Origin of the sequence: Pseudomonas sp. 2(2015), from assembly GCF_000955865.1 — a bacterium.
Lineage (GTDB): Bacteria > Pseudomonadota > Gammaproteobacteria > Pseudomonadales > Pseudomonadaceae > Aquipseudomonas.
Genome location: NZ_JYOF01000004.1, coordinates 302219 through 358208 on the forward strand (window position 1 = coordinate 302219; position 55990 = coordinate 358208).

Sequence of the window (55990 nt, forward strand, 5' to 3'; positions counted from 1 at the left end):
ACGGGCTGATCTTGAAGTCCTGTACGGTTGAACGCATAGGTTGATACACCGTCGAGTGAGCGATGGGTGTCATCGGAACCTGTTCTTTGAGGATGTGTTGCGCTTGCTTGTACAGCTCGGTGCGCTTGGCCTGGTCGGAGGTGGCCTTGGCTTGCTTGACCAGGTCGTCGTACGGCTTGTAGCACCACTTGGAGAAGTTGTTGCCTTCCAGGGCATCGCAGCCGAACAGGGTGCCCAGCCAGTTGTCCGGGTCACCGTTGTCACCGCTCCAGCCAATCAGCATGGCGCCGTTCTCGCCGCCCTTGGAGCGCTTGATGTACTCGCCCCACTCGTAGCTGACGATCTTGGCCTTGATGCCGATCTTGGCCCAGTCCGATTGCAGCATCTCGGCCATCAGCTTGGCATTGGGGTTGTACGGGCGTTGCACCGGCATGGCCCAGAGGTTGATCTCGGTGCCCTCCTTGATGCCGGCTTCCTTGAGCAGCTGCTTGGCCTTCTCGGGATCGTACTTGGCGTCCTTGATGGTGGTGTCGTAGGACCACTGGGTCGGCGGCATGGCGTTGACCGCCAGCTGGCCGGCGCCCTGGTACACCGAGTCGATGATCTGCTGCTTGTTTACCGCCATGTCCAGCGCTTCGCGAACCTTGAGCTGGGCCATCGGGTTGGGCTCGTTGCTGCCCTTGATCTTGTCCATCACGTTGTAGGCGATGTAGCCGAGGTTGAAGCCGGCCTGGTCAGGCATCTTCAGGTTCGGGTCGTTTTTCAGTGGCTCGATGTCGGCCGGGCGCGGGAACAGGGTGACCTGGCACTCGTTCTTTTTCAGCTTCTGCATGCGCACCGAGGCGTCGGTGGTGATGGCGAAGATCAGGTTGTCGATCTTCACATCCTCAGGCTTCCAGTAGTCCTTGTTGCCCTTGAAGCGGATCTGCGCGTCTTTCTGGTACTTGCTGAATACGAACGGGCCGGTGCCGATCGGCTTCTGGTTGATGTCGGCGGGCTTGCCCTGCTTGAGCAACTGGTCGGCGTATTCGGCGGACTGGATCGAGGCGAAGCTCATGGCCAGGTTCTGGATGAACGCTGCGTCGACGCCGTTGAGGGTGAACTTGACCGTGTGCTCGTCGAGCTTTTCGACCTTGGCGATGTTCTTGTCCATGCCCATGTCGGTGAAGTACGGGAACTCGGTAGGGTAGGCCTTGCGAAACGGCATGTCCTTGTCGAGCATCCGATTGAAGGTGAACAGCACGTCGTCGGCATTGAAGGCGCGCGTCGGCTTGAAGAATTCGGTGGTATGGAACTTGACCCCTTCGCGCAGGTGGAAGGTGTAGGTCAGGCCATCGTCGGAAATGTCCCAGCTGGTCGCCAGGCCCGGGATCACTGCGGTGCCGCCACGCTCGAACTGGCTCAGGCGGTTGAAGACGGTCTCGGCTGAGGCATCGAAGTCGGTTCCGGTGGTGTACTGGCCCGGGTCGAAGCCTGCGGGGCTGCCTTCGGAGCAAAACACCAGGTTAGTCGCCGCAAGGGCGGAAGGTGCGCCGGCAAGCAAGCCTGCGCCGACCAGAAACGGAATGACCGCGTGTTTGAGCATGGTGGCCTCATTGTTGTCATTTTTGATTTGAGGGGGCCTTGTGAGCCGACCTGCGGATACTTATGCAGGCCCCATACCCAATGCAACACTCAAAGGGATGGGTGACGGAAAACAGTGGGACGAACGTACAGGAATGTCGCATCCGTATAATTTTTTACGGAGTTGATCGTTTGCGAGGGGGTGTTTCAGGTTGTTTCGAAGACGTTGTCTCACTATCGAGTCAGTCTTTGCGCTAATTTGGGGCGCGAGGTGCTACAAGTAACAGGGTTCGCGACAGCCGAAACTGCCGCGAACCAGCAGAAAAGTAACGTTGCTTACGGCATCTGGACTTCAATGGTGCCATCGGCACTCATGGTCACGTCGGTGGTGCCGGCTTCGATTTCCGGAGCGGGCGCTGCGTCTGCGGCCATGCCGGCGGCTTTCATCATCATCGGTGCGCTACGGGCATAAGGATGCGGGTAACCGCTGCTGTTGAGGTTCAGGTTGACCACTTTGTAGCCTTTGCCGCCCAGGGCTTCGGTGGCCAGTTGGGCACGGGCCTTGAAGGCGTTGACGGCATCCTTGAGCAGGTCGTCTTCGCTGGTTTTGCGCGTGGCCGGGGCGATGGAGAAGTCCATGCCGCCCATTTTCAGGTCCTGCAGCAGGGTGCCGGTGAGTTGCGACAGGGCCGGGAAGTTGGCGCTTTCCAGGCGCAGCTCGGCGCGTTCGCGCCAGCCGGTGATCTTCTGACCCTTGTTGTCGTAGATCGGGTAGCTGTTGCGGCTGCCCTGGCTGATCTTCACATCCTTGACTTCGCGCGCCTGTTTCACCGCCTTGTTCATGGTTTCGGTGATTTCAGTGGCCAGCTTGCCCGGGTCGGTATTTTGCGCTTCGCTGTACAGGGTCACGACCATCAGGTCGCGGGCCACTTCCTTGCTGACTTCGGCGCGCAGCGAAATCTGGTTGTAGCGCGGGGCCTCATCGGCCAGGGCCGGAAGGCTGGCTAGCAAGCTGGTGGCCATCGCCAGGGCGGCGCTGCTGCGGGTGATCGACATGTATGACTCCTTGAAAGTGTGGCGCGGGCACTGAACACAAGCAGTGCACGCTGGCCCATGAGACTGGCAACAGTGTAGTGAGGTTCAAAATGGCCATCATTGTTATGTAAAAAAGTGTGGCGCTTTGCCGCATCACTGCAGACCAGGCCGCAGCTTCGGTATACTCGCGACGATTCGCCTGGAGCACTCATCAGGAGAGCTCATGCTCGCCCCCGTACAAATGCTGTCTGCAACCCGTCAGAACCTCTGGCGCCTGACCTTCATCCGCATCCTGGTGCTTGCCGCCCAGGCCGGCTCGGTCGGTGTCGCCTACTGGACCGAACTGCTGCCGCTGCCGTGGCTGTCGCTGGTCATTACCCTCGGCCTGTCGATGCTGCTGTGCGCGTTCACGGCCCTGCGCCTGCGCCTGACCCTGCCGGTCACCGAGCTGGAATATGCCTTCCAGCTGGCCTGTGACCTGCTGATCCACAGTGCCTTGCTGTACTACTCGGGCGGTTCGACCAACCCCTTCGTGTCCTATTACCTGGTGCCGCTGGCCATTGCCGCGGTGACCTTGCCCTGGGTCTATTCGCTGATCCTCTCCGGTATTGCCCTGGCCGCCTACAGCTTGCTGCTGGTGCAGTTCTATCCGCTCGAGACCTTCCCTATGGCCCGGGAGAAGATGCAGGTCTACGGCATGTGGCTGAGTATCGCCCTGGCAGCTGCGGTGATTACCTTCTTCGCCGCGAAGATGGCCGAAGAGCTGCGCCGCCAGGAGCAACTGCGCGCCGAACGCCGAGAGGAGGGCCTGCGCGACCAGCAACTGCTGGCCGTGGCCACCCAGGCCGCTGGCGCTGCCCATGAGCTGGGCACGCCGCTGGCGACCATGAGCGTATTGATCAAGGAAATGCGCCAGGACCACAGCGACCCGCTGCTGCAGGAAGACCTGGCAGTGCTGCAGGACCAGGTCAAGTTGTGTAAAGAGACCCTGCAGAACCTGGTGCGTGCTGCTGAAGCCAACCGGCGCCTGGCGGTCGAGAACCAGGAAGTGACCTTCTGGCTCGACGAAGCGCTCAACCGCTGGCACCTGATGCGCCCCGAGGCCAGTTACCGCTTCCAGCGCCTGGGCCAGGGCAATGTGCCGCGCCTGGCGCCGCCGCCGGACCTCACCCAGGCCCTGCTGAACCTGTTGAACAATGCCGCCGATGCTTGCCCGGACGACCTGGAAGTGCGCCTGGACTGGGACGCCCAGGACATGGTGATCAGCATCCGCGACCACGGCCCGGGCGTGCCGGCAGCGATTGCCGAATCGATCGGCAAACCCTTCTTTACCACCAAGGGCAAAGGCTTCGGCCTGGGCCTGTTCTTGAGCAAGGCCAGCGTGACCCGTGCGGGCGGCTCGGTAAAACTCTATAGTCATGAAGAAGGCGGTACGCTCACCGAGCTGCGCCTGCCGCGTGACGCGCGAGGAGATGTGTGATGAGTGATGAAATCCAGGTTGAAGGCGAAGAGCTGCCGCACCTGCTGCTGGTTGACGACGACGCTACCTTTACCCGGGTAATGGCCCGGGCCATGAGTCGCCGCGGCTTTCGCGTGAGCACCGCAGGTTCTGCCGAAGAGGGCCTGAAAATCGCCCAGGACGACGTGCCGGACTATGCCACGCTGGACCTGAAGATGGATGGCGATTCGGGCCTGGTACTGTTGCCCAAGCTGCTGGAACTGGACCCGGAAATGCGCGTGGTGATCCTCACCGGTTACTCGAGCATCGCCACCGCAGTCGAGGCGATCAAGCGCGGTGCCTGCAACTACCTGTGCAAGCCCGCCGACGCCGACGATGTGCTGGCCGCGCTACTTTCCGAGCACGCCGACCTCGACAGCCTGGTGCCGGAAAACCCGATGTCGGTGGACCGCCTGCAGTGGGAACACATCCAGCGCGTGCTGACTGAACATGAAGGCAATATCTCCGCCACCGCCCGGGCCCTGGGCATGCACCGGCGGACCTTGCAGCGCAAGCTGCAAAAGCGCCCGGTTCGGCGCTGATTGACTATCGCGGGGCAAGCCCGCTCCTACTGTAGGAGCGGGCTTGCCCCGCGATCAATTTATTTGCCGCCGAGGATCGTTCGATCCACCCGCACTGCCAGTTGCCCGGCCCCGGGCGCGGCATCGAATACCACCTTGCCGCTTTCAGCCAGCTTGGCCCGACCCACCACCACGCCATCGCGCAGCAGCTCCAGGGGTACATCCTTGAGGGGCTGGCCCGACGCCAGCTCAATGTTCAGGGTAATGCTCATGAGTGATTTCCTTATCACGGCTGTTGATCGATATAGGTCGTGGTGCCCGCATCCAGCGAGGCGATCAGTTCCGGCGAACCGCCGCGGAACTGGCGGAACAGATTGCGCGACACCGACTTGCCGGAGGTGTCCAGCGGCACCGTCAGGGTCGGTTGGAAGCGCTCGGTCAGTTCGGTGTAGTCGCTCCACGGGCCAATGTAGGACTCGTTGAAACCGTTGACCACGCTCACCGCATAACGCACGGCATGGCCGGGCAGCCAGTTGGGCTGGCTCGGTACCTGGGTCTGCCAGCCGTCGGCGCGAATGCTCGGGGCGCTGGCAGGGGCATCGAGGTAGCCGGTGGGTTTGTTCGGGCTGTAGTCCTTGAGCAGCAGGTAGGTACTCCAGCCCCACCAGTTGTCGATCTGCGCCGGGTCATTGAGGTTGTTGACGTCGGCGCGGCGCATCAGCTTGCCGTTGCGCAGGGCAAACAGTGGGGCGAAGTTGCCTGGCACCTGTCCTTCCACGGCAGCTTGCAAGTCAGCGGCGATGCGCAGGGCACCATAGGCTGTCGGCGCCGGCAGGTTGCCGGTGTCGAATGCCTGGAAGATCTCATCGGCAGACTTCTGCACCGCCAGGCCCACCTGTTTGCGGTTGGCGACGTCGATGCTGTCGAAGTAGCGCTTGTCGCCATAGCCGCGCCAGGTATCGCCCTGGGCATTGCGCAGCACCAGGCCGTACTTGCTGTCTTCATCGTGCATGAAGCGCGAGATCAGCGAGCCGAGGTCGGCCGGGGTGACGTTGTCCTTGATCGCCTTGCGCGGTACCCGCACGTGGCCGGCGGAGAACAGGTCAGTGAGGAAGTGGTCGGCGAAGGCGTTCATCGCGTAGGCCAGTTCCAGCTGCCCGTCATCGCCGCTGGCGCGAGCTTTCACGGCCTGGCGCAAGGCGGCGGTATGGCCGGCGACATACGCCAGCAGCGCCCATTCACCGAAGTGGTCCCAGTTGCTGGCGGCCAGCTTGAGATAGCGACCCAGGGGGAACATTGGCGAAACGAAGCTGCCGCCGCCGGTGATCTTGTTCCACTCTTCCGAGAGGGTGTCGCCCAACTGGTCGTAGGCTTCATGAGGCTGGCGACCGTCTTTGATCGCCTGGTTGGCGGCGGCGATTTCCCGCTGCATGACCGCGAGGATCTTGCCGGCTTCTTCCCGGGAGGCGGGAAGCACGGCCAGTGAATCAAAGGCGGCGACAAAACGTTCAACGCGTTCTTCGGCTGTGGCGCCATCGGCAATCGGCCGCTCGGGAATGCCATAGAAATCACCACCCAGGGCGACGATCTGGCCGTAGCTTAGGCTCAGGCTATTGGCCAGGTGCAGGGCGACTTTCCAGGCTGGGATCGGCGCGCTGTCGTGGCTGAAGCGCAGCAGGGTGTTGTCGCCGATGGCGGTGTGTTCGCCGCCTTCGAAGCGCAATACCGGCTTGCCACTGGCAGGCGGTTTGGCCGCCAGGCCAAGGCGGTGGTACTTGATCGTGTGATGGCCGTCGAGCACCAGCACCAGGCGGGCGTCAGGGCCGGGAATGTTGATGCCGCTGACGCTGAACAGGGCGTCGAGGTCGGCGACCACGGTGGTGGCGAGCGCCTTTTGGGCGTGCAGTCCAGTTTGCATACCTGACATATTCAACTCCTTTGAGATGTCATGGATTTACCTAAATAACTGTATGTATGTACAGTTGTTTCGATCATATCCAAACCATTTCCTACGTCAACAACTCTTTTTTCTTACACAGGAATACGATTCATCAATCGGTGGCTGACGTATCATTAGCCCCCTAACGACAGCCATCGGGACCACCCTGCATGCTCGCCCTCTTTATCCAGACGCTGAACATCACGGCGCCGGTGTTCGCCATGCTGTTCATGGGCGTGCTGCTCAAACGCATCAAGGCCATCAACGACGGCTTCATCCACACCGCCTCGTCGCTGGTGTTCAACGTGTGCATGCCGGCGCTGCTGTTTTTGGGGATCTACCACGCCGACCTGACGGCGGCGGTCAAGCCCGGGCTGCTGGTGTTCTTCGTGGTCGCCACCCTGGGCAGTTTTGCCCTGGCCTGGGGCTTCGCCCTGTGGCGCTGCCCGCGTGAAGACCGCGGCATCTACACCCAGGGCGGCTTTCGCGGCAACAACGGGGTTATCGGCCTGGCACTGGCGGCAAGCATGTATGGCGATTACGGCATTTCGCTGGGGGCGATCCTCGCCGGCCTGGTGATACTGCTGTACAACTCGCTGTCGTCGGTGGTGCTGGCGGTGTACAGCCCGAGCATGAAGTCCGACCCCTGGAGCATCTGCAAGAGTATCCTGCGCAACCCGCTGATCATCAGCGTGCTGCTCGCCACGCCCATGGCCTACGGGCAAGTGCCGCTGCCCAACTGGTTGCTGACCTCCGGTGATTACTTGGCGCAGATGACCCTGCCGCTGGCATTGATCTGCATTGGCGGTACCCTGTCGCTGGCGTCACTGCGCGAAATCGGTGGCCTGGCGGTCAGCGCCAGCCTGGTGAAGATGATCTGGTTGCCGGTGATCGGCACCCTGGCGGCCTGGCTTTGCGGCTTTCGCGGCGCGGAGCTGGGTATCCTGTTCCTGTACATCGGCAGCCCGACCGCCGCGGCCAGTTATGTGATGGCCCGCGCGGCCAACGGTAACCATGAGCTGGCCGCCTCGATCATCGTAATTACTACGCTGATGGCCGCCATAACCACGAATATCGGCATTTTCCTCTTGCAGTGGGGCGGCTGGATCTAGATTCTGTGCCGACAATAAAGCTAACACTGCCTTCCACCTTCAAGGACATTTCATGCAAGAACAGAACCCCCCAGAGCGATTACAGCGCGGGTTGAAGAATCGCCATATCCAGTTGATTGCCCTGGGTGGCGCCATCGGTACCGGCCTGTTCCTGGGTATTGCCCAGACCATCCAGATGGCCGGTCCGGCCGTGCTGCTGGGGTATGCGATTGCCGGCCTGATGGCGTTCTTTATCATGCGCCAGCTGGGCGAGATGGTGGTCGACGAGCCGGTAGCCGGCAGCTTCAGCCACTTTGCCCACCGCTACTGGAACGAGTTCGCCGGTTTTGTTTCCGGCTGGAACTACTGGGTGGTCTATGTGCTGGTCGGCATGGCCGAGCTGACGGCCGTGGGTATCTACGTGCAGTACTGGTGGCCGGACTTCCCGACCTGGGCGACGGCGGCGATCTTCTTCGTGGTGATCAACCTGATCAACCTCACCCAGGTGAAGGTCTACGGCGAAATGGAGTTCTGGTTCGCCCTGGTCAAGGTCATCGCCATCGTCAGCATGATCGGCTTTGGCGCCTGGCTGCTGGCCAGCGGCAATGGCGGGCCGGACGCCAGCGTCGCCAACCTCTGGCAGTACGGCGGCTTCTTCCCCAACGGCTTCAGCGGTTTGCTGATGGCCATGGCGGTGATCATGTTCTCCTTCGGCGGCCTGGAACTGGTCGGTATCACCGCTGCCGAAGCCGACAACCCGCGCCACAGCATTCCGCGTGCCACCAACCAGGTGGTCTATCGCATCCTGATTTTCTACATCGGCGCCCTGGCGGTGCTGCTGTCGCTGTACCCGTGGCAGAAGGTGGTGCAGGGCGGCAGCCCGTTCGTGATGATCTTCCACAACCTGGACAGCAACCTGGTGGCGACCATCCTCAACGTGGTGGTACTGACCGCCGCGCTGTCGGTGTACAACAGTTGCGTGTACTGCAACAGCCGCATGCTGTTCGGTCTGGCCAGCCAGGGTGACGCGCCGCGTGCGCTGCTCAAGGTCAACCGCCGTGGCGTGCCGCTGACGGCCCTCGGTGTTTCTGCCCTGGCCACCGGCTTGTGCGTGCTGATCAACTACCTGATGCCGGGCGAAGCCTTTGGCCTGCTGATGGCTCTGGCGGTCTCGGCGCTGGTGATCAACTGGGCCAGCATCAGCATCACCCACCTTAAATTCCGCCGCGCCAAGCAGGCGTCGGGCGAGTCGACCTTCTACAAGAGCTGGGGCCACCCGGTGACCAACTACCTGTGCCTGGCGTTCATCGGCCTGATTCTGGTGGTGATGTACCTGACCCCGCCGATCCGCATTTCGGTGATGCTGATCCCGGCCTGGATCGCCACCCTGGGTGTGGCGTTCTGGCTGAAGAAGAAAAGTCAGAAGGCCGTCGTCGTCAGCAACTGACGGCCTTGGCGCAAGTGATCGATCAGCTCTGCGGGTAGCTGTCGATCACTTCCTGGGCGGCGCGAAAGGCATCGACCGCTGCCGGCACGCCGGCGTACACCGCGCAGTGCAGCAGCGCCTCGCGAATTTCCTCGACCGTACAACCGTTGTTCAGGGCGCCACGCACGTGGCCCTTGAGCTCCTGCGGGCATTTGAGTGCGGTGAGGGCGGCAAGGGTGATCAGGCTGCGGGTTTTCAGCGGCAGGCCTTCGCGGCTCCAGACGCTGCCCCAGGCATGTTCGTTGACGAAGTCCTGCAGCGGCTGGCTGAAGTCGGTGGCATTGCTCAAAGCGCGATCGACGAAGGCATCGCCCATGACCTGGCGGCGAACCTGTTCGCCGGATTTGTTGTTGTCGCCCATGTTGTTTTCCTTAGTGTTGGCGGCGCCAGGCACGCAGGGTGGTGTACAGCAGCAACGCCCCCAGTGCTGGCAATGCGTAGAACAGCATCAGTTTTTCAAGCCGGCTGGCCAGCGGCATGCCGGTGGTGAAAGCCACCACATGCAGACCATAAGCCAGGTACAGGCAGAGGAACACCAGCCCTTCGGCGCGGGTCACCCGGTAACCGGAGTAGAACACCGGCAGCGCCAGCACCGCGACCCCGAGCATCACCGGCAGGTCGAAGGCCAGGGCATTGGGCGAGATCGACAGCGGCTCGGGGGCGACCAACGCGGTCAGGCCGAGCACCGCCAGCAGGTTGAACAGGTTGCTGCCGATCACGTTGCCCACGGCGATCTCCCGCTCGCCACGCAGGGCGGCGATCAGCGAGGTGGCCAGTTCCGGTAGCGAGGTGCAGACCGCGACCACAGTCAGGCCGATGACCCGCTCTGACAGGCCCAGGTCTTGCGCCACCTCTACCGCTGCCTCAAGCAGCAGATGGCCGGCCAGGCTGAGCAGGCCAAGCCCGGCCAGCATCAGCAGCACACTACCAAGCCAGAACCGGCCGCCACGCTGCGGGCGCGGTCCGGGGGACGGGTAGGTGCGCGCGTGGTGGCGGGACTGGTGCCAGAGGATCGCCAGGTAGCCGAACAGGCCACACAGCAGCAGGGCTCCTTCCAGGCGCCCGAGCAGTTCGTTGAAGGCCAGCAGGTACACCGCCAGGCTCGCGGCGATCATCAGCGGGATGTCCAGGCGAACCAGCTGGCGCGAGACCCGCAGCGGGATGATCAGCGCGGCCAGGCCCAGGGTCACGAGGATGTTGAAGATGTTACTGCCGATCACGCTGCCGACCGCGACATCCGGCGCGCCGGTGTAGGCCGCCTGCAGGCTGACGGTCAGTTGCGGCGCGCTGCTGCCGAATGCCACCAGGCTCAGGCCGATGATCAATGGCCGCACTTGCAGGCTGGCGGCCAGGCGCAGGGCGGCGCGCACCAGCAGTTCGGCGCCGGCGATCAGCAACAGCAGGCCGATGCTCAACTGCAGCAGGCTGAAAGTGGGTAAAGCGGCCAGGTCGAAAATGGTCGGGCTCCGGGGTCAGGTCAATCGCTGAGACTTTGTACCCGTACGCGCGCGGTTCCGCTACGGATCATCCCGAGTTTATCCGCGGCGGCGCGCGACAGGTCGATCAGCCGGCCACGGGTATGCGGGCCGCGGTCGTTGATGCGCACCACGACGCTGCGTTCGTTGTTGAGGTTGGTGACCTTGACCCGTGTGCCGAAGGGCAGGCTGCGGTGGGCGGCGGTCATGCCGTGCTGGTTGAAAGGCTCGCCACTGGCGGTGCGTTTACCGTGGTGACGGGAGCCGTAATAGGAGGCGGTGCCGGTCTTGTCGTAACCGCGGGGGTCGATATCGTGGCTGGCGCAACCGGCCAGCAGGCTGAAGAGCGCGAGTGCGCTGAGGGGACGCCACATCAAATCAGTTGCTCCGAGGTGAAGTGATCACCTGTGGGAGCCGGCGTTGCCGGCGATGGGCTGCTCGGCAGCCCCAGAAACTGGCAAGGCTTCGCCTTGCATCGCCGGCAACGCCGGCTCCCACAGGGTGACGCGATTACCCTTCGAGCTTGCTCTTGAGCAATTGGTTCACTTGCTGCGGGTTGGCCTTGCCTTTGGAGGCTTTCATGGCCTGGCCGACGAAGAAGCCGAACATCTTGCCGCGCTTGGCTTCATCCGCAGCGCGGTATTGCTCGACCTGCTCGGCGTTGGCGGCCAGCACTTCGTCCAGGACCTTCTCGATCGCACCGCTGTCGGTGACCTGCTTGAGGCCCTCGGCTTCGATGATCTGGTCGGCATCGCCGTCGCCGGCGGCCATCTTCTCGAACACCACCTTGGCAATCTTACCGCTGATGGTGTTGTCGAGGATGCGCTTGAGCATGCCGCCCAGGTGCTCGGCAGTGACCGGCGACTGGTCGATTTCCAGGCCCAGCTTGTTCAGCAGGCTGCCCAGCTCGACCATGACCCAGTTGGCGGCAAGCTTGGCGTCGCCGCACACACCGACCACCTGTTCAAAGTAGTCGGCCTGTTCGCGGCTGGTCGCCAGGACGTTGGCGTCATAGGCCGAAAGGCCGAACTGGCTCTGGAAGCGCTCACGCTTTTGCGGTGGCAGTTCCGGCAAGGTGGCGCGCACCTCTTCAAGGAAGGCGCTTTCGATGACCACCGGCAGCAGGTCCGGGTCGGGGAAGTAACGGTAGTCGTTGGCTTCCTCCTTGCTGCGCATGGAGCGGGTCTCGTCCTTGTTCGGATCGTACAGGCGGGTTTCCTGGATGACCCGGCCGCCGTCTTCGATCAGCTCGATCTGGCGCTGCACTTCGGTGTTGATCGCGCGCTCGATGAAGCGGAACGAGTTGACGTTCTTGATCTCGCAGCGGGTACCGAACTCGGCCTGGCCCTTGGGGCGAACCGAGACGTTGCAGTCGCAACGCAGCGAGCCTTCGGCCATGTTGCCGTCGCAGATGCCCAGGTAGCGCACCAGGGCGTGGATGGCCTTGACGTAGGCCACGGCCTCCTTGGCGTTGCGCATGTCCGGCTCGGAGACGATCTCCAGCAGCGGGGTGCCGGCGCGGTTGAGGTCGATGCCGGTGGAGCCGCTGAAGTCTTCGTGCAGGCTCTTGCCGGCGTCTTCTTCAAGGTGCGCACGGGTAATGCCAACGCGCTTGACCGTGCCGTCTTCGAGGGCGATGTCCAGGTGGCCCTTGCCAACGATCGGCAGCTCCATCTGGCTGATCTGGTAGCCCTTGGGCAGGTCGGGGTAGAAGTAGTTCTTGCGCGCGAACACGTTGTGCTGGCCGATCTCGGCATCGATGGCCAGGCCGAACATGCAGGCCATGCGCACCGCTTCCTGGTTGAGCACCGGCAGTACGCCGGGCATGCCCAGATCGATCAGGCTGGCCTGGGTGTTCGGCTCGGAGCCGAAAGTGGTGGCGCTGCCGGAGAAAATCTTCGACTGGGTGGCGAGCTGGGTGTGAATCTCCAGCCCGATGACAACTTCCCATTGCATGTGGTGATCCCTCAGAAGCCGTTAGGTGCGCGAGTGTGCCAGTCAGTCACTTGCTGGTAGCGGTACGCGACGTTGAGCAGGCGGCCTTCGTGGAAATACGGTGCCAGCAGCTGCACGCCAACCGGCAGACCATCGACGAAACCGGCCGGCATCGACAGGCCTGGCAGGCCGGCGAGGTTGGCGGTGATGGTGTAGACGTCTTCCAGGTACTCGGCGACCGGGTCGTTGTTCTTGGCGCCGATCTTCCAGGCCAGGTTTGGCGTGGTCGGGCCGAGGATCACGTCGACGTCGTTGAAGGCCGCCATGAAGTCGTTCTTGATCAGGCGGCGGATTTTCTGTGCCTGCAGGTAGTAGGCATCGTAGTAACCGGCCGACAGGGCGTAGGCCCCGACCATGATCCGGCGCTGTACTTCAGGGCCGAAGCCTTCGCCGCGGGAGCGCTTGTACAGGTCGGTGAGGTCGACCGGGCTCTCGCAGCGGTAGCCAAAACGTACACCGTCGAAACGCGACAGGTTGGACGAGGCCTCCGCCGGGGCGATCACGTAGTAGGCCGGGATGGCGTGCTGCATGTTCGGCAGGCTGATTTCCTTGACCACCGCGCCGAGCTTTTCCAGCTCCTTGACGCTGGCCTGGACCAGGTCGGCGATGCGCGGGTCGAGGCCGGCACCGAAGTATTCCTTCGGCAGGCCGATGCGCAGGCCCTGGAGCGAGGCGTTGAGGCTGGCGCTGTAGTCCGGCACCGGTTCGTCGATGCTGGTGGAGTCCTTGGCGTCGAAACCGGCCATGCCTTGCAGCAGCAGCGCGCAGTCTTCGGCAGTGCGGGCCAGCGGGCCGGCCTGGTCGAGGCTCGAGGCGTAGGCAATCATGCCCCAGCGCGAAACCCGACCGTAGGTCGGTTTCAGCCCGGTCAGGCTGGTCAGCGCTGCCGGCTGTCGGATCGAACCACCGGTGTCGGTGGCGGTGGCGCCAGGCAACAGGCGCGCAGCAACCGCGGCCGCCGAGCCACCGGACGAACCGCCCGGCACGTGCTCGAGGTTCCACGGGTTTTTCACCGCACCGTAGTAGCTGCTCTCGTTGGCCGAACCCATGGCGAATTCGTCCATGTTGGTCTTGCCCAGGGTCACGGCGCCAGCTTCGGCCAGCTTGCTGACCACGGTGGCGTCGTACGGCGCCTTGAAGTTGTCGAGCATCTTCGAGCCGCAACTGGTGCGGATGCCCTGGGTGCAGAACAGGTCCTTGTGGCCGATCGGTGCACCGAGCAGGGCGCCGCTCTCGCCGGCGGCGCGGCGGGCGTCGGCGGCCCGGGCCTGGCTGATGGCCAGGTCTTCGGTGACGCTGATGAAGCTGTTGATTTGCGGGTCGAGCTGGTTGATGCGCGCCAACAGGGCGCGGGTCAGCTCTTCGGAAGAAAACTTCTTGTCGGCGAGTCCGCGGGCGATCTCGGCCAGGGTCAGTTGATGCATGGCAGGCTCTATTCCCTTACTCGATGACTTTCGGAACCAGGTACAGGCCGTTTTCCGTCGCCGGGGCGATGGCCTGGTAGCTGTCGCGATGGTTACTTTCTGTTACCACGTCGGCGCGCAGGCGCTGGGTGGCTTCCAGAGGGTGGGCCAGTGGCTCGATGCCAGTGGTGTCGACCGCTTGCATCTGGTCGACCAGTCCCAGAATACTGTTCAGGGCATCGGTAGTGCGTGGCAGATCGGCTTCATTCAGGCCCAGTCGGGCCAAATGAGCGATCTTTTCCACGTCGCAGCGTTCAAGCGCCATGGGGATCTCCTGGGAAAACAGAAACGGATTTGCTCCGCGATGAGGAACATGCTGGCAGTATTACGGTCATAAGGCCGCGATCATGTGCAGGCTTGCTCGGAAAAACCGCCAATTTAACATATTGGTGCCTTGCCCAAAATCCCCGCCGTTGTTAGAGTTTGCCGCACTTTTTTACCCACGCGTTGCCTAGGGTCACTTTCCCATGTTCAAGAAACTGCGTGGCATGTTTTCCAGCGATCTTTCCATCGACCTGGGCACTGCCAACACCCTTATTTACGTGCGTGAGCGCGGTATCGTCCTGAATGAGCCATCGGTTGTGGCCATTCGTACTCACGGCAACCAGAAAAGTGTCGTCGCTGTCGGTACCGAGGCAAAGCGCATGCTGGGCCGTACGCCTGGCAACATTGCTGCCATTCGTCCGATGAAAGACGGCGTGATCGCCGATTTCAGCGTTTGCGAAAAAATGCTGCAGTACTTCATCAACAAGGTTCACGAAAACAGCTTCCTGCAGCCAAGCCCGCGGGTACTGATCTGCGTGCCGTGCAAATCGACCCAGGTCGAGCGCCGGGCCATTCGTGAGTCGGCGCTGGGCGCCGGCGCCCGTGAAGTGTTCCTGATCGAAGAGCCAATGGCCGCCGCCATCGGTGCCGGCCTGCCGGTCGAGGAAGCCCGCGGTTCGATGGTCGTCGATATCGGTGGTGGTACCACTGAAATCGCGCTGATCTCCTTGAACGGTGTGGTTTACGCCGAATCCGTACGGGTCGGTGGCGACCGTTTCGACGAAGCCATCGTCACCTACGTGCGCCGCAACTACGGCAGCCTGATCGGTGAGTCCACCGCCGAGCGCATCAAGCAGGAAATCGGTACCGCCTATCCGGGTGGCGAAGTTCGTGAAGTCGATGTCCGCGGCCGCAACCTGGCCGAGGGCGTGCCACGTGCCTTCACCCTGAACTCCAACGAAGTGCTGGAAGCGTTGCAGGAATCCCTGGCGACCATCGTCCAGGCGGTCAAGAGTGCCCTGGAGCAGTCGCCGCCGGAGCTGGCTTCGGACATCGCCGAGCGTGGCCTGGTGCTGACCGGTGGTGGCGCCCTGCTGCGCGACCTCGACAAGCTGCTGGCACAGGAAACCGGCCTGCCGGTAATCGTCGCCGAAGACCCGCTGACCTGCGTGGCTCGCGGTGGTGGCCGTGCCCTGGAAATGATGGACAAACACACCATGGACCTGCTCTCCAGCGAATAAGCCGGAGCCCGCAGTTCACGCCGCCCGGTTTACAGGTAGTGCCCACAGTGCTACCTGTATGTGCTGGGCTGACGTCCGTGTGGGCGTCGTTTTCCGTCAATCCGCAAGCAGGCCGGTGCGTTGCCGTATGAATGACCTCTTGAATCGTCGTCCACGAGGAGCGGCCCATTAAACCGCTTTTCGCCAAGGGCCCTTCGCTGGGCGTACGCCTGCTCGTGCTGGTTGTGCTGTCGATCACCCTGATGGTGGTCGACGCGCGCTTCACCCTGCTCAAGCCAATGCGTAGCCAGATGGGCCTGGTGCTGATGCCGTCCTACCTGGTTACCGATCTGCCCCAGCGCGTGTGGCAGGGGGTTGCCAGCCAGTTTGGCAGCCGTACCGAACTCGCCGCTGAAAACGAAAAACTCAAGACCGAAGCCTTGCTCCTGCAAGGTCGCCTGCAGAAGCTGGCGGCCCTGACCGAGCAGAACGTGCGCCTGCGCGAGTTGCTCAACTCCTCGGCGCTGGTCAACGAGAAGGTCGAAGTTGCTGAGCTGATCGGCGTCGATCCCAATCCTTTCACTCACCGGATCCTGATCAACAAGGGCGAGCGCGATGGCGTGGTCCTCGGTCAGCCGGTGCTCGACGCGCGTGGCCTGATGGGCCAGGTGGTCGAACTGATGCCCTACACCTCGCGGGTACTGCTGCTGACCGACACCACTCACAGCATTCCGGTGCAGGTCAATCGCAACGGCTTGCGGGCAATTGCCAGCGGTACCGGCAACCCCGAGCGCCTCGAACTGCGCCATGTGGCCGACACCGCCGACATCAAGGAAGGCGACCTGCTGGTCAGCTCCGGCCTCGGCCAGCGCTTCCCGGCCGGTTACCCGGTGGCCACGGTCAAGGAAGTGATCCACGACTCAGGCCAGCCGTTTGCCATTGTCCGGGCGATTCCGACCGCTGCGCTCAACCGCAGCCGCTACTTGCTGCTGGTATTCACCGATAGCCGCTCGCCCGAGCAACGAGCCAGCGATGCCGCGATTGCCCAGGAAGAGGCTGATCGCCAGGGCCTGCCCGCTTCGGCGGCCGCGCCTGCGCCTGGCAGCGCCCCGGCTGCACCGGCTGCGGCCACCCCGGCGCCGGCTGCCACGACGCCAGCCGCACCGGCAACCAGTGCCCATCCGCCCGCCACGGCAGCCCCCGCAGCCCCTGCTGCGGTACCCGGCGCGCCAGTCATTTCCCGGGAGAGACACTGATGGTAAGCACCCGCAGCCGTAATGGCTGGGTCATCTGGCTGAGCTTTCTGATCGGCATGCTGCTCAGCGTGTCGCCCATGCCGCAGTTCGCCGAAGTGTTCCGGCCGATGTGGCTGGCCCTGTTGCTGGCCTTCTGGACCCTGGCCGTGCCGCACCGGGTCGGGATGACCACTGCATTCGTCCTCGGCCTGGCTGAGGATGTGCTGTATGGCACCTTGCTGGGGCAGAACGCCCTGGTGCTGACCCTGATCACTTTCCTGGTGCTGTCGTTGCAACAGCGCCTGCGGATGTTCCCGATGTGGCAGCAGAGCCTGGTGATCCTGGTGATTTTCGGCCTGGCCCAGTTGATCCAGCTGTGGCTCAGCGCCCTGACCGGCAACCGCTTGCCGACCCTGGCGCTGATCTGGTCGGCGGTCATCAGCGCCTTGCTCTGGCCGTGGATCAGCTATGGCCTGCGTGGTCTGCGCCGACGCCTGAGCATCAACTGAGCACTCACATTCAACGCTGACAGGGAGACGTCAAGATGACCCTGCTGTACCTGGCCTCTGGCTCGCCACGCCGCCGTGAGTTGCTGACCCAGATCGGTGTTCCCTTTACTTCGCTCAGTGCCGCGATCGACGAGACGCCGCTGCCCGCAGAGGCTGCAGCAGCTTACGTCGAGCGTCTGGCGCGGGAGAAAGCGTGCGCTGGCCTTGCGTCACTACCCGAAGGTAGCGAGGGCCCGGTAGCAGTGCTGGGCGCCGATACCGCCGTGGTGCTCGAAGGTCGAATTCTCGGTAAACCGCAAAACCGCGAAGATGCCCTGGCCATGCTGGCAGCCTTGTCCGGGCACGAGCACCAGGTAATGACGGCGGTGGCCGTGGCCGATCATCAGCGTTGCCTGAGCGTCAATGTCACAAGCCGTGTGCTGTTTCGCCCCATCAGTGCCGAGGAAGCCGAGGCCTACTGGGCCAGCGGCGAACCTGCCGACAAGGCCGGAAGCTACGCCATTCAGGGCCTGGGGGCGGTATTCGTCCAGCGCCTTGAAGGCAGCTATTCGGCCGTGGTCGGCCTGCCCTTGAACGAAACCGCCGAACTGCTCGGTCAATTCGCCATCCCCTGCTGGCAGCGTCTGCCGGCCTGTTGAGCGAGGATTAGCCAGAACTGCCCTAGCCAGTCGCCCGCGAGCGATCCATGATTACTGAAGTCCTTTGACGAGAGCCTGCCATGAGTGAAGAGATTCTGATCAACATCACACCGATGGAATCACGCGTGGCGGTGGTGGAGAACGGTGTACTGCAGGAGGTGCATGTCGAGCGCACCCAGCGCCGTGGCATCGTCGGCAACATCTACAAAGGCAAGGTGGTGCGGGTACTGCCGGGCATGCAGGCGGCCTTCGTCGACATCGGCCTGGACCGTGCGGCGTTCATCCACGCCTCGGAAATCTCCCTGCGCGAAGGCTCGTCGGTCGAGAGCATCAGCGCCCTGGTGCACGAAGGCCAGAGCCTGGTGGTGCAGGTGACCAAGGACCCGATCGGCTCCAAGGGCGCGCGCCTGACCACCCAGCTGTCGATCCCGTCGCGCTACCTGGTGTACATGCCGCGCACCAGCCATGTCGGTATTTCGCTGAAGATCGAAGACGAAGCCGAGCGCGAGCGCCTCAAGCAGGTGGTGACTGACTGCATCGCCCAGGAAAATATCCAGGACGCCGGTGGTTTCATCCTGCGTACCGCCGCTGAAGGCGCCGGGGCCGATGAAATCCTCATGGACATCCGCTACCTGCGCAGGCTCTGGGAGCAGATCGGCGCGCAGATCAAGACCGTCGGCGCGCCGACCGAAATCTACGAAGACCTCGGCCTGGCCCTGCGCACTCTGCGCGATCTGGTTAACCCGAAAATCGAGAAGATCCGCATCGATTCGCGGGAAACATTTCAGAAAACCACGCAGTTTGTCGCCGAATTGATGCCGGAAATCGCCGATCGTCTGGAACACTACCCGGGCGAGCGACCGATCTTCGACCTCTACGGCGTCGAAGACGAGATCCAGCGCGCCCTGGACCGCAAGGTGCCGCTCAAATCCGGCGGTTACCTGGTAGTCGACCCGGCCGAGGCGATGACCACCATCGACGTCAATACCGGGGCTTTTGTCGGCCACCGCAACCTTGAAGAGACCATCTTCAAAACCAACCTCGAGGCGGCCACCGCCATTGCCCGGCAACTGCGCCTGCGCAATATCGGCGGGATCATCATCATTGACTTCATCGACATGGAAGATGAAGAGCACCAGCGCCAGGTACTGCGGACCCTGGAAAAACAGCTGGAGCGCGACCACGCCAAGACCAACATCATCGGCATCACCGAGCTGGGCCTGGTGCAGATGACCCGCAAGCGCACCCGCGAAAGCCTCGAGCAGGTACTCTGTGAGCCCTGCTATTGCTGCCAGGGCCGGGGCAAGCTGAAAACCCCCGAGACCGTCTGTTACGAAATTTTCCGCGAGATCCTCCGCGAAGCCCGCGCCTACCAGGCTGAAGGCTACCGGGTGCTGGCCAACCAGAAAGTGGTCGACCGCCTGCTGGATGAAGAATCGGGTAACGTTGCCGAACTTGAAGCCTTCATTGGTCGAACCATTCGCTTCCAGGTCGAGTCCATGTATTCCCAGGAACAATATGATGTGGTGCTCCTCTGACTCGGTCTGAACAACATTGCGCAGTGCGCCGGCTGGCAAACCGCCGGGTTGCGGCCATAGTTAAGGCACGATCTGGAGGGCCACAGGCATGGAACGACTGATGCGCGTTCTCGGCGCCTTGACCCGCTGGGGGTTGGGCATCAGTGCCTTGCTGGCGGTGTTGGTGGCGCTTTATGTCAGTCTCGGCCGGCAGTTCATCCCGCTGGTGGCCGAGTACCGTGCCGAGGTCGAGGACAAGGCCGAGCAAGCCTTGGGCCTGCCGGTGCATATCGGTGCCCTGGAAGGGCACTGGAGCGGCCTGGCGCCGATCGTGCGGGTACGCGATATCCAGGTCGGCGAAGGGCCCAGTGCCCTGCGCCTGGACGGCGTCAGGCTGGTGCCGGACCTGTGGGCCAGCCTGGTCGAGCGCCAGGTGCGCCTGGCCAACCTCGAAGTTGGCGGCCTGCAACTGAGCCTGCGCGAGGACCAGAACGGCGCCTGGGCCCTGGAAGGCCTGCCGAAAAAAGACGATAAGCCACTCGACCCCGAGCAACTGCTCAAGCAGATCCAGGTGGTGTCGAAAGTCACCGTGGTCGACAGCCAGGTGACTCTGGAGCCCTTCCAGCGCGAACCCATGACCCTCACCTACGTCAGCCTCGGCCTGCAGACCGGCAGTGTGCGCCAGCGCCTGGACGCGCGGCTGACCCTGCCCGATGGCCAGCCACTGGCGTTGAGCCTGCGCAGCCGGATTCGCCCCAGCCAGTGGCGCGACGGTGAAATCGATGCCTACCTGAGCCTGCCGCAAAGCGATTGGGCGCGCTGGCTGCCGCCACGCCTGCTGGGCCAGTGGCAGGCCACTGAGCTGCGCGCCGGTGGCGAGCTGTGGCTGAACTGGGGCAAGGGCCAGTTGCAAAGCGCGGTGGTGCGCCTGAATGCGCCAGAGCTGCGCGGCAATCATGCCGAACGCAAGCCCGTGCAGATTGACAACCTGGCCCTCAATGCCTGGTTCCAGCGCGGCGACAAGGGCCTGGAGGTGCTGGTCGACTCGCTGGCCATGAGCCTGGGCAAGACCCGCTGGGAATCCCATGTGCAGCTCAAGCAGACGGCCGCGACCGAGTCGAGCGAGGAAACCTGGGCGATCCAGGCCGATCGTCTCGACCTGACCCCGGTTACGCCGCTGATCGAAGCCCTGGCGCCGCTGCCGGAAAAACTCATGGCCGTGGTCGATGGCCTCAAGGTCACCGGGGCCTTGCGTAACGTGCGCCTGGATGTGCGGCCTAAAGCCACCGGCGACCAGCGCCTGAGTTTTGCTGCCAACCTTGAGCGGGTTGGCTTTGACGCCTATCACGGTGCACCGGCTGCCGGTAATGTCAGCGGCAGTATCAGCGGTGACCTCGGCCAGGGCGAACTGCGCCTGGATACCGATGCCTTCATGCTGCACCTGTACCCGATCTTCGAGAAACCCTGGCATTACCAGAAAGCCAACGCACGCCTGACCTGGCGCCTGGACCAGGAAGGCTTCACCCTGATCGCGCCGTACCTGAAGGTGCTGGGCGAGGAGGGCAAGATTGCCGGCGACTTCCTCATTCGCCTGCTGTTCGATGAAACCCGTGAAGACTACATGGACCTGCGCGTCGGCCTGGTCGACGGCGATGGCCGCTACACCGCCAAGTACCTGCCCGAAGTACTAAGCCCGGCGCTGGATGAATGGCTGCGCACGGCGATCCTCAAGGGCGCGGTCGATGAGGGTTACTTCCAGTACCAGGGCTCGCTCAACCACGGCGCCTCGGAGCAGGCCCGCAGTATCAGCCTGTTCTTCAAAGTCCATGACGCCGCCCTGGATTTTCAGCCCGGCTGGCCTCAGGTGCAGAAAGTCGCCGGTGACGTGTTTATCGACGACGATGGTGTGCGCATCAAGGCGCAAAGCGGACAGTTACTCAATACTCAGGTACGCAACGTCGAGGTCAACATTCCCCATGTTGGCGCCGGTGAACACAATCACCTGTACCTGGACGGCGAATTTGACGGCGGGCTCGTCGATGGCCTGAAGATCCTCCAGGACGCGCCTATCGGCACCGGGCCGATGTTTGCCGGCTGGGAGGGCGAGGGCGATCTCAAGGGCAAGCTCAAGCTGGATATTCCCCTGGCCAAAGGCCAGCAACCCAAGGTGGTCGTTGACTTCAATGTTCGCGATGCGCGGCTGAAGATCGCTTCACCGGCCCTGGAACTCCATCAGCTCAAGGGTGACTTGCGCTTTGACTTCGACAAAGGCTTGAGCGGCGAGAACATCAGTGCGCGGGCTTTCGACAAGCCGATCACCGCGCAGATCTTTGCCGAAGGCAAGCCCGGGCAGATGCAGACCCGCATCAACGCCAAAGGGCAGATGCCGCTCAAGTCACTGACCGACTGGCTGCAGGTCAAACAGGCCCTGCCGCTTTCCGGGGAGCTGCCTTACCAGTTGCAGGTCAGCCTGGGCAGCCGCGACAACACCTTGACTGTCGATTCCAGCCTCAAGGGCCTGGCGGTGGATTTGCCCGCGCCGTTCGGCAAGGCCGCCAACGAGACCCGCAACAGCCAGTTCAGCATGGGGCTGCAGGGGCCGGAGCGGCGCTTTAATGTCACTTATGCCGACGTTGCCAAGGCCATCTACGCCGCGCCCATGGACAAGCTCGACCAGGGCCGCGGTGAACTGCTGTTCGGCGCCGGTACCGCACAGTTGCCGCCTGGCCAGGGCCTGCGTGTGCGCGGTCGCCTGGCCGAGCTGGACCTGGAACCCTGGCAGAAGCAGTTCGAGCGCTTTGCCGGCAACGACCCGGGGGGCAGTGCCAAGCAGACGCTGCGTGGCGTCGACCTGAGTATTGGCCAGCTCAAGGGCTTTGGCCTGAACCTGGCGCAGGCGGTGGTGCGTGTCGATCGCGGTGGCAACCTCTGGGTCGTGCGCCTGGACAGCAAGGAAGTCATCGGTAACGCGCGGATCCCGGATGCCAAGGGCGCGCCAATGGTGATCAACCTGCAGACCATTCACCTGCCGGCCGCCGACCCCGCCGAAGCGTCTTCCGATGACGGCCCGGACCCGATGGCCAGTATTGATCCGCGCAAGATTCCGGCCGTTGATCTTTCCATCGACAAGCTGTTCCGTGGCGATGACCTGCTCGGCAGCTGGGCGGTCAAAGTTCGTCCGACTGCCAAGGGCATCGCCCTCAATGACCTCGATGTCAGTGTCAAAGGCCTGCAGATCGACGGTAATGGCGGTTGGGAAGGGGCGCCAGGGGCGAGCAGCAGTTGGTACAAGGGCCGTCTGGAAGGCAAGAACCTGGCGGACATCCTCAAGGCTTTCAATTTTGCGCCAACCGTCACCAGCCGGGACTTTCGCCTGGATGTCGACGGCCGCTGGCCCGGCTCGCCAGCCTGGGTCGGCCTCAAGCGCTTCTCCGGCAGCCTCGACGCCGCCTTGCGCAAAGGCCAGTTCGTCGAAGTCGAAGGTGGCGCCCAGGCCCTGCGCGTGTTCGGCCTGCTCAACTTCAACTCGATTGGCCGGCGCCTGCGTCTGGACTTCTCCGACTTGCTCGACAAGGGCCTGAGCTACGACCGGGTCAAAGGCCTGCTGGTGGCCAGTGAAGGGGTGTATGTGACCCGCGAGCCGATCACCGTCACCGGCCCCTCCAGCAACCTTGAGCTGGACGGCACCCTGGATATGGTCCGTGACCGGGTCGACGCCAACCTGCTGGTGACCCTGCCGGTGACCAACAACCTGCCGATTGCCGCGCTGATCGTCGGTGCGCCGGCCATCGGCGGGGCGCTGTTCCTGGTTGATCGCCTGCTCGGTGACCGGGTGGCGCGCTACGCCAGCGTGCATTATCGCGTCGAGGGTCCGTGGAAAGAGCCTAAGATAAGCTTTATCAAACCTTTCGAAAAATCACGCTAGGAGCCGGGATGAAGTCAGCGGTTATCCAGATGGTCAGCCAGAGCGACGTTCTGGCCAACCTGGTGCGCGCCCGGCAACTGCTTGAGCAGGCAGCCGCAGGCGGTGCACGGCTTGCCGTGCTGCCGGAGAACTTCGCTGCCATGGGCCGGCGCGACAGCGCCGCAATCGGCCGCGCCGAAGCCCTGGGCGAAGGCCCGATCCTGCCCTGGTTGAAACAGACCGCCCGCGACCTCAAGTTATGGATAGTGGCCGGGACCTTGCCGCTGCCGCCGGTCGGCCAGGCCGAAGCTAAGGCCCATGCCTGCTCGTTGCTGATCGATGAGCACGGTGAGCAGGTGGCGCGCTACGACAAGCTGCACCTGTTCGATGTCGATGTCGCCGATAACCGTGGCCGCTATCGCGAATCCGATGACTACGCCCATGGCGGCCAGGTAGTGGTCGCCGATACCCCGGTCGGGCGCCTGGGCCTGAGCGTCTGCTATGACCTGCGCTTCCCCGAGCTGTACAGCGCGCTGCGCGAAGCCGGGGCTGAGCTAATCAGTGCGCCGTCGGCCTTCACCGCCGTGACCGGTGCCGCGCACTGGGAAGTGTTGATTCGCGCGCGGGCGATTGAAACCCAATGTTATGTCCTGGCCGCGGCCCAGGGCGGAACTCACCCGGGGCCCCGGGAAACCTATGGCCATGCGGCGATCGTCGACCCCTGGGGGCGCATCGTCGCCGAACAGGCCAGCGGCGAAGCCGTGCTGCTGGGCGAACGTGACAGCAGCGAACAGGCGTCCATCCGGGCGCGGATGCCGGTGACCTTGCACCGGCGCTTTTTCTCGCAGGACGCCTTGCGGCCTGCGCACACCTCGGAGTGACTATGAGCGAGATGTTATCCACTGTCAGCGAACACCTGCTGGCGCCGGGCGGCCTGACCCTCGACAGCCTGCAGTCAGTGCTGGGCGAGCTGGCCGGGCCAGGCATCGATGCCGCCGACCTGTACTTCCAGGGGCAGATTTCCGAATCCTGGGCGCTGGAAGACGGTATCGTCAAAGAAGGCAGTTTCAACCTCGACCAGGGCGTGGGCGTACGTGCCCAGTCCGGCGAGAAGACCGGTTTTGCCTACAGCAACGCCATTAACCTCGAAGCCCTGACCTCGGCGGCCCGCGCCGCGCGCTCTATTTCCCGTGCCGGGCAGAACGGCAGCGTGCAGGCGTTCAACAGCCAGGACGTTACCCAGCTGTATGGCACCGACAATCCGCTTGAGGTCATCAGCCGCGCCGACAAGGTCGAGCTGCTCAAGTGTGTCGACGCCGCCACGCGCAAGCTCGATCCGCGTATCCAGCAAGTCACCGTGAGCATGGCCGGGGTCTGGGAGCGCATCCTGGTCGCCGCCGCCGATGGCAGCCTGGCCGCCGACATTCGCCCGCTGGTGCGTTTCAACGTCAGTGTCATCGTCGAGCAGAACGGCCGTCGCGAGCGCGGCGGTCACGGTGGCGGCGGGCGTACCGACTACCGCTATTTCACCGACGAACGGGTCATGGGCTATGCCCGTGAGGCCCTGCGCCAGGCGCTGGTCAACCTCGAAGCCATCCCGGCGCCGGCCGGTACCCTGCCGGTGGTGCTCGGCTCCGGCTGGTCGGGCGTATTGCTGCACGAAGCGGTCGGCCATGGCCTGGAGGGTGATTTCAACCGCAAGGGCAGTTCGGCCTACAGCGGCCACATGGGCGAGAAGGTGGCTTCGAGCCTGTGCACCATTGTCGATGACGGCACCCTGGAAGGTCGTCGCGGATCACTGAGCGTCGATGACGAAGGTACCCCGACCGAGTGCACCACGCTGATCGAGAACGGCATCCTCAAGGGCTACATGCAGGACAAGCTCAACGCCCGCCTGATGGGCATGGCCCGCACCGGCAACGGCCGACGCGAATCCTACGCGCACCTGCCGATGCCGCGCATGACCAACACCTACATGCGTGCCGGTGAAAGCGACCCGGCTGAAATCATTGCCTCGGTGAAAAGGGGTATTTACTGCGCCAACCTCGGTGGTGGCCAGGTGGACATCACCAGCGGCAAGTTCGTGTTCTCCACCAGTGAGGCGTACCTGATCGAAGACGGCAAGATTACCGCGCCGGTCAAAGGCGCAACCCTGATCGGCAACGGGCCGGAAGCCATGAGCCGGGTATCGATGGTCGGCAACGACCTGTCGCTGGACAGCGGTGTCGGTACATGCGGCAAGGATGGTCAGTCGGTGCCGGTGGGCGTTGGCCAGCCGACCCTGAAGATCGATGCGATCACCGTCGGTGGCACCGGCGCATGAAGATGAAACCGGGCAGGCAGGGCGCCTGCCCGTGTGCGGGGTTCAACGCAGGCCGCGTTGGACCTCGTCGAGTTCGCGGATGTACTTGAAGATTTTGCGGCTCGCGCTTGGCGGCTTGTTGCGCGCCAGCTCGTGCTGGGCCTGGCGGATCAGCGAGCGCAGTTGCTGGCGATCGGCATCGGGGTATTCCTGGACGAACTTCTCCAGGACCTCGTCGGTACCATCGATCAGCCGGTCACGCCAGCGTTCAAGGTTGTGGAAGCGCTCGTTGTATTGGCGCGAGGAGGCGTCGAGCTGGTCAAGCAGGGCATTGATCGCGTCGATGTCCTGGTCGCGCATCAGCTTGCCGATGAACGACTTGTGACGCCGTTTGGCCTCGTTCGCGGTGTGCCGCTTGTGCTCTTCCAGGGCCGCGCGCAACTCGTCGGTCAACGGCAGTTTGGCCAGGGTATCGGGCTTGAGCAAGGTAAGGCGCTCGCCCATCTCGACCAGCGCCTGCATTTCGCGCTTGACCTGGGTTTTGCTTTTTTCGCCGTCAAAGGCGGTGTCGTAAGAATCAACCATGGGGGCAGTCCGCTGAGAATCGCCGCCATGATAACCAGTCGGGGGCCGCTTGTCCGGTCCGGTCGTAGATTGACCCGCGCCGAACGCAGAATTTGAGTGGAGAAAACCATGAGTGCAGTCCAGAGCGTAGGTCCGCAGGCCCTGCCGGCGTTGCAGGAACAGGTCGAACAGATCATTGCCGAAGCCCGGCGCCAGGGTGCCAGCGCCTGCGAAGTGGCGGTATCGCTGGAGCAGGGGTTGTCGACTTCGGTGCGCCAGCGTGAAGTCGAGACCGTCGAATTCAACCGTGACCAGGGTTTTGGCATCACCTTGTACGTGGGCCAGCGCAAAGGCTCGGCGAGCACCTCGGCCAGCGGCAGCGAGGCGATCCGGGAAACCGTCGCCGCCGCCCTGGCAATTGCCAAGCACACTTCCGAAGACGAGTGCGCCGGGCTTGCCGATCCGGCGCTGATGGCCCGCGAGCAGGCGGATTTCGACCTCTATCATGCCTGGGACATCACCCCTGAGCAGGCCATCGAAAAGGCCCTGGAGTGCGAAGCCGCAGCTTTCGATGCCGATGCGCGGATCAAGAACGCCGACGGCACCACCCTCAACACCCACCAGGGCTGTCGCGTGTATGGCAACAGCCATGGCTTTATCGGCGGCTACGCTTCGACCCGGCACAGCCTGAGCTGCGTGATGATTGCCGAAGCCGACGGGCAGATGCAGCGCGACTACTGGTATGACGTCAATCGCCAGGGCGAATTGCTCGCCGACCCGCGCAGCATCGGTATCCGCGCTGCGCAACGGGCAGCCAGCCGCCTGGGCGCGCGTCCGGTACCCACCTGTGAAGTGCCGGTACTGTTCTCGGCCGAGCTGGCAGGGGGGCTGTTCGGCAGCTTCCTTTCGGCGATTTCCGGCGGCAACCTGTACCGCAAGTCTTCGTTCCTCGATGGTGCCATGGGCCAACGGCTGTTCCCGACCTGGCTGACCCTGGACGAGCGCCCGCACCTGCAGCGTGCCCTGGGCAGCGCCGCGTTCGATGGTGACGGCCTGGCCACCTATGCCAAGCCATTCGTTGAAAACGGCCAACTGGTGTCCTACGTGCTGGGTACCTATTCCGGGCGCAAGCTGGGCTTGCCGAGCACCGCCAACGCCGGCGGCGTGCACAACCTGTTCGTCACCCATGGGGTCGAAGACCAGGCTGCCCTGCTGCGGCGCATGGGTCGTGGACTGCTGGTTACCGAGCTGATGGGCCATGGTCTGAACATGGTCACCGGCGACTACTCGCGCGGTGCTGCAGGCTACTGGGTAGAAAACGGCGAGATTCAGTTCGCCGTTCAGGAAGTGACGATCGCCGGTAATATGAAGGATATGTTCCAGCAAATTGTCGCGATTGGTAATGATCTGGAAACCCGCAGCAATATTCACACAGGCTCGGTGCTGATCGAGCGGATGACCGTCGCGGGCAGTTAACGCCCGGTGTTGCTCCCCCTTCGAAGCCCGGCCATGTGTCGGGCTTTTTGTTTTTCTTTTTTCATTTTGTTGAACTGATTCTGATTATCACTTAATAATGAATATCATTATCTAGGCGATGATGTTCATGAAACCAGTCCTCCACGAATTGCCCTACCTGGAAAACTGGCGCTGGCTGAGCCGGCGCATTCGCTGTGCACTCGATCCGGACGAGCCGCGCCTGATCGAGCACTACCTCACCGAAGGCCGTTACCTGGTGTGTTGCACCGATACCAGCGCCTGGACCATCGCCTTGACTTCATTCCGCCTGCTGCTGGACACCGCCTGCGATCGCGCGCTGCCCTGGCATTGGCGCTGCCTGTGCCTGGACCAGGCCTGGCGGCCGCTGCTGGAGCTGCGCAACCTCGATCGGCGCGAAAACAACCAGCGCTGGCAGCCCTTCGCCCTGCAACTGGCGAACTGCGTGCTGCTGCCTTCGATTTCCTACGATGAACTGATGCAAGGACTTGATGATGAGTAATACCCGTATCGAGCGCGACAGCATGGGTGAACTGCTGGTGCCAGCCGAGGCCCTGTATGGCGCCCAGACCCAGCGCGCGGTAAACAACTTCCCGATCAGCCAGCAACGCATGCCGACCCAGTTCATCCGCGCACTGCTGCTGGCCAAGGCTGCTGCGGCCAAGGCCAACATCGAGCTCAAGCAACTGGAGCAGGCCCGCGGCGAGGCGATCGTCAAAGCCGTGGAGCAGTTGCTGGCCGCTGACTTCATGCAGCATTTCCCGGTGGATATCTTCCAGACCGGCTCCGGTACCAGTTCGAACATGAACGCCAACGAGGTGATCGCGACCCTGGCCAGCCGCGTGCTGGGCGATACGGTCAACCCCAACGATCACGTCAACTGCGGGCAAAGCAGCAACGACATCATCCCCACCACCATTCATGTCAGTGCCGCGCTGGCCCTGCACGAGCAGTTGCTGCCGGCGCTGCAGCATCTGGTCAAGGTGATCGACGCCAAGGCCGAGCAGGTGCATCCGTTCATCAAGACCGGCCGCACCCACCTGATGGATGCCATGCCGGTGCGCATGAGCCAGGTGCTGGGTGGATGGTCGGCGCAAGTCAAGGCGGCCATTGCTCATCTGCAAGCCACCTTGCCAAGCCTGCAAGCCCTGGCCCAGGGCGGCACCGCCGTGGGCACTGGCATCAATGCCCATCCTGAGTTCGCTGCGCGCTTCAGCCAGCAACTGACAGCGCTTACCGGCGTCGAATTTGTTCCGGGGCACAACCTGTTCGCTTTGATTGGTTCGCAAGACACCGCTGTGGCGGTATCCGGCCAGCTCAAGACCACCGCTGTGGCACTGATGAAAATCGCCAACGACCTGCGCTGGATGAACTCCGGGCCGCTGGCCGGCCTGGGCGAAATCGAGCTCGAAGGCTTGCAGCCGGGCTCTTCGATCATGCCAGGCAAGGTCAACCCGGTAATCCCGGAAGCGACTGCCATGGTCGCCGCGCAGGTGATCGGCAACGACGCGACCATCGCCGTGGCCGGGCAGTCGGGCAACTTCGAACTCAACGTGATGCTGCCGATTATTGCCCAGAACCTGCTCAGCAGCATCGAGCTGATGGCCAATGCCAGCCGCTTGCTGGCCGACAAGGCGATTGCCAGCTTCACGGTCAATGAACCCAAGCTCAAGGAAGCCCTGGCGCGCAACCCGATTCTGGTCACCGCCCTGAACCCGATCATCGGCTACCAGAAGGCTGCCGAAATCGCCAAGACCGCTTACAAGCAAGGCCGCCCGATTATCGACGTAGCCCTCGAAAACACCGACCTGCCGCGCAGCCAGCTTGAAGCGCTGCTCGATCCGGAAAAGCTCACCGCCGGCGGGATCTGAGCCGGCCCACCGCTCTGGAGGTTTGTCATGCAGCACTGGAAACGCACCACCGAAATTGCCAACCGCCTGTTCGAACAGGGCGAGTTGGTCGATGCCCGCGAGTTGTATCTGCAAGCCCTGGCGCTTGCCCAGGTGTTGTTCGAACGCTGGCATGACGCCGACGAAGCGGTGGCCGTGTGCGTCATCGCCCACCACAACCTGGCTGACCTGCACCTGCGGCTGAATCAGCCGCAGGAAAGCGCCGAGTACCTGTGCGCCATTCACCAGCGGTTGTTGCAGACCGCCCAGGACCCGCGCATGGCGCCAATGCTGCGCGAAGCTGCGTTGCGCCACAGCAGCAAGACCTACACCGAGTTGCTGAGCTTCATCAGCGAGTACGGCCAGTACCCGCGTACCGAACGTCTGCTCTACCGGCACGAGCCGCAGCCGGCCCTGCATGCCGGTCAGGAAAGCGCCGCGCCTTCAGTCCTACAATATGGAATCCAGTGATATGCCTTATACCTTGCCTGCATTGCCTTACGCCTACGATGCGCTGGAACCGCACATCGATACCCAGACCATGCAGATTCACCACAGCAAGCACCACCAGACTTACATCAACAACCTCAACGCGGCGGTCGAAGGCAGCGAGTATGCCGAGTGGCCGGTGGAAAAACTGGTGGCCAGCGTCAAGCAACTGCCGGAAAAATTGCACAACGCGGTAATCAACCAGGGCGGCGGTCACGCCAACCATTCGCTGTTCTGGACCGTGATGTCGCCCCAGGGCGGCGGCCTGCCACAAGGCGCTGTGGCCAAGGCCATCGATGAGCAATTGGGTGGCTTCGAGGCGTTCAAGGACGCCTTCACCAAGGCTGCGCTGACTCGCTTTGGCAGCGGTTGGGCCTGGCTGAGCGTGACCCCGGCCAAGACCCTGGTGGTTGAAAGCAGTGGTAATCAGGACAGCCCGCTGATGAACGGCAATACGCCAATCCTCGGCCTGGACGTCTGGGAGCATGCTTACTACCTGCTGTACCAGAACCGTCGTCCGGAATACATCAACGCCTTCTACAACGTGATCGACTGGTCCGAGGTAGAGCGTCGTTACGCAGCTGCGCTTGTGTGAGTCGCAGCGCAATGCGTTCGGATGTGATGTCGATTGCCGGCGTGCGGCTGTTTCGCCTGGCGCTCGGTACCCTGTTGCTGCTGGTCGGCTTCGCCCTGCTGGTGGCCCAGGGTATCGCCTGGCTGGACCTGGAACCGCGCATGTTACGGGCGCTCGAAGGCGGTGCGCTGTGCGCCCTGGGTACGGCCTTGGGCGCGGTGCCGGTGCTGGTGATCCGCAACATGCCAGTGGCGTTGGCCGATACCTTGCTGGGCTTTGGTGCCGGGGTGATGCTGGCGGCCACGGCCTTTTCGCTGATCATTCCCGGGCTGGATGCCGCCCAGGCCATTGGCCTGGGTAAATGGGGCGCCGGTGGTTTGGTCAGCTTCGGCTTGCTGTTCGGGGCCTTCTGCCTGTACCTGGTCGACCTCAAGGTGTCCGGTGCATCGCCCGAGGCCCTGGTCGGCACGCCGCAGCAACCGGTTATCGCCGCGCGGATCTGGGTGTTCGTCATTGCCATCATTGCCCATAACATCCCCGAAGGCATGGCCATTGGCGTGTCTGCCGGTGGTGGCATGCCCGATGCCGACAGCCTTGCCATGGGCATTGCCCTGCAGGATGTGCCGGAAGGCCTGGTGATTGCCCTGGTGTTGGCAGGGGCGGGGATGGCCCGCTTCAAGGCGTTTCTGATTGGTGCGGCTTCTGGTCTGGTCGAGCCGCTGGCAGCGGTGGTGTGTGCCTGGCTGGTGACCGTGGCAGAGTTGTTGCTGCCACTGGGCTTGGCGTGTGCTGCCGGGGCGATGTTGCTGGTCGTGACCCAGGAAATCATTCCCGAGTCGCGCAGCAATGGCCATCACCGGCTAGCCAGCCTGGGCCTGTGCATCGGCTTCTGCCTGATGATGGTGATGGATACGGCGCTTTCGTGAGAAAACGGGGGCGGTTACTCGCCCTCGTCGAAGTAATTGTTGATCAGTTCGATCAGGGCGTTGAGTGCATCATCGTCCTGCTCGCCCTCGGTGTGCAGATGAATGGCGGTGCCCTTGCCGGCCGCCAGCATCATGACCGCCATGATGCTCTTGCCATCAACCAGGGATTGCGGATTACGCCCAACGCGAACCTGGCAGGGAAACTTGCCCGCAACGCCAACGAACTTTGCCGCTGCCCGGGCGTGCAGCCCCAGCTTGTTGATGATGGTGATTTCTTTTGCGGGCATCGAGGCGCTGGTCCTGTGGGCTAGAGGTCGCGGTGGCGAACCTGGACATTCTTTAACGATTGTTGCAGTAACTGGCCCAGACGCTCGGTCAGGTACACCGAACGGTGGTGGCCACCCGTGCAGCCAATGGCAATGGTGACATAGGCACGGTTGCTGGCGGCAAAGCGCGGTAACCACTTGAGCAGGTAGCTGGAGATGTCCTGGAACATGTCCTCGACATCCGGCTGCGCAGCCAGGTAATCGATCACCGGTTGCTCCAGGCCCGAATGGTCGCGCAGTTCCGGCTTCCAGTAAGGGTTGGGCAGGCAGCGCACATCGAACACCAGGTCGGCATCGACCGGCATGCCGCGTTTGAAACCGAAGGATTCGACCAGGAAGGCCGTACCGGGCTCCGGCTGGTTGAGCAGGCGCAATTTGATCGAGTCACGCAACTGATACAGGTTCAGGTTGGTGGTATCGATCTTCAGGTCGGCGAGGTCGGCAATCGGCCCGAGCAGCTCGCTTTCGACTTCGATCGCTTCGGCCAGCGAGCGTTCGTTGTTGGTCAGCGGGTGGCGGCGGCGGGTTTCCGAGAAGCGCTTGAGCAATGTTTCTTCATCGGCATCCAGGTACAGCACATCACACTGGATGTGCCGGCTACGGGCGTCCTCAAGCAGCTCGGGAAAGCGCGACAAGTGGCTGGGCAAGTTGCGCGCGTCAATCGAAACGGCCACCTTGGGCTGCATCAATTCCGTGTTGATCAGGGCGCTTTCGGCCAGTTGCGGCAGCAAGCCAGCAGGCAGGTTGTCGATGCAGTAGTAGCCGTTGTCCTCAAGTACATCGAGGGCGGTACTCTTGCCGGAGCCAGACCGGCCGCTAACGATGATCAAGCGCATGTTCAATGCCCGTTCTGTACGTCCAGTACGACCTGGTACAAGGCTTCGTTACTGGTGGCCGCACGCAGTTTTTCGCGTACGTCCTTGCTATCGAGCATGCTGGCGATCTGGCGCAGCAGCTCCAGGTGCGCATCGGTAGCCGCTTCCGGGACCAGCAGTACGAACAGCAGGTCGACCGGGGCGCCATCGATGGCGTCGAAATCGATAGGGGCGTCAAGGTGCAACAGCGCGCTGACCGGCGACTCACAGCCCTTGAGGCGGCAGTGGGGAATGGCAATGCCGTTGCCGAAGCCGGTGGAGCCCAGTTTCTCCCGGGCGATCAAGGCTTCGTACACGATCTGGGTGTCCAGCTCGGGCACTTCTCTGCCGATCAGATTGGCGATCTGTTCGAGCGCACGCTTTTTACTGCCGCCCGGCACGTTCACAAGGGAACGGCCGGGGGTCAGGATGGTTTCAAGTCGGATCATGGATGAGGGGGATCAGCGGGCCGCTGCACCTTGCAGCAGGCTTTGCTGTTTTTCCTTGTGTTTTTTCAGTTGGCGGTCGAGCTTGTCGGTCAAGGCGTCGATCGCTGCATACATGTCTTGGTGTTCGGCATTTGCAACCACTTCGCCGCCGGGAATGAACAGCGTCGCTTCAATCTTCTGCTGTAGCTTCTCGACCTTCATGATTACCGTCACATTGGTAATCTTGTCGAAATGCCCCTCCAGTCGTTTCAATTTCTGCTCGACGTACTCACGCAGGGGCTGAGTAACTTCTACATGCTGTCCACTGATATTGACTTGCATACAGCTTCTCCTTTGTTGCCGGTGCATAAGAGGCAGGTATTGCGCCTGCCACTGAACTGCGGTGGCACACCTCAGGAGCCGTTACATCAATCGCTTGCGCTCGCTCGACGGTGCGATGCCGAGGGACTCGCGGTACTTGGCGACGGTGCGACGTGCTACCTGGATGCCTTGTGCCTCCAGTAAACCAGCGATCTTGCTGTCACTCAATGGCTTTTTCTGATTTTCCGCTGCAACCAGTTTCTTGATGATCGCGCGGATCGCCGTGGACGAGCATTCGCCGCCTTCGGAGGTGCTGACGTGGCTGGAGAAAAAGTACTTCAGCTCGTAAATTCCGCGCGGCGTGTGCATGTATTTCTGCGTGGTCACCCGGGAAATGGTCGACTCGTGCATGCCCACCGCTTCGGCGATGTCGTGCAGCACCAGCGGCTTCATCGCCTCGTCACCGTGATCGAGGAAGCCGCGCTGGTGCTCGACGATCTGGGTGGCGACCTTCATCAGGGTTTCGTTGCGGCTTTGCAGGCTCTTGATGAACCAGCGCGCCTCCTGCAACTGGTTGCGCATGAAGGTGTTGTCGGCGCTGGTGTCGGCGCGACGGACGAAACCGGCGTACTGCGGGTTGACCCGCAGGCGCGGGACTGCTTCCTGGTTGAGTTCGACCAGCCAGCGCTCGTTGTCCTTGCGCACGATCACGTCGGGCACCACGTATTCGGCTTCGCTGGACTCGATTTGCGAGCCCGGGCGCGGGTTGAGGCTCTGTACCAGTTCGATGACCTGGCGCAGCTCGTCTTCCTTGAGCTTCATGCGGCGCATCAGCTGGCTGTAGTCGCGGCCGCCGAGCAGGTCGATGTAGTCGCTGACCAGGCGCTGGGCTTCGGCCATCCACGGGGTACGCGGCGGCAGCTGGCGCAGTTGCAGCAACAGGCACTCGCTGAGGTTGCGCGCGCCGATGCCGGCGGGTTCGAATTGCTGGATACGGTGCAGCACGGCTTCGACTTCATCCAGCTCGATGTCGAGCTCGGGGTCGAAGGATTCGCAGACTTCTTCCAGGGTTTCGTCGAGATAACCCTGGTTGTTGATGCAGTCGATCAGGGTCACGGCGATCAGCCGGTCGGTGTCGGACATCGGTGCCAGGTTGAGCTGCCAGAGCAGGTGGCTCTGCAAGCTTTCGCCAGCCGAAGTGCGGGTGGTGAAGTCCCACTCGTCATCGTCGTTGCTGGGCAGGCTGCTGGCGCTGGTCTGGTAGATGTCTTCCCAGGCGGTGTCGACCGGCAACTCGTTGGGGATGCGCTCGTTCCACTCGCCCTCTTCGAGGTTGTCCACCGTTGGGGCGGTCTCCTGGAAGCTGGTTTCCTGAACGTCGGCGACGGGTTTGCTCTCGGCGTTGTCGGCCATCGGGTCGCTGTTGTCGAAGTCGTCGCCTTCTTCCTGGCGCTCGAGCATCGGGTTTGATTCCAGCGCTTCCTGGATTTCCTGCTGGAGGTCCAGGGTAGAAAGCTGGAGCAGACGTATGGCCTGTTGCAACTGCGGGGTCATCGTCAGTTGCTGGCCCATTCTTAGGACGAGCGATGGTTTCATGGCAGGGGCTTAACACCTTATTTGCCGGCGCACATGCGCCATCCACTACAAGGGCACCGAAGCGCCAACTTTAAGCAAATTATATGCCTGAAATTGCAGCGTTTGCCTAGAGCGCCGTAACAATTAAGCCATTATCTGGCTTGTTTACGAGCGCTCCGGCAGCGCCTTACACCTTGAGCCTACAGGCGGAACTCATGGCCGAGGTAAACCTCTTTGACCAGGTCGTTGGCCAGGATGGTCTCTGCATCGCCTTCGGCGATCAGTTGGCCATCGTTGACGATGTAAGCGGTTTCGCAGATATCCAGGGTTTCACGGACGTTGTGGTCGGTGATCAGAACGCCAATACCCTTGGCCTTCAGGTGGTGGATGATCTGCTTGATGTCGCCGACCGAAATCGGGTCGACACCGGCAAAGGGTTCGTCGAGCAGGATGAACTTGGGCGCGGTGGCCAGGGCGCGGGCAATCTCGACGCGGCGGCGTTCACCACCGGAGAGGCTCATGCCGAGGTTGTCGCGGATGTGGCTGATGTGGAACTCCTGCAGCAGGCTTTCCAGCTCTTTGCGCCGGCCATCGCGGTCCAGGTCCTTGCGGGTTTCGAGGATCGCCATGATGTTGTCGGCCACCGACAGCTTGCGGAAGATCGAGGCTTCCTGCGGCAGGTAGCCGATACCGGCGCGGGCGCGGCCGTGCATGGGCTGGTGGCTGACATCGAGGTCGTCGATCAGGACGCGGCCCTGGTCGGCCTGGACCAGGCCGACGATCATGTAGAAGCAGGTGGTCTTGCCGGCGCCGTTAGGGCCGAGCAGGCCGACGATCTGGCCACTGTCGATCGACAGGCTGACGTCGCGGACCACTTGCCGGCTCTTGTAGCTCTTGGCCAGGTGCTGGGCTTTGAGGGTTGCCATTTACTCGGCCTTCTTCTTCGGCTGGATCACCATGTCGATACGCGGACGCGACTCGGTGACTTTGCCACCGCGACCGGCGGTAGCGATCTGTTTCACCGTGTCGTAGACGATTTTCTCGCCCTCGGTGGTGTTGCCTTCGTTGATGACCTTGGCGCGGTCGATCAGGACGATGCGGTTTTGCGGCGCATTGTACTGGATGGTCTTGCCGTAGCCCTGCATCTTGTCTGGCTTGGCGGCGCTCTGCTGCTGCTCGAAGTAGGCCAGGTTGCCCACCGAGGTCACCACGTCGATGTCGCCACCGGCGGTACGGGTGATGGTCACGGTGTTGCCTTTGATCATCATCGAACCCTGGGTGATGATCACGTCACCGGTGTAGGTGGCGATGCCTTTTTTGTCGTCCAGTTGAGCGTGGTCGGCCTGGATGCGGATCGGCTGGTCACGGTCGTTCGGCAGGGCCCAGGCGCTCGCGCTTCCCAGTGCTGCGCTCAGGCTGAGCAAAAAGGGGAGGGTTTTAACGAGCCTCATACTGTCCTCTTACGTTGGACAGCAGGTCCATCCTGCCGTCTTTCAAATACGCTTTCATTCCATTGCCCGTAGTGACGCCACCGGCGCCGTCGATTCTAACGGCTTGCTCGGTTTGCGCATATTGCTTCTGCGGGAATACCGTCATGCGGCTGCTGGTAATGATCATGGTGCGGTTCTTTTCGTCGGTGCGGGCGACCCTTACCGAATCGATCAGTTCGACTTCGCTGCCGTCGGGGTTGACCTCGCCGCGCTCGCTCTGCACGTGCCACGGATAAGTGGTGCCGCGGTACATCTGCAGGTCGGGCTTGGTCAGCAGGGTGACTTCGCTGGCCTTGAGGTGCTCGACCTTGTCGGCGGTCATCTCGTACTGCATCTTGCCATCAGGCAAAAACTGCACGCTGTGGGCGTTCACCGCGTAATAGTCGATGGCGCTCTGGTCCGGCCCGGCAACCGGCTTGTTGTCGAGGAAGCTCTCGGGGCTGATGTTCCAGTAGCCGACCGCCACCAGCAGGGCGGCGATCACACTGAACAGCGCAATGTTGCGGATTTTCTTACTGAACATGTGTCGCTCTACAGGTAATGGGCGTTGGCCGCGTCGAGGTTGCCCTGGGCTTGCAGGATCAGTTCGCAGAATTCGCGGGCTGCACCTTCGCCGCCACGTGCCAGGGTTACCCCGTGGGCGTGCTCGCGGACGAACGCGGCAGCATTGGCCACCGCCATGCCCAGGCCGACCCGGCGGATTACCGGCAGGTCAGGCAGGTCGTCGCCCAGATAGGCGACCTGTTCATAGCTTAGGTTGAGCTGGCCAAGAAGCTCGTCCAATACCACCAGTTTATCTTCCCGGCCCTGGTACAGGTGAGGAATGCCGAGGTTCTTTGCCCGGCGCTCGACCACCGGGGTCTTGCGACCGCTGATGATCGCCGTGGTCACGCCCGAGTTCATGAGCATCTTGATGCCCTGGCCGTCGAGGGTGTTGAAGGTCTTGAATTCGCTGCCATCTTCGAGGAAGTACAGGCGACCGTCGGTGAGCACGCCGTCTACGTCAAAAACCGCCAGTTTGATGGCCTTGCCGCGCTGGAGCAGGTCCTGGGTCATTTACATCACTCCCGCACGCAACAGGTCGTGCATGTTCAGGGCGCCGACCGGGCGCTCGTCCTTGTCGATCACCACCAGGGCGCTGATCTTGTGGTCTTCCATGATCTTCAGGGCTTCGGCGGCGAGCATCTCGGCGCGGGCGGTCTTGCCGTGGGCGGTCATGACTTCTTCGATGAGGGTCTTGTGCACGTCAATATTGCGATCGAGGCTGCGGCGCAGGTCGCCGTCGGTGAAGATCCCGGCCAACCGTCCGTCGGCTTCGAGCACCACCGTCATGCCCAGGCCCTTGCGAGACATTTCAAGCAGTGCGTCCTTGAGCAGGGTGCCGCGTTGCACCTGCGGCAGCTCGTCGCCGGCGTGCATGACGTTCTCGACTTTCAGCAGCAGGCGTCGGCCGAGGGCGCCGCCGGGGTGCGAGAAGGCGAAATCTTCAGCGGTAAAGCCGCGGGCCTCGAGCAGGGCGATGGACAGGGCGTCGCCCAGCACCAGCGCGGCGGTAGTCGAGGAGGTCGGTGCCAGGTTCAGCGGGCAGGCCTCCTGGGCAACGCGGGCGTCGAGGTTGACCTCGGCGGCCTTGGCCAGAGGCGAATCGGGGTTGCCGGTGAGGCTGATCAGCTGGATACCCAGTCGCTTGATCAGTGGCAGCAGGGTGACGATCTCGGCGGTGGAGCCCGAGTTGGACAGGGCCAGGATCACGTCGTCGCGGGTGATCATGCCCATGTCGCCATGGCTGGCTTCGGCCGGGTGAACGAAAAACGCCGGCGTACCGGTGCTGGCCAGGGTCGCGGCGATCTTGTTGCCGATGTGCCCCGACTTGCCCATGCCGACCACCACCACCCGGCCCTTGCTGGCCAGGATCAGCTCGCATGCCTTGACGAAATCGGCGTCGATGTGGGCCAGCAGGCCCTCAACCGCCTCGAGTTCGAAACGGATGGTGCGCTGCGCGGATTGGATCAGGTCGCTGGATTGGCTCATGTCGAAAATCGGATTGCCTGATGAAAAGGCGGCGATTATAGCGGTAATGGGCGAAAGCCTCACCTTGTGATTGTCATACATTCGCCCGGTTGGCTTAACCATAGCTGAACAAGCACTTCGGCGGCCTTGGGGCGGCCCTATCAGCGGTGCTATAGTTCGCCGCTGTTCGGCCCGCTTGGTGCGTGCGTGCCTCCACGAAGGGGGCGCGCGTCTGAGTGAGAAGGCTGCATCGCAAGGAGTCTAGATGAGCGTTGATAACGCCTACGCGGTCGAATTGAAGGGCGTTTCCTTCAAGCGCGGTTCGCGCAGCATCTTCAATAATGTCGACATACGCATTCCCCGTGGCAAGGTTACCGGCATCATGGGGCCTTCCGGGTGCGGCAAAACCACGCTGCTGCGGCTGATGGGTGCACAACTGCGCCCGGCCAGTGGCGAGGTCTGGGTGGCCGGGCAGAACCTGCCGACCCTGTCGCGCAGTGACCTGTTCGATGCCCGCAAGCAGATGGGCGTGCTGTTCCAGAGTGGCGCGCTGTTCACCGATCTCGATGTGTTCGAGAACGTCGCCTTCCCGCTGCGCGTGCATACCCAGCTGTCTGACGAGATGATTCGCGACATCGTCCTGATGAAACTCCAGGCCGTTGGCCTGCGTGGCGCCATCGAGCTGATGCCCGACGAGCTATCCGGCGGCATGAAACGTCGTGTGGCGCTGGCCCGGGCGATTGCCCTGGATCCGCAAATCCTCATGTACGATGAACCGTTCGTCGGCCAGGACCCGATTGCCATGGGCGTGCTGGTGCGGCTGATCCGCCTGCTCAACGATGCCCTGGGCATTACCAGCATCGTGGTTTCCCACGACCTGGCCGAAACCGCCAGCATCGCCGACTACATCTATGTGGTCGGTGACGGCCAGGTGTTGGGGCAGGGCACGCCGCAAGAGCTGATGGGCTCCGACAACCCGCGCATTCGTCAATTCATGAAAGGCGATCCGGATGGCCCGGTGCCCTTTCACTTTCCTGCGCCGGATTACCGCGCCGATCTTCTGGGGAAGCGTTGATGCGCAGAAAATCCTTACTCGAACGTATTCGTCGCTTTGGCCGATCGGCCATCGACGTGCTGGCCATTCTCGGCCGCTCCTTCCTGTTCCTGCTGCATTCGCTGGTCGGGCGCAGCGGCACCGGCGGCGGCTTTCAGTTGCTGGTTCGCCAGCTCTATTCGGTTGGCGTGCTGTCGCTGGCGATCATCGTCGTGTCCGGTGTGTTCATCGGCATGGTCCTGGCCCTGCAGGGCTTCAGCATCCTCACCAAGTACGGTTCGGAGCAGGCGGTGGGGCAGATGGTCGCCCTGACCCTGCTGCGTGAACTGGGCCCGGTGGTTACCGCGCTGCTGTTCGCCGGCCGTGCAGGCTCGGCGCTGACCGCCGAAATCGGCAACATGAAGTCCACCGAGCAGCTGTCCAGCCTGGAAATGATCGGTGTCGATCCGCTCAAGTACATCGTCGCGCCGCGGCTGTGGGCCGGTTTCATCTCGCTGCCGTTGCTGGCTTTGATCTTCAGCGTGGTCGGTATCTGGGGTGGTTCGTGGGTTGCCGTCGACTGGCTGGGCGTTTACGAGGGCTCGTTCTGGGCCAACATGCAGAACAGTGTTTCCTTTACCGACGATGTGCTCAACGGGGTGATCAAAAGCCTGGTGTTTGCCTTCGTCGTGACCTGGATTGCCGTATTCCAGGGTTATGACTGCGAGCCCACTTCAGAAGGGATCAGTCGTGCCACCACCAAGACCGTGGTCTATGCCTCATTGGCAGTCCTGGGTCTGGACTTTATTCTGACCGCCTTGATGTTTGGAGATTTCTGATGCAAAACCGCACCCTGGAAATCGGTGTCGGCCTGTTCCTCCTGGCCGGGATCCTGGCGCTGATCCTGCTGGCCCTGCGCGTCAGCGGCCTGTCGGCGAGCCCGAGCAGCGACACGTATAAACTTTATGCCAACTTCGACAATATCGCCGGTTTGACGGTCAGAGCTAAAGTGACCATGGCCGGTGTGACCATCGGCAAGGTCACTGCCATCGATCTGGATCGTGACACCTTCACCGGTCGGGTGACGCTGCAGCTGGAAAAACGGGTCGATAACCTGCCTGTCGATTCCACTGCATCTATCCTCACCGCAGGGCTGCTCGGCGAGAAATACATCGGTATCAGCGTGGGCGGAGAAGATGCGGTGCTCAAGGATGGTGCAACCATCCACGACACCCAGTCGGCGCTGGTACTGGAAGACCTGATTGGCAAGTTCCTGCTCAATACCGTTGGCAAAGAAGCTAAATAAGGAGTTTCCATGATTTCTATCCTGCGACGCGGCTTGCTGGTGTTGCTGGCAGCACTGCCGCTGATGGCCAGTGCAGCTGCTCTGTCACCCAAGCAGGTGATCGAGAAGACCACCACCCAGTTGCTGGCTGACCTGAAAGCCAACAAGGAGCAATACAAGGCCAACCCGAGCGCCTTCTACGATGCGCTCAATGCCAACCTGGGGCCGGTCGTCGATGCCGATGGCATCTCGAAAAGCATCATGACCGTCAAGTATTCGCGCAAGGCTACCCCGGCGCAGATGCAGCGCTTCCAGGAAAACTTCAAGCGCAGCCTGATGCAGTTCTACGGCAACGCCCTGCTCGAGTACAACAACCAGGGCATTACCGTCGGCAACGAGAAGAAGGACGGCGACGACCGTGCCAGCGTCGACATGAGCGTCAAGGGCAACAACGGTGCTGTCTATCCGGTGTCCTACACCCTGACCAGGCTCGACGGCGAGTGGAAGGTGCGTAACGTCATCGTCAACGGCATCAACATCGGCAAGCTGTTCCGTGACCAGTTCGCCGACGCCATGAACCGCAACGGCAACGACCTGGACAAGACCATCGACGGCTGGGCGGGCGAAGTGGCCAAGGCCAAGGAAAGCACCGAGCAAGCGGCCGAGAAGCAAGGGCAATGAGCGACAGTGTCGTGACCATGAGCGAGCCAGGCGTATTGAGCCTGGCCGGGGTGCTCGACTACCGCAGCGGGCCGGCCTTGCGCAAGCAGGGCAAGGCCCTGATTGCGGCGTGCAAGGCCCCCGGGCTGGTGCTCGATTGCGCGCAGGTGGAGAAGTCCAGCAGCGTCGGCCTGTCCCTGCTGCTGGCCTTCATGCGCGATGGCAAGGCGGCCGGCAAGGCCGTCGAGGTTCGCGCCATGCCCCAGGACATGCGGGAAATTGCCGAGGTTTATGACCTTGACGAGGTGCTGGCCGGTCAATGACCGCCAGCCAGTGACTGGCCCCTCTGTCAGAGTCTCCGATTACGGGGTTCGCAGGCGAGGGGCTTTTTTGTATGATGGCCGACCCGCGCGCAAAGGGCGCCGATTGAGGTTGAGCATGCAGGCCGTAGAAGTTAAGAACTTCCTTGAAGAAAAGTTGCCGGGAACCCGGGTCGAAGTTGAAGGCGAAGGCTGCAACTTCCAGTTGAACGTGATCAGCGACGAATTGGCGGCCCTGAGCCCGGTCAAGCGTCAGCAGCAGATCTATGCTCACCTTAACCCGTGGATCACCGATGGCAGCATCCATGCGGTAACCATGAAATTTTTCAGCAGCGCAGCCTGGGCTGAGCGCACCTGAGCCAACTTGGCGGCGAGACTCTAATGGACAAACTGATTATTACTGGCGGCGTTCGCCTCGATGGCGAAATCCGCATTTCCGGGGCAAAGAACGCTGCCCTGCCGATCCTGGCGGCCACCTTGCTCTGCGATGGCCCGGTCACCGTTGGCAACCTGCCGCACCTGCACGACATCACCACGATGATCGAGCTGTTCGGCCGCATGGGCATTGAGCCGGTGATCGACGAGAAGCTCTCGGTCGAAATCGACCCGCGTACCATCAAGACCCTGGTCGCGCCGTACGAGCTGGTGAAAACCATGCGTGCCTCGATCCTGGTACTGGGCCCGATGGTCGCCCGTTTTGGCGAAGCCGAAGTGGCCCTGCCTGGCGGTTGCGCCATTGGTTCGCGTCCGGTCGACCTGCACATCCGCGGCCTTGAGGCCATGGGCGCGAAGATCGAAGTCGAAGGCGGCTACATCAAGGCCAAGGCCCCAGAAGGCGGCCTGCGTGGCGCGCACTTCTTCTTCGATACCGTCAGTGTCACCGGTACCGAGAACATCATGATGGCTGCAGCCCTGGCCAAAGGTCGCAGCGTGCTGCAAAACGCTGCGCGCGAGCCGGAAGTGGTCGACCTTGCCAACTTCCTCAACGCCATGGGCGCGAAAGTCCAGGGCGCTGGTACCGACACCATCACCATCGATGGCGTCGAGCGCCTGGGTTCGGCGACCTACCGGGTCATGCCTGACCGTATCGAGACCGGTACCTACCTGGTTGCCGCTGCCGTGACCGGCGGTCGCGTCAAGGTCAAGGACACCGATCCGACCATCCTTGAAGCCGTCCTTGAAAAACTCAAGGAAGCCGGCGCCGAAGTTACCACCGGTGAAGACTGGATCGAGCTGGACATGCATGGCAAGCGGCCGAAAGCCGTCAACCTGCGTACCGCTCCGTACCCGGCGTTCCCGACCGACATGCAGGCGCAGTTCATCTCGCTCAACGCCATTGCCGAAGGCACTGGCGCGGTAATCGAGACGATCTTCGAAAACCGCTTCATGCACGTCTACGAGATGCACCGCATGGGTGCCCTGATCCAGGTCGAAGGCAACACTGCCATCGTTACCGGGACCAAGACCCTCAAAGGCGCTCCAGTGATGGCCACCGACCTGCGGGCTTCGGCCAGCCTGGTGCTGTCGGCGCTGGTTGCCGAAGGCGATACCCTGATCGACCGCATTTACCACATCGACCGTGGTTATGAGTGCATCGAAGAGAAACTGCAGATGCTCGGCGCCAAGATCCGCCGCGTGCCGGGCTAGTCTGTGAGTGGCGCAGGGACGCGCCAGCCAATTGCTGCACCGAATTGAATGCGGTCGGGCCTGTTAGCGCCCGGCCGGCTGTAGCCGCATAAGGACCGACGTTTCCCATGTTGACCATCGCGCTATCCAAAGGTCGGATTCTCGACGATACCCTGCCGCTGCTGGCGGAAGCCGGTATTGTGCCGACCGAAAACCCGGACAAGAGCCGCAAGCTGATCATCCCGACGACTCAGGAAGACGTGCGTCTGCTGATCGTGCGCGCCACCGACGTGCCGACCTACGTCGAGCATGGTGCCGCCGACCTGGGCGTGGCCGGCAAGGACGTGCTGATGGAGTACGGTGGCCAGGGCCTGTACGAGCCGCTGGACCTGCAGATTGCCCAGTGCAAGCTGATGACCGCCGGCAAAGTCGGCGCTGCCGAGCCCAAGGGCCGTCTGCGCATCGCCACCAAGTTCGTCAACGTCGCCAAGCGCTACTATGCCGAACAAGGCCGTCAGGTCGATATCATCAAGCTGTATGGTTCGATGGAGCTGGCGCCGCTGATTGGCCTGGCCGACAAGATCATCGACGTTGTCGACACCGGTAACACCCTGCGTGCCAATGGCCTGGAACCCCAGGAACTGATTGCCACCATCAGCTCCCGGCTGGTGGTCAACAAGGCTTCGATGAAGATGCAGCACGCCCGCATCCAGAGCCTGATCGACACCCTGCGCCAGGCTGTCGAATCGCGACACCGCGGCTAAGACTTTCTACCTCCTGCGCGCGGCCTTCGCTGTCGCGCCCGTCTATCCGCGTCATAGCCAATTTTCTCGGGTGCCCGCGCGGATGGACTGGTAGCTTAGGGCGCCTGAGCATTCGCCATTTATGAGGCCCTCGCTATGACCACGTCCACTGCAATCGCCCGACTCAATGCCGCTGACCCGGATTTCGCCCGACATCTGGATCATCTGCTGAGCTGGGAAAGTGTCTCTGACGACGCGGTCAACCAGCGCGTACTCGACATCATCAAGGCCGTGCGCGAGCGTGGCGATGCGGCGCTGGTGGAGTTCACCCAGCGCTTTGATGGCGTGCAGGCGACTTCGATCAACGACCTGATCCTCGGTCGCGAGCGCCTGGAACTGGCCCTGACCCGCATCACCCCGGCCCAGCGCGAAGCCCTGGAAAAAGCCGCCGAGCGCGTGCGCAGCTACCACGAGCGACAAAAGCAGGACTCCTGGAGCTACACCGAAGCCGACGGCACTGTGCTTGGCCAGAAGGTCACGCCGCTGGATCGCGCCGGCCTGTATGTGCCTGGCGGCAAGGCGTCGTACCCGTCGTCGGTACTGATGAACGCGATTCCGGCCAAGGTCGCCGGCGTTGGTGAAGTGGTCATGGTGGTGCCGACCCCGCGTGGCGAGGTCAATGAGCTGGTGCTGGCCGCCGCTTGCATCGCCGGTGTCGACCGGGTTTTCACCATCGGTGGCGCCCAGGCGGTTGCCGCCCTGGCCTATGGCACCGAAAGCGTGCCGCAGGTCGACAAGGTGGTCGGCCCGGGCAACATTTATGTCGCCACCGCCAAGCGCCATGTGTTCGGTCAGGTCGGTATCGACATGATTGCCGGCCCGTCGGAGATTCTCGTGGTCTGTGACGGCCAGACCGATCCGGACTGGATCGCCATGGACCTGTTCTCCCAGGCCGAGCACGACGAAGACGCCCAGGCGATTCTGGTCAGCCCCGACGCCGAATTCCTCGACAAGGTCGCAGCCAGCATCGACAAGTTGCTGCCGACCATGGAGCGCGCCGAGATCATCAAAACCTCGATCAACGGCCGTGGTGCGCTGATCCAGGTGCGCGACATGCAGCAGGCCATGGACGTTGCCAACCGCATTGCCCCTGAGCACCTGGAGCTGTCGGTCGCCGACCCGCAGGCCTGGCTGCCGCAGATTCGCCACGCCGGCGCGATCTTTATGGGCCGCCACACCAGCGAAGCCCTGGGCGATTACTGCGCCGGCCCCAACCACGTACTGCCGACTTCCGGCACCGCGCGCTTCTCGTCGCCGCTGGGGGTGTATGACTTCCAGAAGCGTTCGTCGATCATCTTCTGCTCCGAGCAGGGCGCTTCCGAGCTCGGCCACACTGCCTCGGTACTGGCCCGTGGCGAGTCGCTGACCGCCCACGCCCGCAGCGCCGAATACCGCATCCTTGCCGACAAGAAGGGGAACTGAACATGAGTAAATTCTGGAGCCCCTTCGTCAAGGACCTGGTGCCTTACGTGCCGGGCGAGCAGCCAAAGCTGGCCAGGCTGGTCAAGCTCAACACCAACGAGAACCCCTACGGCCCGTCGCCCAAGGCGCTGGAAGCCATGCGCGGCGAACTCAACGACAACCTGCGCCTGTACCCGGACCCCAACAGCGACCTGCTAAAGCAGGCGGTAGCGGACTACTACGGTGTGCAGGGCAACCAGGTGTTCCTCGGCAACGGTTCGGATGAAGTGCTGGCGCACATCTTCCATGGCCTGTTCCAGCACGATGCACCGTTGCTGTTCCCGGACATCAGCTACAGCTTCTACCCGGTCTACTGCGGCCTGTACGGCATCCCGTTCGAAGCAGTGGCGCTGGACGAGCAGTTCCAGATCCGGGTCGCTGACTACCGCAAGGCCAACGGCGGGATCATCTTCCCCAACCCCAACGCGCCGACCGGTTGCCTGCTGGCCCTGGAGGCCATCGAGCAACTGCTCGAGGCCAACCCCGACTCGGTGGTGGTGGTCGATGAAGCCTACATCGACTTTGGCGGCCAGACCGCCATCAGACTGGTGGATCGCTACGACAACCTGCTGGTCACCCAGACCCTGTCCAAGTCGCGTTCGCTGGCCGGCCTGCGGGTAGGCCTGGCGGTCGGCCATCCGGACCTGATCGAGGCGCTGGAGCGGATCAAGAATAGCTTCAACTCCTATCCACTGGACCGTATGGCGATTGTGGGTGCGGCGGCGGCGTTCGAGGACCGTGCCTACTTTGAAGAAACCTGCCGCAAGGTGATCGACAGTCGCGAGAAGGTGGTCGCTGAACTCACTGCCCGTGGCTTTGAAGTACTGCCCTCGGCAGCCAACTTCATCTTTGCCCGGCACCCGCAGCAGGATGCCGCCGAACTGGCAGCGCGCCTGCGCGAGCAGGGGGTGATCGTGCGTCACTTCAAGCAGGCGCGGATCGCCCAGTTCCTGCGCATCACCATTGGTACCCCGGAGCAGAATCAGGCGTTGCTTGATGCGCTGAACTGAAACTGCTCAGTCCTTATCGCGGGGCAAGTCGAGGCGTCGCACCGCCGCTCCCACTGTGGGAGCGGCGGTGCGACGCCTCGGCTTGCCCCGCGATGCTTGTTACCGGTATTCTTTCCCTTCTGAATTCATCCGATGATTGGATGTCATGACGTTATTGATCAAACGCTCCCTGGTCGAACAAGCCGTCGAGCAACTGCGCCAGCGCGTAGCCAGCGGTGCCTGGGCCGTGGGCCAGCGCCTGCCCACCGAACCGGAACTGGCCAGCGAACTGGGCATCAGTCGCAACACCGTGCGTGAAGCCATGCGCGTGCTGGCGTTCAGCGGCCTGGTCGAAGTCCGCCAGGGGGATGGCAGCTACCTGCGCAGCGCCGTCGACCCGCTGCAGGCGCTACAGGCCTTGTCGCGCTGCGATCTGGAGCAGGCGCGCGAGACTCGCCATATTCTTGAAGCCGAAGCCATTGGCCTGGCCGCGCTGCGCCGTACCGACGCGGACCTGCACGCTCTTCGCGAAGCGCTCGAACACAGCAGTGCGCATTTTCACGACGACCTGGAGCAATACATCGGTTGCGACCTGGTGTTCCACCAGCGCCTGGTGGATGCCGCGCATAACCCGGCGCTGAGCGAGTTGTATCGCTACTTTTCCGGGGTGGTGGCGGCCACCTTGCATCACAACCTGAGCCACGCTCCCCGCTGCCAGCTTGTGTTCGACCTGCACGGGCAGATTCTCGATGCCATCGAACAACGCGATCCGGACAAGGCCAAGGCCCTGAGCCGGACCCTGATCAACGAATCCTGACCTTGCGAGACTGCCATGGGCGATGAAACAACCCGAACTGCGGCGCCGGCCAACGGGCCGGAGCTGGAAGAACTGCTGATCGACGCCGAAGCCGACGACGAACAAGTGCAACAGCAACCGGTGCTGCTCAAGCGCCCGTGGCTGTTGCTGCTCGGCCTGGTGCTGGTGGCGCTGAACCTGCGTCCGGCGTTGTCGAGCATGGCGCCACTACTTAGCCTGGTCTCGGACAGCCTTGGCCTGACGGCTTCCCAGGCCGGTTTGCTGACCACCTTGCCGGTGCTGTGCCTGGGGCTGTTCGCGCCGCTGGCACCGATACTGGCGCGGCGCTTTGGCAGCGAGCGGGTGATCCTCGGTATTCTCCTGGTGCTGGCAGCCGGTATCGCCGTACGCAGTGCTTTTGGCAGCACCGGGCTATTCGTCGGCAGTATCATGGCCGGGGCCAGCATCGGTGTGATCGGCGTGCTGTTGCCGGGCATCGTCAAGCGCGACTTCCCCAAGCATGCCGGGACCCTGACCGGCGTCTACACCATGGCCTTGTGCCTGGGCGCGGCAATGGCTGCGGGCGCCACCGTGCCCCTGAGCGAGCGCTTGGGCGACAGCTGGTCGCTGGGCCTGGGCTTCTGGTTGATCCCGGCCTTGCTGGCGGCGCTGATCTGGCTGCCCCAGGCCCGCCAGGGCCACGGCGCCCACAATGTGGCCTACCGTGTACGCGGCCTGCTGCGCGATCCGCTGGCCTGGCAGGTCACCCTGTACATGGGCCTGCAATCGTCGCTGGCCTATATCGTTTTCGGCTGGCTGCCGTCGATCCTCATCGGTCGCGGCCTGAGCCCGACCCAGGCCGGGCTGGTGTTGTCCGGCTCGGTGATCGTGCAGTTGCTCAGTTCGCTCAGCGCGCCGTGGCTGGCGACACGTGGCAAGGACCAGCGCCTGGCCATCGTGGTGGTCATGCTCATGGCCCTGGCCGGCTTGTTCGGCTGCCTGTATGCGCCGCTGGAAGGCCTGTGGGGCTGGGCTATTGTCCTGGGGCTGGGGCAGGGCGGTACCTTCGCCCTGGCATTGACCCTGATCGTGCTGCGTTCCAAAGACGCTCACGTCGCCGCCAACCTGTCGAGCATGGCCCAGGGCATCGGTTACACCCTGGCATCGATGGGGCCATTCGCGGTCGGCCTGGTGCATGACCTGACCGGCGGCTGGAACGCGGTGGGCTGGATCTTTGCCGTGCTGGGCATCGGCGCCATAGGCTTTGGCCTCAAGGCCGGGCGCAACCTGCATGTGCAGGTGGTCAGCGAGCGGGTTTGAGCAGACATTCGCCAGGCAAATGCCCATAGCTTTTTGCCACTTCAGCGGACTATGGTGCAGGTCTATTGCCATGAACCGGACCTGCACCATGAGCGACGCCAATACTGCCCTGATCACCCGCTTCTACCAGGCTTTCCAGCGCCTGGACGCCGAAGCCATGGTCGCCTGTTACAGCGACGATATCGTTTTCAGTGACCCGGTCTTCGGTACTTTGCGCGGCAAGGATGCCGGTGACATGTGGCGCATGCTCACCACCCGCGCCAAGGACTTTACCCTGACCTTCGACACGGTACGCGCCGACGAGCGCGCTGGCAGCGCCCGCTGGGTCGCCCGCTACCTGTTCAGCCAGACCGGCCGCACCGTGGTCAACGACATCCAGGCACGCTTTGTGTTTCGGGACGGCAAGATCTGCGAGCACCACGACAGTTTCGACCTGTGGCGCTGGTCACGTCAGGCCTTGGGCACCACGGGGGTGCTGCTGGGCTGGTCGCCGCTGGTCCAGGGCAAGGTGCGCGCCCAGGCGCAGAAAGGCCTGCGGGCGTTTCAGGCGGGGCGCTGAGGCGCTAAGCTGTGCGCTTTGCCGTTGATAGTCACTAACGTGTCCGAGCCCATTGCCCAACCACCGAACAAACCCTGGTACGTCTACCTGGTACGCGCCGCCAATGGCTCGCTGTACTGCGGGATCAGCGACAACCCGGAGCGGCGCTTCCAGGCCCACCAGAAGGGCCAGGGGGCACGCTACTTCAGCACCAGCCCGGCAGTGGCTTTGGTCTATGTCGAGGCCTGGCCCGACAAAACCAAGGCGCTGCAACAGGAGCGGCTGGTGAAGAAGCTGCGCAAGAGTGCCAAGGAGGCGCTGGTGGCCTCCTGGGCGGGGCTCAGTCCTTGCGACGCTTGAGCTGATCGGTCAGTTGCGTCGGCAGGCCTTTGATGATCAGGGTGCCGGCTTCCTCGTCGTACTCGACCTTCGAGCCCAGCAAGTGCGCTTCAAAGCTGATCGACAGCCCTTCGGCACGGCCGGTGAAGCGGCGGAACTGGTTGAGCGTGCGCTTATCGGCGGGGATTTCCGGCGACAGGCCGTAGTCCTTGTTGCGAATATGCTCGTAGAAGGCCCGTGGGCGGTCTTCATCGATCAGCCCTGAGAGTTCCTCGAGGGTTACTGGCTCGCCGGCCTTGGTCTGGCTGGTAGCGTAGTCGACCAGGGTCTGGGTCTTCTCGCGGGCGGCTTCTTCGGGCAGGTCTTCGCTTTCGACAAAATCGCTGAAAGCCTTGAGCAGGGTGCGGGTCTCGCCTGGGCCGTCGACGCCTTCCTGGCAGCCGATGAAGTCGCGGAAGTACTCCGAGACTTTCTTGCCGTTCTTGCCCTTGATGAACGAGATGTACTGCTTGGAGGCCTTGTTGTTCTGCCACTCGGAAAGGTTGATGCGCGCGGCCAGGTGCAGCTGGCCCAGGTCCAGGTGGCGCGACGGGGTCACGTCCAGCTCGGCGTTTACCGCCACGCCTTCGCTGTGGTGCAGCAAGGCGATCACCAGGTAATCGGTCATGCCTTGCTGATAGTGGGCGAACAACACGTGGCCGCCGACCGACAGGTTGGACTCTTCCATCAGCTTTTGCAGGTGCTCGACGGCGACGCGGCTGAAGGCCGTGAAGGTGCTGCCTTCGTCGAGGTATTCCTTGAGCCAGCCGCTGAACGGGTGGGCGCCGGATTCTGCGTGGAAGAAGCCCCAGGCTTTGCCCTGTTTGGCGTTGTAGCTATCGTTGAGGTCGGCCAGAAGGTTTTCGATGGCACCCGACTCGGCCAGTTCCGAGTCGCGGGCGTGCAGCACGGCGGGGCTGCCATCGGGTTTCTTGTCGATCAGGTGGACGATGCAATGACGGATCGGCATGGGATTCTCGGTTGAAAATGGGCGGTGCTGGCCGCGTTGCAAAGTCGCCAAGTGTACCTCAGCACAGGGGTGATTCAGCGGCCAGATGTTGGCAGATATGTCGGTTGTTTATTTTTTGTTCAATTTTTTGCGTTTTTTCGCGCAAACCCCCGAAAAACCTGCACATTTGCCCTGTGGGAGGCGGATATTTATCTATTCCTGTGGTAGTTTTGCCCGGTCTTGCGCCCCGTGTGTGGCGCATTGCTGGCAGACCGCTCGCGTCACGTCGAACCAAACGTCGTTTTACGTATCTACATACGCGATTGACGTGGCTGTAACACCGGACCGCCGGATCCCCCGCAGGTCTGGCTCGATGACTGACGTAGCACTCTGCATACTCACTGAATTTGATAGGGAAGGAACACCACCATGGCATTGACCAAAGACCAACTGATCGCCGATATCGCTGAAGCTATCGACGCGCCAAAAACCACCGCGCGTAACGCTCTGGAGCAACTGGGCCAGATCGTTGCTGATCAACTGGAAAATGGCAGCGAAATCACCCTGCCAGGCATCGGCAAACTGAAAATCACCGAGCGTCCTGCCCGTACCGGCCGCAACCCTTCGACTGGCGCTGCCATCGAAATCGCTGCCAAGAAAGTCGTCAAGTTCGTACCAGCCAAAGTGCTGACCGACGCTGTAAACAAGTAATTGTAAACAGCTCGACAAAAGCCGCGTCCGGGTTGCCCGGACGCGGTTTTTTTATGACTGGGTTTTGCTCCAGCGCTGCTGGCGCCAAGCCTGGCGCGCTGCGGCGTCCTGGAAGGTCCAGGCGATCATGCGGCTCTGTTTCTGCCCCTGGCCCATCTCCACCACCCGCTGTTCGGCCGCCCCGGCCTTTTTCAGCGCGGCCTGGATGCCGGGCAGGTTGGAGGCTTTCGATACCAGGCTGGTGAACCACAGCACCTGCTGGCTCAGGCTGACGCTCTCGGCCACCAACTGGCTGACGAAGCGGATCTCGCCGCCTTCGCACCACAGTTCGTTGTTCTGCCCGCCAAAGTTCAGCACCGGCAGCTTGCGCTTGGGATCGGCCTTGCCCAGTGCCCGCCATTTGCGCTGGCTGCCGCGGGTGGCTTCTTCGCGTGAGGTGTGGAAGGGCGGGTTGCACAGGGTCAGGTCGAAGCGCTCGTCGCTTTTGAGCAGCCCCAGCAGGATGTGCTTGCGGTTGCCTTGCTGGCGCAGGCTGATGGCCTTGCCCAGGCCGTTGGCCTGGACGATGGCGCCGGCCGCAGCCAGTGCCGTGGCGTCGATGTCTGAACCGAGAAAGCGCCAGCGGTAATCGCTGTTGCCCAGCAACGGGTAGATGCAATTGGCACCGACACCGATGTCCAGGGCCTGGACCTGCGCGCCACGGGGTATTTCGCCGCCGTTTTCGTCTGCCAGCAAGTCGGCCAGCACGTGTACGTAGTCGGCCCGGCCGGGGATTGGCGGGCACAGGTAGTCAGCCGGGATGTCCCAGTGCTGGATACCGTACTGGGCCTTGAGCAGGGCGCGGTTGAAGACCCTGACGGCATCCGGGTTGGCGAAGTCGATGCTCGGCTTGCCGTGGGGGTTGGTGATCATGAACTGGCCCAGCTGCGGGCTGCTCTTGATCAACTGGGGGAAGTCGTAGCGGCCCTGGTGGCGGTTGCGCGGGTGCAGGGTCGGTTTGTTGGTTGTGGTCATGTTGAGGTCCGGTGCAAAGCATCGCGGGTCAAGCCCGCTCCTACAGAGACTTCTGTGGGAGCGGCCTTGACCCGCGATGGCATCACTGAGGTCAGCGATCGTTACAAGGCGGCAATCCGCGCATGCTGCTCGGTGAAGTTGGCCAGGGCCTGTTCGGCTTCAGCCAGCTTGGCGCGTTCCTTGTCGATCACCGCAGGCGGTGCCTTGTCGACGAAGGCGGCGTTGGACAGCTTGCCGCCGACGCGCTGGACTTCGCCCTGCAGACGCTGGATTTCCTTGTTCAGGCGAGCCAGCTCGGCGTCCTTGTCGATCAGCCCGGCCATCGGCACCAGTACTTGCAGATCGCCGACCAGGGCGGTGGCGCTCAGCGGCGCCTCGTCCTGTTCGCCGAGCACGGTGAAGGACTCGATCTTCGCCAGCTTCTTCAGCAGCGCTTCGTTTTCCTGCAGGCGGCGCTGGTCTTCGGCGCTGGCGTTTTTCAGGAACAGTTGCAGTGGCTTGCCCGGGCCGATGTTCATTTCGCCGCGGATGTTGCGCACGCCGAGCATCAGCTCCTTGAGCCATTCGATATCGCCTTCGGCAGCGGCATCGATGCGGCTTTCATTGGCCACTGGCCATGGCTGCAGCATGATGGTCTTGCCTTGCGCGCCGGCCAGCGGCGCCAGGCGCTGCCAGATTTCTTCGGTGATGAACGGCATGAACGGATGGGCCAGGCGCAGTGCCACTTCCAGTACCCGGACCAGGGTGCGGCGAGTACCACGGGCGCGTTCGACCGGGGCGTTCTCGTCCCACAGGACCGGCTTGGACAGCTCCAGGTACCAGTCGCAATACTGGTTCCAGATGAACTCGTAGAGCGCCTGGGCGGCCAGGTCGAAGCGGAACTGGTCGAGCTGGCGGGTGACTTCGGCTTCGGTGCGCTGCAACTGCGAGATGATCCAGCGATCAGCCAGCGACAGCTCGTAGGCTTCGCCGTTCTGGCCGCAGTCTTCGCCCTTGTCCAGAACATAGCGCGCAGCGTTCCAGATCTTGTTGCAGAAGTTGCGGTAGCCTTCGACGCGGCCCATGTCGAACTTGATGTCGCGACCGGTGGAGGCCAGCGAGCAGAAGGTGAAGCGCAGGGCGTCGGTGCCGTAGCTGGCGATGCCTTCCGGGAACTCGGCCTTGGTCTGCTTGGCGATCTTCTCGGCAAGCTTTGGCTGCATCATGCCGCTGGTGCGTTTTTCCAGCAGTTCGTCCAGGGTGATGCCGTCAACGATGTCCAGCGGGTCAAGGACGTTGCCCTTGGACTTGGACATCTTCTGGCCCTGGCCATCGCGCACCAGGCCGTGCACATACACGGTCTTGAACGGTACCTGCGGGGTGCCGTCCTCGTTCTTCACCAGGTGCATGGTCAGCATGATCATCCGGGCAACCCAGAAGAAAATGATGTCGAAGCCGGTGACCAGCACGTCGGTGGAGTGGAACTTCTTGAGGAATTCGGTCTGCTGTGGCCAGCCCAGGGTCGAGAAGGTCCACAGGCCCGAGCTGAACCAGGTGTCGAGCACGTCGTTGTCCTGGTTCAGGACCACGTCGGCGCCGAGGTTGTGCTTGCTGCGCACCTCTTCTTCGCTACGGCCGACATAGACCTTGCCGGATTCGTCGTACCAGGCCGGAATACGGTGACCCCACCACAGCTGACGGCTGATGCACCAGTCCTGGATGTCGCGCATCCAGGAGAAGTACATGTTTTCGTACTGTTTGGGCACGAACTGAATGCGGCCGTCTTCGACGGCAGCAATCGCAGGCTCTGCCAGCGGCTTGGTCGACACGTACCACTGGTCGGTCAGCCACGGCTCGATGACGGTACCCGAGCGGTCGCCTTTCGGCACTTTCAGGGCGTGGTCGTCGACGCTGACCAACAGGCCGGCGGCGTCGAAATCGGCAACGATCTGCTTGCGCGCAACGAAGCGGTCGAGGCCTGCATACTGGGCCGGCAGGGTCGCGTCGATACTGTCGTTGACGCTGCCGTCGAGGTTGAACACCTGGGCGGCCGGCAGGACGAAGGCGTTCTTGTCGAAGATGTTCAGCAGCGGCAGGTTGTGGCGCTTGCCGACTTCATAGTCGTTGAAGTCGTGGGCCGGGGTGATTTTCACACAGCCGGTGCCGAACTCAGGGTCGCAATAGTCGTCGGCGATGATCGGGATACGGCGGCCAACCAGCGGCAGCTCGACGAACTTGCCGATCAGCGCCTTGTAACGCTCGTCTTCCGGGTTCACGGCAACGGCGGCGTCGCCGAGCATGGTTTCCGGGCGCGTGGTGGCGACGATCAGGTAGTCCTTGCCGTCGGCAGTTTTGGCGCCGTCAGCCAGCGGGTAGCGCAGGTTCCACAGGTGACCCTTCTCGTCGTGGTTTTCCACTTCGAGGTCGGAAATCGCCGTGTGCAGCTTGGTGTCCCAGTTGACCAGGCGCTTGCCGCGGTAGATCAGGCCGTCTTCATGCAGGCGCACGAAGGCTTCTTTCACTGCTTCCGAGAGGCCGTCGTCCATGGTGAAACGCTCGCGGCTCCAGTCGACCGACGAGCCCAGGCGGCGAATCTGGCGGCTGATGTTGCCACCGGACTGATCTTTCCATTCCCAGACCTTTTCCAGGAACTTCTCGCGGCCCAGGTCGTGACGGTTCTGGCCTTTGGCTTCGAGTTGACGCTCGACCAGCATCTGCGTGGCGATACCGGCGTGGTCGGTACCTGGCTGCCACAGGGTGTTGCGGCCCTGCATGCGGCGGAAACGGATCAGGGCGTCCATGATCGCGTTGTTGAAGCCATGACCCATGTGCAGGCTGCCGGTGACGTTCGGCGGCGGGATCATGATGGTGTAGGAATCGCCCGCGCCTTGCGGAGCGAAATAATTCTCGGACTCCCAGGTGTTGTACCAGGAAGTTTCAATGGCGTGCGGCTGGTAGGTCTTATCCATGCGCGGCGGGACCCTTAGGCATTTATTCAGGAAAGCCGGAGAGTATAACGAAGCCGCAAGCTTCAAGCGACAAGCTGCAAGCTCAGAGCGCCGCACGGCTCTTGCAGTTTGTCGGTTGAAGCTTGTTACCGCTTTTTACTGGTTGAGCAGGCGCTCGAGCCGGGCGTCCAGGCGGCGCTTGATTTCGCTTTCGATATGCGGGGCGAAATCGTTGATCACGTCCTGCATGATCAACTGGGCCGCCGCGCGTAGCTCGGCGTCCAGGTGCAGCAGGGTTTCCTGGCGCTTGGCCTGCGGGTCGGCTGGCGCTTCAGGCGCCGGCTGCGGCGCTGCTTCGGCCTCTTCGAGCAGCAGCGGGATCTGCTCCTCGACGGTGTCGGTCAACAGCGGCGGCTCAAGGGATGCATCGCCAAGCAGCTGGCGGATCGACTCCAGGTCGTCCAGCAGGTGCGCGGATTGGGGCAGGGGAGTGGGTTTGTCCATCGTCTTCAGAGTCGCTGTAAGCGGTGATCTTGCAGAGCATAGCCCTGTTCGCGGTAGAAACGGAAACTCTCTCGGGCCGCC

Annotated in this window: 59 protein-coding genes (2 of these 59 cut by a window edge); 33 read left to right on the plus strand and 26 right to left on the minus strand. The window is 62.6% G+C overall.

The features are described 5' to 3' along the window. A protein-coding gene (locus UB48_RS09595; RefSeq protein WP_045196280.1) for an ABC transporter substrate-binding protein crosses the window boundary here: on the minus strand, positions 1–1585 show its 5' portion. It extends 41 nt beyond the left edge of the window; 1585 of the gene's 1626 nt are visible here — the first part of the coding sequence; it begins with the start codon at positions 1583–1585; its stop codon lies off the left edge, out of view. 314 nt (positions 1586–1899) lie between these two features. After that, positions 1900–2619 carry an SIMPL domain-containing protein gene (locus UB48_RS09600; protein WP_045196282.1) on the minus strand — a complete coding sequence of 240 codons (720 nt, stop codon included), beginning with the start codon at positions 2617–2619 and terminating at the stop codon, positions 1900–1902. Positions 2620–2821: 202 nt separating this feature from the next. On the opposite strand from UB48_RS09600, the gene UB48_RS09605 reads away from it, so the two are divergent. Continuing rightward, a complete protein-coding gene (locus tag UB48_RS09605) occupies positions 2822–4078 on the plus strand; it encodes an ATP-binding protein (RefSeq protein WP_045196284.1) in 1257 nt (418 codons plus the stop codon). Further along, positions 4078–4638 (plus strand): response regulator transcription factor, encoded by a 561-nt coding sequence (locus UB48_RS09610; protein ID WP_010223415.1) that lies wholly within the window; start codon positions 4078–4080, stop codon positions 4636–4638. Before UB48_RS09605 ends, UB48_RS09610 begins: the two co-directional genes overlap by 1 nt. Positions 4639–4697: 59 nt before the next feature. Here the strand turns inward: UB48_RS09610 and UB48_RS09615 are convergent, their stop codons facing one another. After that, entirely contained in the window at positions 4698–4889 is a 192-nt protein-coding gene (locus UB48_RS09615; RefSeq protein ID WP_045196286.1) for a hypothetical protein, read from the minus strand. Between the two features lie 14 nt (positions 4890–4903). Further along, complete coding sequence (locus UB48_RS09620; protein WP_045196288.1) at positions 4904–6544, minus strand: hypothetical protein; 1641 nt, start codon at positions 6542–6544, stop codon at positions 4904–4906. Positions 6545–6726: 182 nt separating this feature from the next. On the opposite strand from UB48_RS09620, the gene UB48_RS09625 reads away from it, so the two are divergent. Together UB48_RS09625 and UB48_RS09630 are read left to right on the plus strand one after the other, a co-directional pair. Beyond that, complete coding sequence (locus UB48_RS09625) at positions 6727–7668, plus strand: AEC family transporter (RefSeq protein WP_045196291.1); 942 nt, start codon at positions 6727–6729, stop codon at positions 7666–7668. A gap of 52 nt (positions 7669–7720) precedes the next feature. Then, positions 7721–9094, plus strand: a complete 1374-nt coding sequence (locus tag UB48_RS09630) for an amino acid permease (RefSeq protein WP_045196293.1) — start codon at positions 7721–7723, stop codon at positions 9092–9094. Between the two features lie 22 nt (positions 9095–9116). Here the strand turns inward: UB48_RS09630 and UB48_RS09635 are convergent, their stop codons facing one another. The 6 genes from UB48_RS09635 to gatC all read right to left on the minus strand — a co-directional run bounded on the left by UB48_RS09635 (position 9117) and on the right by gatC (position 14331). Next, positions 9117–9494, minus strand: coding sequence for a carboxymuconolactone decarboxylase family protein (locus UB48_RS09635; protein ID WP_045196295.1), 378 nt, complete (start codon positions 9492–9494; stop codon positions 9117–9119). 10 nt (positions 9495–9504) lie between these two features. Continuing rightward, positions 9505–10548, minus strand: coding sequence for a calcium/sodium antiporter (locus UB48_RS09640; protein WP_045196297.1), 1044 nt, complete (start codon positions 10546–10548; stop codon positions 9505–9507). Between the two features lie 62 nt (positions 10549–10610). After that, a complete protein-coding gene (locus tag UB48_RS09645) occupies positions 10611–10982 on the minus strand; it encodes a septal ring lytic transglycosylase RlpA family protein (RefSeq protein ID WP_045196299.1) in 372 nt (123 codons plus the stop codon). Between the two features lie 136 nt (positions 10983–11118). Beyond that, positions 11119–12564 (minus strand): Asp-tRNA(Asn)/Glu-tRNA(Gln) amidotransferase subunit GatB, encoded by a 1446-nt coding sequence (gene gatB, locus UB48_RS09650; RefSeq protein ID WP_045196301.1) that lies wholly within the window; start codon positions 12562–12564, stop codon positions 11119–11121. A gap of 11 nt (positions 12565–12575) precedes the next feature. Continuing rightward, complete coding sequence (gene gatA / locus UB48_RS09655) at positions 12576–14027, minus strand: Asp-tRNA(Asn)/Glu-tRNA(Gln) amidotransferase subunit GatA (RefSeq protein WP_045196303.1); 1452 nt, start codon at positions 14025–14027, stop codon at positions 12576–12578. Positions 14028–14043: 16 nt separating this feature from the next. After that, positions 14044–14331: an Asp-tRNA(Asn)/Glu-tRNA(Gln) amidotransferase subunit GatC gene (gene gatC / locus UB48_RS09660; RefSeq protein ID WP_045196305.1), complete on the minus strand. Its 288-nt coding sequence runs from the start codon at positions 14329–14331 to the stop codon at positions 14044–14046. Between the two features lie 202 nt (positions 14332–14533). Here gatC and mreB point away from each other — a divergent pair, with 202 nt between their 5' ends. The 8 genes from mreB (at position 14534) to tldD (ending at position 25676) form a co-directional block, all read left to right on the plus strand. Then, on the plus strand, positions 14534–15571 hold the full coding sequence (gene mreB / locus UB48_RS09665) for a rod shape-determining protein MreB (RefSeq protein WP_008371426.1): 1038 nt from the start codon (positions 14534–14536) through the stop codon (positions 15569–15571). 143 nt (positions 15572–15714) lie between these two features. Then, positions 15715–16806 (plus strand): rod shape-determining protein MreC, encoded by a 1092-nt coding sequence (mreC, locus tag UB48_RS09670; RefSeq protein ID WP_258610690.1) that lies wholly within the window; start codon positions 15715–15717, stop codon positions 16804–16806. After that, positions 16806–17294, plus strand: a complete 489-nt coding sequence (gene mreD, locus UB48_RS09675) for a rod shape-determining protein MreD (protein ID WP_045196310.1) — start codon at positions 16806–16808, stop codon at positions 17292–17294. Before mreC ends, mreD begins: the two co-directional genes overlap by 1 nt. 35 nt (positions 17295–17329) lie before the next feature. Continuing rightward, a complete protein-coding gene (locus tag UB48_RS09680) occupies positions 17330–17932 on the plus strand; it encodes a nucleoside triphosphate pyrophosphatase (RefSeq protein WP_045196312.1) in 603 nt (200 codons plus the stop codon). 80 nt (positions 17933–18012) lie between these two features. Further along, positions 18013–19470, plus strand: a complete 1458-nt coding sequence (gene rng / locus UB48_RS09685; RefSeq protein ID WP_045196314.1) for a ribonuclease G — start codon at positions 18013–18015, stop codon at positions 19468–19470. 88 nt (positions 19471–19558) lie between these two features. After that, entirely contained in the window at positions 19559–23374 is a 3816-nt protein-coding gene (locus UB48_RS09690; protein WP_045196316.1) for a YhdP family protein, read from the plus strand. An 8-nt stretch (positions 23375–23382) separates the two neighbouring features. Continuing rightward, the gene (locus UB48_RS09695; RefSeq protein ID WP_045196318.1) at positions 23383–24234 is read left to right on the plus strand and encodes a carbon-nitrogen hydrolase family protein; all 852 of its coding nucleotides are present in this window, start codon (positions 23383–23385) and stop codon (positions 24232–24234) included. A gap of 2 nt (positions 24235–24236) precedes the next feature. Then, complete coding sequence (tldD, locus tag UB48_RS09700; RefSeq protein WP_045196320.1) at positions 24237–25676, plus strand: metalloprotease TldD; 1440 nt, start codon at positions 24237–24239, stop codon at positions 25674–25676. A 42-nt stretch (positions 25677–25718) separates the two neighbouring features. Here the strand turns inward: tldD and yjgA are convergent, their stop codons facing one another. Further along, positions 25719–26240, minus strand: coding sequence for a ribosome biogenesis factor YjgA (gene yjgA / locus UB48_RS09705; protein ID WP_045196322.1), 522 nt, complete (start codon positions 26238–26240; stop codon positions 25719–25721). A gap of 108 nt (positions 26241–26348) precedes the next feature. Between yjgA and pmbA the strand changes: the two genes are divergently transcribed. The 6 genes from pmbA to UB48_RS09735 all read left to right on the plus strand — a co-directional run bounded on the left by pmbA (position 26349) and on the right by UB48_RS09735 (position 31591). Continuing rightward, on the plus strand, positions 26349–27695 hold the full coding sequence (gene pmbA / locus UB48_RS09710) for a metalloprotease PmbA (protein WP_045196325.1): 1347 nt from the start codon (positions 26349–26351) through the stop codon (positions 27693–27695). Between the two features lie 118 nt (positions 27696–27813). Continuing rightward, the gene (locus UB48_RS09715; RefSeq protein WP_082075425.1) at positions 27814–28215 is read left to right on the plus strand and encodes a FagA protein; all 402 of its coding nucleotides are present in this window, start codon (positions 27814–27816) and stop codon (positions 28213–28215) included. Then, positions 28208–29584 carry a lyase family protein gene (locus tag UB48_RS09720; RefSeq protein WP_045196328.1) on the plus strand — a complete coding sequence of 459 codons (1377 nt, stop codon included), beginning with the start codon at positions 28208–28210 and terminating at the stop codon, positions 29582–29584. The genes UB48_RS09715 and UB48_RS09720 overlap by 8 nt, the downstream gene beginning before the upstream one ends. 27 nt (positions 29585–29611) lie before the next feature. Beyond that, positions 29612–30073 (plus strand): hypothetical protein, encoded by a 462-nt coding sequence (locus tag UB48_RS09725; RefSeq protein ID WP_045196331.1) that lies wholly within the window; start codon positions 29612–29614, stop codon positions 30071–30073. 1 nt (position 30074) lies between these two features. Beyond that, entirely contained in the window at positions 30075–30686 is a 612-nt protein-coding gene (locus tag UB48_RS09730) for a superoxide dismutase (RefSeq protein ID WP_045196333.1), read from the plus strand. Positions 30687–30697: 11 nt separating this feature from the next. Next, a complete protein-coding gene (locus UB48_RS09735) occupies positions 30698–31591 on the plus strand; it encodes a ZIP family metal transporter (protein WP_045196335.1) in 894 nt (297 codons plus the stop codon). A gap of 14 nt (positions 31592–31605) precedes the next feature. Here UB48_RS09735 and UB48_RS09740 read toward each other — a convergent pair whose 3' ends face one another. The 10 genes from UB48_RS09740 to UB48_RS09785 all read right to left on the minus strand — a co-directional run bounded on the left by UB48_RS09740 (position 31606) and on the right by UB48_RS09785 (position 38616). Beyond that, positions 31606–31878, minus strand: coding sequence for an HPr family phosphocarrier protein (locus tag UB48_RS09740; RefSeq protein ID WP_045196337.1), 273 nt, complete (start codon positions 31876–31878; stop codon positions 31606–31608). Positions 31879–31898: 20 nt separating this feature from the next. After that, the gene (rapZ, locus tag UB48_RS09745; protein ID WP_045196339.1) at positions 31899–32753 is read right to left on the minus strand and encodes an RNase adapter RapZ; all 855 of its coding nucleotides are present in this window, start codon (positions 32751–32753) and stop codon (positions 31899–31901) included. Between the two features lie 2 nt (positions 32754–32755). After that, positions 32756–33220, minus strand: coding sequence for a PTS IIA-like nitrogen regulatory protein PtsN (ptsN, locus tag UB48_RS09750; protein WP_045196342.1), 465 nt, complete (start codon positions 33218–33220; stop codon positions 32756–32758). A 12-nt stretch (positions 33221–33232) separates the two neighbouring features. Continuing rightward, positions 33233–33541, minus strand: coding sequence for a ribosome-associated translation inhibitor RaiA (raiA, locus tag UB48_RS09755; RefSeq protein WP_010223385.1), 309 nt, complete (start codon positions 33539–33541; stop codon positions 33233–33235). 81 nt (positions 33542–33622) lie between these two features. After that, positions 33623–35116, minus strand: a complete 1494-nt coding sequence (locus UB48_RS09760) for an RNA polymerase factor sigma-54 (RefSeq protein WP_045196344.1) — start codon at positions 35114–35116, stop codon at positions 33623–33625. 179 nt (positions 35117–35295) lie between these two features. Beyond that, a complete protein-coding gene (gene lptB / locus UB48_RS09765) occupies positions 35296–36021 on the minus strand; it encodes an LPS export ABC transporter ATP-binding protein (RefSeq protein ID WP_038996944.1) in 726 nt (241 codons plus the stop codon). Beyond that, the gene (gene lptA, locus UB48_RS09770; RefSeq protein ID WP_045196347.1) at positions 36022–36546 is read right to left on the minus strand and encodes a lipopolysaccharide transport periplasmic protein LptA; all 525 of its coding nucleotides are present in this window, start codon (positions 36544–36546) and stop codon (positions 36022–36024) included. Further along, a complete protein-coding gene (gene lptC, locus UB48_RS09775; RefSeq protein WP_045196349.1) occupies positions 36533–37108 on the minus strand; it encodes an LPS export ABC transporter periplasmic protein LptC in 576 nt (191 codons plus the stop codon). The genes lptA and lptC overlap by 14 nt, the downstream gene beginning before the upstream one ends. An 8-nt stretch (positions 37109–37116) precedes the next feature. Then, on the minus strand, positions 37117–37641 hold the full coding sequence (locus UB48_RS09780; RefSeq protein WP_045196351.1) for an HAD family hydrolase: 525 nt from the start codon (positions 37639–37641) through the stop codon (positions 37117–37119). Further along, positions 37642–38616 (minus strand): KpsF/GutQ family sugar-phosphate isomerase, encoded by a 975-nt coding sequence (locus tag UB48_RS09785; protein WP_045196353.1) that lies wholly within the window; start codon positions 38614–38616, stop codon positions 37642–37644. Between the two features lie 244 nt (positions 38617–38860). Here UB48_RS09785 and UB48_RS09790 point away from each other — a divergent pair, with 244 nt between their 5' ends. The 14 genes from UB48_RS09790 to UB48_RS09855 all read left to right on the plus strand — a co-directional run bounded on the left by UB48_RS09790 (position 38861) and on the right by UB48_RS09855 (position 49786). Continuing rightward, complete coding sequence (locus UB48_RS09790) at positions 38861–39670, plus strand: ATP-binding cassette domain-containing protein (RefSeq protein WP_045196354.1); 810 nt, start codon at positions 38861–38863, stop codon at positions 39668–39670. Continuing rightward, entirely contained in the window at positions 39670–40467 is a 798-nt protein-coding gene (gene mlaE, locus UB48_RS09795) for a lipid asymmetry maintenance ABC transporter permease subunit MlaE (protein ID WP_045196357.1), read from the plus strand. Before UB48_RS09790 ends, mlaE begins: the two co-directional genes overlap by 1 nt. Next, positions 40467–40934, plus strand: a complete 468-nt coding sequence (gene mlaD / locus UB48_RS09800; RefSeq protein ID WP_010223376.1) for an outer membrane lipid asymmetry maintenance protein MlaD — start codon at positions 40467–40469, stop codon at positions 40932–40934. The genes mlaE and mlaD overlap by 1 nt, the downstream gene beginning before the upstream one ends. Positions 40935–40943: 9 nt before the next feature. Next, on the plus strand, positions 40944–41594 hold the full coding sequence (locus tag UB48_RS09805; RefSeq protein WP_045196359.1) for a phospholipid-binding protein MlaC: 651 nt from the start codon (positions 40944–40946) through the stop codon (positions 41592–41594). Continuing rightward, positions 41591–41896: a lipid asymmetry maintenance protein MlaB gene (locus UB48_RS09810; RefSeq protein ID WP_045196361.1), complete on the plus strand. Its 306-nt coding sequence runs from the start codon at positions 41591–41593 to the stop codon at positions 41894–41896. The genes UB48_RS09805 and UB48_RS09810 overlap by 4 nt, the downstream gene beginning before the upstream one ends. A gap of 115 nt (positions 41897–42011) precedes the next feature. Then, the gene (locus UB48_RS09815; RefSeq protein WP_010223373.1) at positions 42012–42251 is read left to right on the plus strand and encodes a BolA family protein; all 240 of its coding nucleotides are present in this window, start codon (positions 42012–42014) and stop codon (positions 42249–42251) included. Between the two features lie 23 nt (positions 42252–42274). Next, a complete protein-coding gene (murA, locus tag UB48_RS09820) occupies positions 42275–43540 on the plus strand; it encodes a UDP-N-acetylglucosamine 1-carboxyvinyltransferase (protein ID WP_010223372.1) in 1266 nt (421 codons plus the stop codon). Between the two features lie 107 nt (positions 43541–43647). Further along, a complete protein-coding gene (gene hisG / locus UB48_RS09825; RefSeq protein ID WP_038996931.1) occupies positions 43648–44283 on the plus strand; it encodes an ATP phosphoribosyltransferase in 636 nt (211 codons plus the stop codon). Positions 44284–44418: 135 nt separating this feature from the next. Continuing rightward, the gene (gene hisD / locus UB48_RS09830; RefSeq protein ID WP_045196365.1) at positions 44419–45744 is read left to right on the plus strand and encodes a histidinol dehydrogenase; all 1326 of its coding nucleotides are present in this window, start codon (positions 44419–44421) and stop codon (positions 45742–45744) included. A 2-nt stretch (positions 45745–45746) separates the two neighbouring features. Beyond that, complete coding sequence (gene hisC, locus UB48_RS09835; protein WP_045196367.1) at positions 45747–46793, plus strand: histidinol-phosphate transaminase; 1047 nt, start codon at positions 45747–45749, stop codon at positions 46791–46793. A 145-nt stretch (positions 46794–46938) separates the two neighbouring features. Further along, the gene (locus UB48_RS09840; RefSeq protein WP_045196369.1) at positions 46939–47589 is read left to right on the plus strand and encodes a FadR/GntR family transcriptional regulator; all 651 of its coding nucleotides are present in this window, start codon (positions 46939–46941) and stop codon (positions 47587–47589) included. Between the two features lie 15 nt (positions 47590–47604). Further along, complete coding sequence (locus tag UB48_RS09845) at positions 47605–48888, plus strand: MFS transporter (protein ID WP_045196371.1); 1284 nt, start codon at positions 47605–47607, stop codon at positions 48886–48888. Positions 48889–48976: 88 nt separating this feature from the next. Continuing rightward, complete coding sequence (locus UB48_RS09850) at positions 48977–49447, plus strand: nuclear transport factor 2 family protein (RefSeq protein WP_045196373.1); 471 nt, start codon at positions 48977–48979, stop codon at positions 49445–49447. Between the two features lie 39 nt (positions 49448–49486). Beyond that, positions 49487–49786: a GIY-YIG nuclease family protein gene (locus tag UB48_RS09855; RefSeq protein ID WP_045196374.1), complete on the plus strand. Its 300-nt coding sequence runs from the start codon at positions 49487–49489 to the stop codon at positions 49784–49786. Here the strand turns inward: UB48_RS09855 and yejK are convergent. Beyond that, positions 49767–50774: a nucleoid-associated protein YejK gene (gene yejK / locus UB48_RS09860; protein WP_045196375.1), complete on the minus strand. Its 1008-nt coding sequence runs from the start codon at positions 50772–50774 to the stop codon at positions 49767–49769. The two genes, UB48_RS09855 and yejK, sit on opposite strands and share 20 nt — an antisense overlap. A gap of 408 nt (positions 50775–51182) precedes the next feature. On the opposite strand from yejK, the gene UB48_RS09865 reads away from it, so the two are divergent. After that, the gene (locus tag UB48_RS09865; protein WP_009398256.1) at positions 51183–51464 is read left to right on the plus strand and encodes an HU family DNA-binding protein; all 282 of its coding nucleotides are present in this window, start codon (positions 51183–51185) and stop codon (positions 51462–51464) included. Positions 51465–51515: 51 nt separating this feature from the next. On the opposite strand, the gene rlmF is transcribed toward UB48_RS09865, so the two are convergent. The 4 genes from rlmF to UB48_RS09885 all read right to left on the minus strand — a co-directional run. Further along, complete coding sequence (gene rlmF, locus UB48_RS09870) at positions 51516–52478, minus strand: 23S rRNA (adenine(1618)-N(6))-methyltransferase RlmF (protein ID WP_045196379.1); 963 nt, start codon at positions 52476–52478, stop codon at positions 51516–51518. Positions 52479–52579: 101 nt separating this feature from the next. Further along, positions 52580–55426: a valine--tRNA ligase gene (locus tag UB48_RS09875; RefSeq protein WP_045196381.1), complete on the minus strand. Its 2847-nt coding sequence runs from the start codon at positions 55424–55426 to the stop codon at positions 52580–52582. Between the two features lie 135 nt (positions 55427–55561). Further along, positions 55562–55909, minus strand: a complete 348-nt coding sequence (locus tag UB48_RS09880; RefSeq protein WP_045196382.1) for a hypothetical protein — start codon at positions 55907–55909, stop codon at positions 55562–55564. Between the two features lie 5 nt (positions 55910–55914). Then, positions 55915–55990 carry the final stretch of a DNA polymerase III subunit chi gene (locus tag UB48_RS09885; RefSeq protein ID WP_045196384.1) on the minus strand. The gene runs 353 nt beyond the window's last position, so 76 of the gene's 429 nt are visible here — the last part of the coding sequence; its start codon lies off the right edge, out of view; it ends in the stop codon at positions 55915–55917.

Coding starts and splice junctions, on each gene's coding strand:
- UB48_RS09600 (WP_045196282.1), bottom strand. CDS start 2,619: ATGTCGATCACCCGCAGCAGCGCCGCCCTGGCGATGGCCACCAGCTTG.
- UB48_RS09605 (WP_045196284.1), top strand. CDS start 2,822: ATGCTCGCCCCCGTACAAATGCTGTCTGCAACCCGTCAGAACCTCTGG.
- UB48_RS09610 (WP_010223415.1), top strand. CDS start 4,078: ATGAGTGATGAAATCCAGGTTGAAGGCGAAGAGCTGCCGCACCTGCTG.
- UB48_RS09615 (WP_045196286.1), bottom strand. CDS start 4,889: ATGAGCATTACCCTGAACATTGAGCTGGCGTCGGGCCAGCCCCTCAAG.
- UB48_RS09620 (WP_045196288.1), bottom strand. CDS start 6,544: ATGTCAGGTATGCAAACTGGACTGCACGCCCAAAAGGCGCTCGCCACC.
- UB48_RS09625 (WP_045196291.1), top strand. CDS start 6,727: ATGCTCGCCCTCTTTATCCAGACGCTGAACATCACGGCGCCGGTGTTC.
- UB48_RS09630 (WP_045196293.1), top strand. CDS start 7,721: ATGCAAGAACAGAACCCCCCAGAGCGATTACAGCGCGGGTTGAAGAAT.
- UB48_RS09635 (WP_045196295.1), bottom strand. CDS start 9,494: ATGGGCGACAACAACAAATCCGGCGAACAGGTTCGCCGCCAGGTCATG.
- UB48_RS09645 (WP_045196299.1), bottom strand. CDS start 10,982: ATGTGGCGTCCCCTCAGCGCACTCGCGCTCTTCAGCCTGCTGGCCGGT.
- gatB (WP_045196301.1), bottom strand. CDS start 12,564: ATGCAATGGGAAGTTGTCATCGGGCTGGAGATTCACACCCAGCTCGCC.
- gatA (WP_045196303.1), bottom strand. CDS start 14,027: ATGCATCAACTGACCCTGGCCGAGATCGCCCGCGGACTCGCCGACAAG.
- gatC (WP_045196305.1), bottom strand. CDS start 14,331: ATGGCGCTTGAACGCTGCGACGTGGAAAAGATCGCTCATTTGGCCCGA.
- mreB (WP_008371426.1), top strand. CDS start 14,534: ATGTTCAAGAAACTGCGTGGCATGTTTTCCAGCGATCTTTCCATCGAC.
- mreD (WP_045196310.1), top strand. CDS start 16,806: ATGGTAAGCACCCGCAGCCGTAATGGCTGGGTCATCTGGCTGAGCTTT.
- UB48_RS09680 (WP_045196312.1), top strand. CDS start 17,330: ATGACCCTGCTGTACCTGGCCTCTGGCTCGCCACGCCGCCGTGAGTTG.
- rng (WP_045196314.1), top strand. CDS start 18,013: ATGAGTGAAGAGATTCTGATCAACATCACACCGATGGAATCACGCGTG.
- UB48_RS09690 (WP_045196316.1), top strand. CDS start 19,559: ATGGAACGACTGATGCGCGTTCTCGGCGCCTTGACCCGCTGGGGGTTG.
- UB48_RS09695 (WP_045196318.1), top strand. CDS start 23,383: ATGAAGTCAGCGGTTATCCAGATGGTCAGCCAGAGCGACGTTCTGGCC.
- tldD (WP_045196320.1), top strand. CDS start 24,237: ATGAGCGAGATGTTATCCACTGTCAGCGAACACCTGCTGGCGCCGGGC.
- yjgA (WP_045196322.1), bottom strand. CDS start 26,240: ATGGTTGATTCTTACGACACCGCCTTTGACGGCGAAAAAAGCAAAACC.
- pmbA (WP_045196325.1), top strand. CDS start 26,349: ATGAGTGCAGTCCAGAGCGTAGGTCCGCAGGCCCTGCCGGCGTTGCAG.
- UB48_RS09715 (WP_082075425.1), top strand. CDS start 27,814: ATGATGTTCATGAAACCAGTCCTCCACGAATTGCCCTACCTGGAAAAC.
- UB48_RS09720 (WP_045196328.1), top strand. CDS start 28,208: ATGAGTAATACCCGTATCGAGCGCGACAGCATGGGTGAACTGCTGGTG.
- UB48_RS09725 (WP_045196331.1), top strand. CDS start 29,612: ATGCAGCACTGGAAACGCACCACCGAAATTGCCAACCGCCTGTTCGAA.
- UB48_RS09730 (WP_045196333.1), top strand. CDS start 30,075: ATGCCTTATACCTTGCCTGCATTGCCTTACGCCTACGATGCGCTGGAA.
- UB48_RS09735 (WP_045196335.1), top strand. CDS start 30,698: ATGCGTTCGGATGTGATGTCGATTGCCGGCGTGCGGCTGTTTCGCCTG.
- UB48_RS09740 (WP_045196337.1), bottom strand. CDS start 31,878: ATGCCCGCAAAAGAAATCACCATCATCAACAAGCTGGGGCTGCACGCC.
- rapZ (WP_045196339.1), bottom strand. CDS start 32,753: ATGCGCTTGATCATCGTTAGCGGCCGGTCTGGCTCCGGCAAGAGTACC.
- ptsN (WP_045196342.1), bottom strand. CDS start 33,220: ATGATCCGACTTGAAACCATCCTGACCCCCGGCCGTTCCCTTGTGAAC.
- raiA (WP_010223385.1), bottom strand. CDS start 33,541: ATGCAAGTCAATATCAGTGGACAGCATGTAGAAGTTACTCAGCCCCTG.
- UB48_RS09760 (WP_045196344.1), bottom strand. CDS start 35,116: ATGAAACCATCGCTCGTCCTAAGAATGGGCCAGCAACTGACGATGACC.
- lptB (WP_038996944.1), bottom strand. CDS start 36,021: ATGGCAACCCTCAAAGCCCAGCACCTGGCCAAGAGCTACAAGAGCCGG.
- lptA (WP_045196347.1), bottom strand. CDS start 36,546: ATGAGGCTCGTTAAAACCCTCCCCTTTTTGCTCAGCCTGAGCGCAGCA.
- lptC (WP_045196349.1), bottom strand. CDS start 37,108: ATGTTCAGTAAGAAAATCCGCAACATTGCGCTGTTCAGTGTGATCGCC.
- UB48_RS09780 (WP_045196351.1), bottom strand. CDS start 37,641: ATGACCCAGGACCTGCTCCAGCGCGGCAAGGCCATCAAACTGGCGGTT.
- UB48_RS09785 (WP_045196353.1), bottom strand. CDS start 38,616: ATGAGCCAATCCAGCGACCTGATCCAATCCGCGCAGCGCACCATCCGT.
- UB48_RS09790 (WP_045196354.1), top strand. CDS start 38,861: ATGAGCGTTGATAACGCCTACGCGGTCGAATTGAAGGGCGTTTCCTTC.
- mlaE (WP_045196357.1), top strand. CDS start 39,670: ATGCGCAGAAAATCCTTACTCGAACGTATTCGTCGCTTTGGCCGATCG.
- mlaD (WP_010223376.1), top strand. CDS start 40,467: ATGCAAAACCGCACCCTGGAAATCGGTGTCGGCCTGTTCCTCCTGGCC.
- UB48_RS09805 (WP_045196359.1), top strand. CDS start 40,944: ATGATTTCTATCCTGCGACGCGGCTTGCTGGTGTTGCTGGCAGCACTG.
- UB48_RS09810 (WP_045196361.1), top strand. CDS start 41,591: ATGAGCGACAGTGTCGTGACCATGAGCGAGCCAGGCGTATTGAGCCTG.
- UB48_RS09815 (WP_010223373.1), top strand. CDS start 42,012: ATGCAGGCCGTAGAAGTTAAGAACTTCCTTGAAGAAAAGTTGCCGGGA.
- murA (WP_010223372.1), top strand. CDS start 42,275: ATGGACAAACTGATTATTACTGGCGGCGTTCGCCTCGATGGCGAAATC.
- hisG (WP_038996931.1), top strand. CDS start 43,648: ATGTTGACCATCGCGCTATCCAAAGGTCGGATTCTCGACGATACCCTG.
- hisD (WP_045196365.1), top strand. CDS start 44,419: ATGACCACGTCCACTGCAATCGCCCGACTCAATGCCGCTGACCCGGAT.
- hisC (WP_045196367.1), top strand. CDS start 45,747: ATGAGTAAATTCTGGAGCCCCTTCGTCAAGGACCTGGTGCCTTACGTG.
- UB48_RS09840 (WP_045196369.1), top strand. CDS start 46,939: ATGACGTTATTGATCAAACGCTCCCTGGTCGAACAAGCCGTCGAGCAA.
- UB48_RS09845 (WP_045196371.1), top strand. CDS start 47,605: ATGGGCGATGAAACAACCCGAACTGCGGCGCCGGCCAACGGGCCGGAG.
- UB48_RS09850 (WP_045196373.1), top strand. CDS start 48,977: ATGAGCGACGCCAATACTGCCCTGATCACCCGCTTCTACCAGGCTTTC.
- yejK (WP_045196375.1), bottom strand. CDS start 50,774: ATGCCGATCCGTCATTGCATCGTCCACCTGATCGACAAGAAACCCGAT.
- UB48_RS09865 (WP_009398256.1), top strand. CDS start 51,183: ATGGCATTGACCAAAGACCAACTGATCGCCGATATCGCTGAAGCTATC.
- rlmF (WP_045196379.1), bottom strand. CDS start 52,478: ATGACCACAACCAACAAACCGACCCTGCACCCGCGCAACCGCCACCAG.
- UB48_RS09875 (WP_045196381.1), bottom strand. CDS start 55,426: ATGGATAAGACCTACCAGCCGCACGCCATTGAAACTTCCTGGTACAAC.
- UB48_RS09880 (WP_045196382.1), bottom strand. CDS start 55,909: ATGGACAAACCCACTCCCCTGCCCCAATCCGCGCACCTGCTGGACGAC.